Raw genomic sequence first — 56,646 nt, forward strand, 5'->3', positions numbered from 1 at the left:
CGGGCGACGGCTCACGCCCACAATATGACGTTGTGCTGCAGGACATCTTCGACTCCGCGGGCCGTGACCACCAGATCGTGCACGACCACATCACCGGCACGCACGGCGACGACGGCCAGGACTTCATGATGGATGTCAGCACGCATGAGTGGAACGATGACGGGAAGGCCGCCGGCGGGCTGTTCGAATGGACGAAGGACGCGAACAACCCGATCGCCGCCGAGACGGCCAACGTCTACGCCGAATTCCTGGGGCGCGAGAGCGACAACCTGCTGGCGATCGACGGCAACCGCCAGATCGGCGACATCAATCCCGAACTGGTCAAGGCGTTCTCCAACGGTTTGATGCCGTACCAGGAGGAGTTGGTCGAAGAGAATCCTTCGGTGGACACCGCCTTCGAGCCGCTTGACGATCTCGGGAGCTCGATGGACAAGACCAAGGGCCTGTTCGCAGTCATCGACTCGCAGCCTGATGCAGCGCGCGAATTCAACGAGGCGGCGTACAGGAAGGCCTTGGCCATGCAGGAGTCGTTCGCACAACTGGCTCGCGAGAATCCCGGCCTCACCGGATTCGACAAGCGACTCGACGACCTGCAGAGCTCAGCAAGGATGCTTTCGGTGATCGACGGTGGCATGCATCAGGAAACGTTGTCGAACATCGAGAACGGAAAAATGAACGCAGAGCAGGCGCTGGAGAATGCGAAGCAGTCACACGAGTTCAAGAAGGACATCTTGCGCAGCATCTTCTCCTACGGCCCAGGTGGGGATCTGGTGACCAACTCGATGGCCGACCTACTCGCTGGTCGTGAGCCGGATCCCGCGGATTTCAGATTCAACCCCGATGGGACAGTGAGCGATATCGGACTGTCCCAAACACAGCTGTCGGTACAGCATCAGATCACCAATGCTCAGTACACCGTCGCGAACCAGTTCATCGAACAGGGGAATCCGTTCATCGATCCGCAATTCTTCAACGCCGATGGTTCGCTGAAGTCGCCAGGACAAATCGATCCCGGCAGCTGGAGTCAGTATGACGCACAGCTGACCGCGGCAATGGCCCAGTACACGCAGATCAACAGCATGCTTGGCAAGTTTGCCGACACGTTCGGTCTCATTGGCGGTCCGCAGAAGTGACATCCGTAGCCCGAGTGCGGCCGCTGAGAATTCTGCTCATGATGATCACAGCGTCGGGTCTGGTCCTCGGGTGCACATCGCACCACGAGCCCGAGTTGCCGTCGAGCACGGACACCGCCGCCATCGCTGAGCGCGTCACGGGGTCTGACGGTCCCATCTTTCTGCGGGACATCGCCTCCACTGAATGGCAGGATGACGGCCGTCGCGCTGGAGATCTCTTCGCGTGGATTCCGCAGAATGCGCAGTCGAGCGATCGCCAGACTGCGACCCGTGCCGGAGAGTCGGCACACGCAATCGCGTCGTTCATCGCCGACGAGAAGGATGCGCTCGACGGTGCGCCCGCTAATTCCGCTCTCTGGCAGAGCTTTGCCCGCAGTCTGACGCCTTACCTCGGTGCGATGGTGGGAGACGAGCGAGGCATCGCCGGCTTTCCTCCGCTCGATGGTCTCGACTCGGCGATGCGCCGCACCGCCGCCGTCTTCGCGATGATGCACAGAGATCCCGAAGCCATCCGGCTCTTCACCGAAGCCGCTACCGAGCGTGCGCACACATTCGAAACTGGCTTCGCTGAAACAGCGGCGGCAGAACCGACGCTGACTCGCAGCGGCGATGCCCTAGAGGACCTGATGCGGGCAGCTCGGTTACGAGGCCTTCTCGCCGCCGGTGCCCATATCGCCGATCCGGAGTCGCCCGTAGCGACGCCGATGCACGCGCAGACCGAAGTGATGTATCAGGTGGCCTCGCGGTCCGCGCGCCCCGGCAACCCGCACATCAGTCCGGAATTCTTCCGCGACGGGCGGCTGCTCTCACCGGAGGAGATCCCTGAAAGCAACTGGAGTATCTACGACAGCCAACTGACCGTGTACCTGGCGCCTTTCAGACAGATCAGTGACGCGATCCGCCAGTTCGGCCAAAGATTCGTCGTCGTCGCCGACCAATGAACGTCATGCGACGTAGCGGAAAGTGGCTCGCGGTTCTGACCGCCATGGCGGTGCTGAACGGCTGTCAGCTGTTCGACTTTGGCAGGCCCAATCTTCCTCCGAGCGGAGATCCTGCCGCCGTCGTCGACCGCGTATCAGGCCCAGACGGTCAGCGCTTTCTACTCGAAATCACCTCCGCATCATGGGAAGACAACGGCCGCCGTGCGGGCGAGCTATTCGCCTGGATACCGCGCGGTGCCCAGTCGGACGACCCCGCTACCTCGGCCCGCGCCGCCGAGACGGCGCATGCCATCGCGTCGTTTCTAGCGGACGACCGCGACCAGATTGCCGACTCTCCAGACAATCCCGCGCTGTGGCGGTCCTTCACCGACAGTCTGATTCCGTACCTCGGGGCAATGGTCGGCGACGACCGAGGCATCGCGGGCTTCGCTCCGTTGGACGGTCTCGAGTCTCCGATGCGTCGCACGGCTTCACTGTTCGCAGCGATGACCAAAGACAGCGAGGCCAACCGCGCCTGGGTCGACGCCGCCGACGCCAAAGCGCTCGAGTACGAGCAGGCGTTCGCCAAAGCCGCAGTAGCCGAACCGTTGCTTGCCGACAGAGGCGTTGCCCAGCGAGACCTATTGCGGGCTGCCCGGCTCCGGAGCCTGGTCGCGACCGGTGATCACCTCACGAATCCGGAGTCCCCGACACCGATCTCGACCGCGGGAGAAATCGAGATCAAGTACCAAGTGGCAGCATTGACCGCTCGTGATGACGACCCGCACATCAATGAAGAATTCTTTCGAGACGGCCGCCTCCTGCCACTCAGCGACATACCGGACAGCTATCGGAGCATCTACGACAGCCAACTCACCGTGTACCTCACGCCGTGGCCGCGCATCCGCGAAGCGGTAGCCCAATTCGGACGTACCTACAACAGGATCGCAAACGGACAGTGATGCAGGATGGGTACCGGTACCTGTATGCGTGCACCCGGTTGGATAACTGCCGCCGTCGCTCTGGTTGGCCTGATCGCTGCCTGCACGTCGGACCGTGCGCCCGAACTCCCACCGAGCAGCGACACGGCGGTCATTGCCGCCCGCGTCATGGGCGCCGAGGGGCAGGCGTTTCTATCGGACCTCCTTGCCGCGTCGTGGGACGACGACGGCCGCCGTGCGGGTGAGCTATTCGCCTGGATCCCGCGCGACGCTCAATCTGACGACCCCGCTGCGGCGACCCGTGCCGGCGAGACAGCGCACGCGATCGCGTCGTTCCTGGCCGACGAACGCGACACCATCGCGGAGACCCCAGCCAATTCCGACCTGTGGCGATCCTTCGCTGACAGCCTGATCCCGTACCTGGGTGCGCTCGTCGGCGATGACCGACGCATATCCGGCTTCGCCTCCCTGGATGGGCTTAACTCTCAGATGCGCCGCGCAGCCTCACTGTTCGCAGCGATGACGAAAGACAGCGAGGCCAACCGCGCCTGGGTCGACGCCGCCGACGCCAAGGCGCTTGAGTACGAGCAGGCGTTCGCCAAAGCCGCGGTAGCCGATCCTTTGCAGGCGGACAGCGGGGATGCTCAACGAGACCTATTGCGGGCTGCCCGACTTCGGAGCCTGGTCGCGACCGGTGATCGACTGGCGAATCCCGATGCGCCCCGGCCCGTCCCGACGTACGCCGAGACCGCGGTCATGTATCAGGTGGCGTCGTTGACGGCCCGTGATGACGACCCCCAGATCAATGAAAAGTTCTTCCGCGACGGGCGTCTGTTACCGATAGACGAGATACCGGAAGAAGACCGATCCATCTATCGCGCCCAACTCAGGGTGTATCTCGTCCCTTGGCCACAGATCGGCGCCGCGATCGAGCGGTATGCGCGCACCTACAGCACGATCGCCGACGGACAGTGAGGTACTTGCTCGATCGCCTGCACCGAAATCATCTGCCGCAGGCGCATGCCACGCTGTCGGTATGACAGATGTGCGCGAACAAGGGCTTCAAGTTTTCCGTGAATTGCTTCCGGGCGTCCTACCCGACGGTGACGTCGAACTGCCCACCGGCAACTTCGCCGACGAGATGTTCGGGCTGGCCCTGGACAGCGTGTTCGGGCGCCTGTGGACCCGCGACGGGTTGAGCCGCCGCGACCGCAGTCTCGTCACCCTCGGTGTCCTCATCGCCCTGCGCGCCGACGAAGAACTGAAGCTGCACTTCAAGATTGCCCGCACCAACGGCCTCAGCGACGCCGAGATCGCCGAAGTCCTCTACCACTGCACCGGCTACACCGGCTTTCCGGCCGCCACCTCCGCAATGAAAATCGCCGAGGAAACGTTGCGCGAGACATGAGCATCGCACCGGTCACCCATCACCGCGTCGCCGTCGACGGCATCGACACCTTCTACCGGCAGGCGGGTCCGCCCGACGCGCCTGTTGTTCTGCTGCCCCACGGCTACCCGGCGTCGTCGTACGTGTACCGAAATCTGATGGCCGCACTCGGCAAGCGGTGGCGCCTCGTCGCACCCGACCTGCCCGGATTCGGTTACAGCGCAACCCCTTCAACCGATGACTTCGGCTACACCTTCGAGGCGTACGCGGCGTTCCTGCGGTCGTTCGTCGACACCCTTGGCCTCCAGCGCTACGCCATCTGGCTGCACGACTACGGCTCGCAGTTCGGTTTCCGGCTGGCGATGTCCGCACCTGACCGCGTCGCCGGACTCGTCATCCAGAACGGCGACATCTACGCCGACGCGTTCGGCCCGAAATACGACTTCCTCAAACCACTGTGGGAGAACCCCGGACCGGCCTCACGCCGCCGCATCGCCGCGCACGTCACCCTCGCCGGGTTCGAGAGCGAGTTCCGCGGCGAACTACCCGCCGACGTCGCCGACCGGATCAGCCCCGACCTGTGGACGCTGCACTGGTCGCTGATGAACACCCCCGACCGGCTGGCCAACCTCATCCGTCTGCTCGAGGATCAGCCCACCACGCTGGGCTGGTTCCCCGACGAACAGGCCTACCTGCGCGAACACCAGCCACCGACGCTGATCGTGTGGGGCCCGCACGACGGCTACATGCCCGAGGAGTCGGCACGCGCCTACCACCGCGACCTGCCTGACGCGCCGCTGCACCTGCTCGGCGGCGGCCACTGGCTGCTCGAGACGCATCTGGACGAGGTGGTGCCGCTGGTCGACGAATTCCTGCACCGGGCGTACGGCGCAAAAGACGAGAGCCACCTAGGAGAATCGAACTCCTGACCTGCTCATTACGAGTGAGCCGCTCTACCGACTGAGCTAAGGTGGCGTGCCCCTACGGGCGGGACGAGTCTACGGCAGTGCCCGCCGCGGACCCAACTCGCCGGATCAATCGCGCAGCGCCTGCCCCACCGTCGCGACCATCGCGTCGACCGCGAACTTGGGCTTGACGTTGACCGCCAGCGCCTCGCGGCACTCCAGCACCGCTTCGATGCAGCGCAACAACCGCTCCGGCGCTGCGTGCGCAGCCAGCCGGGCCACCTCGTCGCCCATGTCCGGGTGGTTCTGCTGCACGCCGGCGGCCCCCGAGGCCACCAGCAACGCGTCGCGGAAGTAGGTCGCCAGGTCGATCAGCGCACGGTCCAGGGAATCGCGCGAGGCTCGGGTGCGGCGCGACTTCTGCCGTCGCTCCAAGGCACTGAGCGCACCCGCGGACCCGCGCAGCGCCCCGGCCGCACCCTTACCGGTACCGCCGGCACCCAGCGCGGTGCGCAACTCCTCGGTCTCGGCCTCGTTGCGCTCGACGGTCAACGCGACCGCCTCGTCCTCGGCCGTCTTCACCAGCTCCTCGGCCGCCGCGTAGGCCCGCGACGGCGTCGCGGCGTCCCGCGCCAGGCTCAGCGCCCGCTTGCGGCGCTCCCTGGCCTGCTCGTCGGTGGCCAGCCGTCGCGCCCGGCCGACATGCCCGCCGCTGACCGACGCCGCCCACCGCGCGTCCGCCTCGTCGAGCCCGTCGCTGTCGATCAGCACGTCGGCGATCGCGTCCACGGCCGGGGTCACCAACGCCACATGCCGACACCGCGACCGCAGCGTGATCGCGATGTCCTCGGGGTCCACCGACGGCGCGCACAGCAGGAACACCGTCGACGGGGGCGGCTCCTCGACCACCTTGAGCAGCGCGTTGGCCGCGCCCTCGGTCAGCCGGTCGGCGTCCTCGATCACCACGATCTGCCAGCGCCCGGTGCCCGGCCGCCGCGAGGCGATCTGCACGATGGCGCGCATCTCATCGACACCGATCGACAGCCCCTCCGGAACGATGCGGCGCACATCGGCGTGCGTTCCTGCCATCGTCGTCGTGCACGCCCGGCACTCCCCGCAGCCCGGGGTGCCCTCCGACGTGCACTGCAGTGCCGCCGCGAAACACAGCGCCGCCACCGACCGGCCCGACCCCGGCGGCCCGGTGATCAGCCACGCGTGTGTCATGGTCCCGACGACGCCGCCGCTGTGAGCGGTATCACCGCGCGCGGCGCGGGCCGCGGCCACCAGCTCAGCCTCCACCGCATGCTGGCCCACGAGCCGCGCGAAAACACCAGACATCGCAGATAACAGTAATGCTGCGAACCGACACGTCCGTCTCACACCACCCTTCTGCGTCCCCGACGCCCGATACGGTTGACGCGTGGACATGGACGCGAAACCCATCGGGCGAATCGGTGCATTCGTCCGCTGGGCCGCGCGCACCCCGTGGCCGGTGTTCACGCTGGGCATGGTGCAGGCCGACATCATCGGCGCGCTGCTGGTCCTGAGCTTCCTGCGGTTCGGGCTGCCGCCGGAGGACCGCATCCAGCTGCAGGATCTGCCGGCGTTCAACCTCGCGGTCTTCCTGGGCTTCCTGTTCGTCTCGTTCACCATCGCCGCTTACTGGAGCCTGCGGCTGCTGATCCCGGTGATGCGCTGGCAGCGCCGCGACATGCTGCTGGGCGAACGCGACACCGAGGACACCGAGGTGGCCCGCACCCGGGCGCTGAAGATGCCGTTCTACCGCTCGGTGATCAACGTCGCGAACTGGTTCCTCGGTTCGGTGGTGTTCATCGTCGCCAGCTGGCCGGTGGCCAGTAAGTCGGCGCCGGTCGTCGCGGTCGCCACCGGCCTGGGTGCGACGGCCACCGCGATCATCGGCTACCTGCAGTCCGAGCGCGTGTTGCGTCCGGTGGCGGTCGCGGCGCTGCGCGGCGGTGTCCCGGAGAACTTCCGGGCGCCGGGGGTGATCGCGCGGCAGGTCATGACGTGGGTGCTGTCGACGGCGGTACCGATCATCGCGATCGTGCTGGCGCTGGTGGCCAGCAAGTTCGAAATCCTCACCGCCCCCGCCGACCGGCTGACCACCCCGATCCTGATCCTGGCGATCTCGGCGCTGGTGGTGGGACTTGCGGGCACCGTGCTGGTGGCCATGTCGATCGCCGACCCGCTGCGCCAGCTGCGCTGGGCGCTCGGTGAGGTGCAGCGCGGCAACTACAACGCGCACATGCAGATCTACGACGCCAGCGAGCTGGGCCTGCTGCAGGCCGGTTTCAACGACATGGTCCGCGACCTGGCCGAACGGCAACGGCTGCGCGATCTGTTCGGCCGCTACGTCGGCGAGGACGTGGCCCGCCGCGCGCTGGAGCGCGGCACCGAACTCGGCGGTCAGGAACGCGACGTCGCGGTGCTGTTCGTCGACCTGGTCGGCTCGACGCAGCTGGCGTCGACCATCCCCGCCGCCGACGTGGTCAACCTGCTCAACGACTTCTTCCGCGTGGTGGTCGACACGGTCAACCGGCACGGCGGCTTCGTCAACAAGTTTCAGGGCGACGCGGCGTTGGCCATCTTCGGCGCGCCGATCGAACACCCCGACGCGTGCGGTGCGGCGCTGGCGGCCTCGCGCGAACTGCACGACGACCTGATCCGGGTGCTGGGGCAGACCGAGTTCGGCATCGGGGTGTCGGCGGGACGCGCGATCGCCGGGCACATCGGCGCACAGGCCCGCTTCGAGTACACCGTGATCGGCGACCCGGTCAACGAGGCGGCGCGCCTGACCGAGCTGGCGAAGCTGGAGGAAGGCCACGTGCTGGCCTCGGCGATCGCGGTCAGCGGTGCGCTCGACGCCGAAGCGCTGTGCTGGGACGTCGGCGAGATCGTCGAACTCCGCGGCCGCATCGCACCGACGCAGCTGGCGCGCCCGGTGAACCTGGCCTCCGCCGAAAGCATCCGCAGCGAAGCCAACGGCGAACGCGAGGGCGCCGACGTCCGCGAGCAGCCGGCCTAGCTCTTCTTGGCGGCCTTCGACGCGGTCTTCTTGGCCGCCTTCTTCGCCGGCGACTTCTTCGCGGTCTTCTTGACCGCCTTCTTCTTGACCGGCCCCCGCGCGCGGCGGTCGGCCAGCAGTTCGGCGGCCCGCTCGTCGGTGATCGACAGCACGTCGTCGCCCTTGCGCAGACTGGCGTTGGTCTCACCGTCGGTGACGTACGGGCCGAACCGGCCGTCCTTGATCACCATCGGCTTACCGGAGGCCGGGTCGTTGCCCAACTCGCGAAGCGGCGGGGCCGCGGCCCGTTGTCCGCCACGGCGTTTGGGCTCGGAGTAAATCTTGAGCGCCTCGTCGAGCGTGATGTCGAACATCTGCTCTTCGGTGGCCAGCGACCGGGAGTCGTTGCCGCGCTTGAGGTACGGGCCGTAGCGACCGTTCTGCGCGGTGATCTCCTCACCGGTGTTCGGGTCGACGCCGACCACCCGCGGCAGCGACAGCAGGCGCAACGCGTCGTCCAGCGTCACCGTCTCCAGGTCCATCGACCGCAGCAGCGAACCGGTGCGCGGTTTGGGACCCGTGGGCTTCTTGCCCTTCTTCGCGGCCGTCCCGGCCTCGCCGTCGTCCGGCGGCTCGGGCAGGATCTCGGTGACGTACGGGCCGTAGCGGCCGTCCTTGGCGACGATCTCGTGCCCCGTCGCCGGATCGATACCCAGCGAGCGGCCCTCTTGCGGTGTGGAGAACAGCTTTTCGGCCAGCTCGAGGGTCAGCTCGTCGGGGGTCAGACCCTCCTTGAGGTTGGCCCGCTGCGGTTTGAGTTCACCGTCGGCGCTGTCGGGGTCGACGACCATCCGCTCGAGGTAGGGGCCGTTCTTGCCCACCCGCACGTAGATCGGACGACCCTCGTCGTCGTCGAACAGCTTGATGGAGTTGACTTCTCGCGCGTCGATCTCTTCGAGGTTGACGCCGACGAGCTTCTTGAGGCCACCTGCGCGGGCGATCGAGTCCTCGACCCCGTGATCGCCACCGAAGTAGAAGTTGTTGAGCCAGTTGGTCCTTTGCTCGCTACCCGAGGCGATCGCGTCGAGCTCGTCTTCCATCGCGGCGGTGAACCCGTAGTCGACGAGCCGGCTGAAATGCTGCTCGAGCAAACCGATGACGGCGAACGCCACCCACGACGGCACCAGCGCGCTGCCGCGTTTGACGACATAACCGCGGTCCTGGATGGTCTTGATGATCGACGAGTACGTCGACGGCCGGCCGATGCCGAGATCCTCGAGCGCCTTGATCAGCGACGCCTCGGTGTAGCGGGCCGGCGGCGAGGTGGTGTGCCCGTCGGCGGTCAGGTCCGCGGCGTCGACACGCTGCCCCTGCTGCAGCTGCGGCAGCCGGCTCTCGGCGTCGTCGGCCTGGCCGCCGGCCAGCTCGTCGATGCTCTCGACGTAGGCCTTCAGGAAGCCGGGGAACGTGATCGTGCGACCGGAGGCGTTGAACACCACCTGCTCACCGGAACTCGCGGCACCGGAGATGCGCAGCGACAGCGTCGTCCCCCGCGCGTCGGCCATCTGGGAGGCGACGGTGCGCTGCCAGATCAGCTCGTAGAGCCGGAACTCGTCGTTGTCCAGCGCACTGTGCAGCTGGCCGGGCGTGGAGAACACGTCGCCGGCGGGCCGGATCGCCTCGTGCGCCTCCTGGGCGTTCTTGACCTTGCGGGTGTACTGGCGCGGCGACGGGTGCAGGTACTCCTCGCCGTAAAGCTGGCGGGCCTGGTTACGCGCGGCGTCGATGGCCGACTGCGACAGCGTGGTCGAGTCGGTGCGCATATAAGTGATGTAGCCGTTCTCGTAGAGCCGCTGCGCGATGCTCATCGTGCGCTCCGAGGAGAACCGCAGCTTGCGGCCCGCCTCCTGCTGCAACGTCGAGGTCATGAACGGCGGGTACGGCTTGCGGGTGTAGGGCTTCTGCTCCACCGACGACACCGACAGCTGCGCGCCCCGCAGCCCGGACGCCAGCGCGGTCGCCGCGGCCTCGTCGAGCACCCGCACCTCGTCGGGCTTGCGCACCGCGCCCAGCGAGTCGAAGTCGCGGCCGGTGGCCACCCGCAGACCGTCGACGGTGTTGAGTTTGGCGGTGAACTTCGGCGGCGTGGCCTGCGGATCGGACACGCTGGCGTCCAGCTCGGCGGTGACGTCCCAGTACGCGGCGCTGCGGAACGCCATCCGCTCGCGTTCGCGCTGCACGATGATCCGGGTCGCCACCGACTGCACCCGGCCCGCCGACAGCTTCGGCGCGACCTTCTTCCACAGCACCGGGCTGACCTCGTAGCCGTAGAGCCGGTCCAGGATGCGGCGCGTCTCCTGCGCGTCGACCAGGTCGTTGTCCAGGTCGCGGGGGTCTTCGGCGGCGGCGCGGATCGCCGGCTCGGTGATCTCGTGGAACACCATCCGTTTGACCGGCACCCGCGGCTTGAGGGTCTCGAGCAGGTGCCACGCGATGGCCTCGCCTTCGCGGTCACCGTCTGTGGCCAGGTAGAGCTCGTCGACGTCCTTGAGCAGGTCCTTGAGCTCGGCGACCGTGCTCTTCTTCTCCGGGCTGATGATGTAGAGCGGCTCGAAGTTGTGGTCGACGTCCACCCCGAGGCGGGCCCACGGCTCGGATTTGTACTTCGCGGGCACGTCGGCGGCGTTGCGCGGCAGGTCGCGGATATGCCCGCGAGACGACTCGACGATGTAGTTGGAGCCCAGGTAGCCGGCTATTTTGCGCGCCTTGGTGGGCGACTCGACTATGACGAGCCGCCGCACGTTGCCGTTGCGGCCGCTACCGCGGTCCTCGTCTGCTGCCACCTTCGCGCACGCTCCACTTCTTTCACTGCCGTCAGGGTCGAGGATGCCCGTTCCCACGGACCTTCGATCCTGTCGGCAACTGACAATTTGGCACCCCGCGCGGGCCGACGCAAACTGACCCCCCTGTTTACGCCCGTCAGACGTGCGGCCACGCAGCGAACGCCGCCGCGCCCGCCGGAGGTTCCCCCACGTTCTCTACCAGGCGCGACAGCCGTCGTCGCCCGCTGATTCGCAGCGCGGGCCGCGACCCGCGAGTGCCGATCAATGTCGGGGCGATCCCGACCCGCATCATCGCCGACGCCAGCGCCGCGTGCGTGTCCGGTGCGTGCGGATCCAGGCCGAGCAGGTAGCGGTCCGCCTCCGGGGCGCCCGCCGCCAACGTCCAGGCGCGCAACTCGCGCGGGCCGGGCAACCACTGCGGCGGCACGGTCTTGACCGCGCCGCGGGTCCACGCCCCGGCGATGCGGACCAACCGGTCGTCGACCGCGGTGCGCACCAGCGGGGTGTTCTCGTCGGTGCGCGCAATCTCGGGATCCAGGCCGGCGTCGAAGATCATCTCGGCCAGCGCCTCGGCCCGCCACAGGTCCTCGACCACCACCGACAACCGGGCGCCCGAACCCACCAGCACCACTTGCCCGGGGGCGGCGAGCAGCCCTGTGAGGTCGGCGACCGCGGGCGGCACCGACTCTGCCGAGAAGAACGACAGCTGACTCACAGACCGACAGTAAGCCAGTGGCCGGGATCTTCGGCGGCGGCGGGCCGGGACAGGCCCGAATAGCGAAACACCCCGCGGCGACCGGGTCTGGACGCGCGCGGGGTGTTACCTCAGCTTGGGGGTCTAGCTAGACGGCCCGGACACCCGTGGCCTGAGGCCCCTTGGGGCTCTGGCCAACCTCGAACTCGACCTTCTGGTTCTCCTCCAGGGTGCGGAAGCCGCTTCCCTGGATCTCCGTGTAGTGGACAAATACGTCAGCGGAGCCGTCCTCCGGGGCGATGAAGCCGAAGCCCTTCTCCGCGTTGAACCACTTCACAGTTCCCTGTGGCATTTCCTGTTGTTTCCTTCTCTTATTCACCGGGTGCGGTCCACCGTGTTCGGTACACCGGGCCGGTTCCGACCGCTCTCCTTCGTGGAGTGTTCGGAACTGACCCGACCTACAACCCTCGCAGGAACCGCGATCGCAACATCGATCCTGCGAGTGCGAGTACACGAACACAGAAGCTGCGACCGCGCTAAGTCAATCACGTTCGGAGCTGCCGCGACAGTCTGGCGCAAACAAGTGGGGAACAATTCACCGCAGAAGTGCTTTCGGAAGGGATTATCGATGGCTGATTTCGGCCGCGAGCTGCTCGCGTGCGCGGTCGACGGCACCGGCGGCGGGGCCGATGGGCCGGATCCGTTGCGGCACGTCGCGGATCTGCCGCCGCGGCCGGGCCGGGTGCGTGACTGGCCGCGGTGGGCTGACCCAGATGTGGTGCGGGCGTTCCTTGATCGCGGTATCGAGGCACCGTGGTCGCATCAGGTCGCGGCCGCCGACCTCGCCCACGACGGCCGCCACGTCGTGGTCAGCACCGGCACCGCGTCGGGCAAATCGCTGGCCTATCAGCTGCCGATATTGACGACGCTGAAGGCCGATCGGCGGGCGCGGGTGCTCTACCTGTCGCCGACCAAGGCGCTCGGCCACGATCAACTCCGGAATGCGGTGGCGCTCACCGAAGCCGTGCCGCTGCCCGATGTCGCGCCGTGCTCCTACGACGGCGACAGCCCCACCGACGTCCGCCGTTTCGCGCGCGAACGGTCGCGCTGGATCTTCTCCAATCCCGACATGATCCATCTGTCGCTGCTGCGCAACCACGCCCGCTGGGCGATGTTCCTGCGCAACCTGCGTTACGTCGTGATCGACGAATGCCATTACTACCGCGGCATTTTCGGCTCCAACGTGGCGATGGTGCTGCGCCGCCTGCTGCGGCTGTGTGTGCGATACTCGCCGGATGCGTCGATGCCGACGGTGATCTTCGCCAGCGCCACCACCGCCGCGCCGGGCCAGACCGCCTCAGAGTTGATCGGGCAGACGGTCGTTGAGGTCTTCGAGGACGGTTCCCCGCAGGGCGCCCGCACGGTGGCACTGTGGGAACCGCCGCTGCTCGACGATCTGGTCGGCGAGAACGGCGCGCCGGTGCGGCGTTCGGCGGGCGCGGAGGCGGCCAGCGTGATGGCCGACCTCGTCGCCGAGGGAGCGCGGATGCTGACCTTCGTGCGGTCCCGGCGCGGTGCGGAACTGACCGCGCTGGGTGCGCGGGCCCGGCTGGAGGAGATCGCCCCAGACCTCGCCGACCGGGTGGCGTCCTACCGGGCGGGGTATCTCGCCGAAGACCGGCGCGTGCTCGAACGCGCGCTGACCGACGGGGAGCTGCGCGGGCTGGCGACGACGAACGCGCTGGAACTCGGTGTCGACATCGCGGGTCTCGACGCCGTCGTGCTCGCCGGATTCCCGGGCACCGTCACCTCGTTCTGGCAGCAGGCCGGCCGGTCGGGCCGCCGCGGTCAGAGCGCGCTGATCGTGCTGATCGCGCGCGACGATCCGCTGGACACCTACCTGGTGCACCACCCGGCCGCCCTGCTCGACCGGCCGATCGAACGCGTCGTCATCGACCCGACGAACCCGTACGTGCTCGGCCCGCAACTGCTGTGCGCGGCCGCCGAACTGCCGCTGACCGACGTCGAGGTCCGGATGTGGGACGCCGAATCGGTGGCCGACGCGCTCGTCGACGACGGCCTGCTGCGCCGGCGCGCGGGCGGCTACTTCCCCGCGCCGGGCATCGATCCCCATCCGGCGGTGGACATCCGCGGCTCGATGGGCGGACAGATCGCGATCCTGGAGGCCGGCACCGGGCGAATGCTCGGCAGCACCGGGGCGGGGCAGGCACCGGCCTCGGTGCATCCGGGCGCGGTGTACCTGCACCAGGGCGAGAGCTACCTGGTGGATTCGCTGGATTTCGAGGACGGCGTCGCGTTCGTGCACGCCGCCGACCCCGGGTACACGACCACCGCGCGCGAACTGACCGACATCGCGGTCACCGGCGAGGGGGAACGGAAGACGTTCGGCCCGGTGACCGTCGGACTGGTGCCGGTTTCGGTGACCAACACAGTGATCGGTTACCTGCGCAGGCAGTTGAGCGGCGAGGTGATCGACTTCGTCGAACTCGACATGCCCACCCGCACCCTGGACACCACCGCGGTGATGTGCACGATCACCCCGGAGACGTTGCAGCACAACGGACTCGATTTGCTTCACCTGCCCGGCGCGCTACATGCCGCAGAACACGCCGCGATCGGGCTGTTGCCGTTGGTCGCCAGCTGCGACCGCGGCGACATCGGCGGGGTGTCGACGGCCGTCGGTCCGGTGCAGGGGTTGCCGACGATCTTCGTCTACGACGGCTACCCGGGCGGCGCGGGTTTCGCCGATCGCGGCTACCGCAAATTGACGACCTGGTGGACAGCAACCGCGGATGCGATCGAGGCGTGCGAGTGCCCCGCGGGCTGCCCGTCGTGCGTGCAGTCGCCCAAATGCGGAAACGGCAACGATCCGTTGGACAAGGCGGGGGCGGTCCGGGTTTTGCGGTTGGTGCTCAACGAGATTGCTGGGCGGTCACTTTGAGGGCGACGGGCGCTGAAACGCGAGGGGCGACCGACCCCTCGAACGGTCGCCCCCCACGTGTTCCGCAGCTTGGGGCGCAAACTCGGCGCCGAGCGCAGACTCATAAAGCGGGAACGGTCCGGACGACTCGATCCGTTCCAGCCCGGCGAGAGCCGGGTGTAGAGGCAAAATACCTCGCAGACAAACCGCTTGCAACCTCCGCGTCCGTCATCTGACGGCGTTCAAAACGGCGGTCGCGACGACGTTCTACGCAATTCGTTGCCCACCGGAGCGCGCGGGCCGCGTCGATAGAATGCACCCATGGTCCACGACTGGCTGCTCGTGGAAACGCTGGGCGACGAGCCCGTGGTGGTCGCCCAGGGGCGGCACACCGTCAACCTGGTCCCGATCAGCGGGCTGTTGAGGCGCAGTCCGCACCTGATGGCGATTCAGACCGCGATCGGCGAGACGGTGCGCGCCCGGCAGGGACTGAGCAGCATCACCCCGAAGAACGACCGCGTGATCCGCACCGAGGTCGTCGCGATGACCGACGGCCCGATTCACGGGGTCCATCTGTGGATCGGCCCGCCGGACATGGAACCGACCGAGCGGCCGGCGCCGGGTGCGCTGCTGTGGGACCTCGACCATGGCGTCGCCACCGGTACGCCGGAGTCGTTGCTCAACAGCGGCTGGGCGCCGGACAGCGAGGTCGCGCCGTACCGGACCTTCGCCGACGACCTGCCGCGGCGGGATCTGAACCCCAGCGAAGCCACGGTGCTGGGCATGGCGATCACCCGCGAACCCGGTCGGGCGTTCAGCAGCACGTGGAACGTCGTGGACCACAACGGCGAACCGGTCACGGTCGGTTTCGTGATCCGCGTGGTGCGCGAGGCGCAGGACGACGGGTCGCATCGGCTGCTGTGCCGGGCGATGAACTGGCGCAGCGAGCCGGACCCGGCGACCGCGCCGCCGGATCACCTCGCGCAGCGGATTCTCGAGGGTCTCGCGCAGCCGGGTGTGCACCGCGCGCTGGTGGACCTGTCGAGTTGGACGCTGCTCAAATGGCTCGACGAGCCGCCGGCGTTCTTCGACTGGCGCACCAGCATGGCCGGCGACCGTGTCATTCACCCCGACGATCGCGGCGAACTCGTCCGCATGGCAACGGCTTTCGAGTCCGGCACCGCGTCCGTGGTGCTGCGCATGAGCGCGGCCGACGGCTGGGCTCCCGTGCACGTGACCGTCAACCGGGTGGAGATCGGCGACGGTGTGTTCGCCGGCCTGGCGACGCTGCGACGCGCGACCGGTGACGACCTCACCGATCCGCGCTGACCGGTCCCGCCCGTGCGGTTGCGCCGGCGGGCCCGACGCCGAAACGGCCGAGGGTGACGCTGACCTCAACGGCGACAACGACATCGAGTTCGGCCAGCCGGCAGCTGCGCAGGCGTGCGCCCATCGACTGCGTCACCGCCGACGCCTCGGCGCACGCGGCGGCGCGGCCGTCAGCCCGCGCCGCGGCCGCCAGCGCGCCCAGATCGGCGGCCGCCTGGGCCCGGTGCCGCGCGATCACCGCCGCCCCGAGGTAGCCGGCTGCGGCCGTGAGGCTCAGCAGCACCGCGATCATCACCGCGGCGAGCACGGTGGCCGCACCGTCGTCAGCCAGGTTCGACCGCGGCGACGGCGCGCGCCGCGATGGTGAGCCCCGGCAGCAGCGCGGAGCGTGCGGTGACGGTGGCGACGACGTAGCCGCCGTCGCGGGCAAGTTGCACCGCGGCGCCGTCGGGTGCCAGCGTGCGCGCCACCGCGGTGCCGTCGTCTCCGCGGGCCGCCAGCCGGGCCGCCTCCCGGGCGGCGTCGACGCAGCGGATCTGCGTCGACAGCGCGGTGAGCCCGGCCGCACACAGCACCAGCACCGCGACCAGAGCCGCGACCGCCAACGCCGCCTCGACGGTGGCCGCGCCACGGTCACCGGCTAGACGTTGGTGTTCAGCGCGCGGCTGATGATGTTGGTCAGCGCGCTGACGATCGAGTCGCCGGTGACGACCGTGTACAGGATCGCGCCGAACGCGGCGGCCGCGATCGTCCCGATGGCATATTCCACCGTGGACATGCCGTCGTCCTCGACCATCACCATGGTCAACCGCGCCTGAATCGCCCGAAAGCTGTTGGCAATACTCACTTCTCCCCCTCACTGGTTATACGATCCCGGAACTCAACACGTCACCCGCCAGACCGGCGACCACCGGTACGACGCCCAGGCACACGAAGGCGGGCAGGTAGCACAGCCCCAGCGGGCCGGCGATCAACACCGAGGCGCGTTCCCCGGCCGCGCGCGCCGCGTCGGCCGCCTCGTCGCGGTACCGCTCCGCTAGCTCGGTGATCCCCTGCGCCAGCGCGGTTCCCGAGGCCGCCGAGCGCCGCGCGAGGCGCAGCAACGCGTCGACGTGCCGGTCGGGCTCGGCGGGATTCGACCAGGCGGTCTGCGGATCGGCGCCCAGCGCGAGCAGGTCGGCCGCCCGCGCCAGCACCGCGGCCAGTGCGGGCGGCGCCGTCGGAACTGTCGCGGCCGCCGCGGTCGGCACCGCCATCCCGGAGTGCAGGCAGGCGGCCAGCACGTCGAGGCTCGACGCGAACGCCATCGGGTCATCCGGGTCCGCCGCTTTCCTCGGCGGCGGCGCCGCCGGCCGCCCCGTCGAGAGCCGCCGCCGCACCGGCGGAGCACCGACGAGCAGCGCACACGCCAACAGAAGCGCCGCGACGCTCATGCGGCGGCCTCGCCGATGATGCGGTCCGACCACACCAGGCCCACGCAGGACAGCGTCGCGCCCACCACGAGTAGCCACTGCCCCCCACCGTCGGCGAGCAGGAAGCGCAACGGATCGGCGCCCACGAGTTGCCCGAGGCCGATTCCGAGTAGCGGCAGGCCCGCCAGGACCGCCGCGGTGGTCCGCGCACCGGCCATGGCTGCCGACACCTGGCTCGAAAACCGTTCCCGGGCAACGATGTCGCGTTGCGCTGTGCGCATCAGGGTCGCGATCGCCAAACCGTGGGATGCGGCCAAGGACCAGCAGCCCGCGAGCCGTTCCCAGTGGGCCGGCATCGCCGAGCGGCGCGCGACGGCGTGCAGACCGGCGGCCACATCGGCACCCATCCGCGCCCGCGCCGACACCGTCCGCAGCGAAGCCGCGACCGCACCGTCGACCTCGCCTGCGGCGGAGGTGAACGCGACCACCGGGTGCGCGCCGATCCGCAACTCGCCGGTCAGCACGTCCAGCGCCGACTGCAGGGTCGCCGCCTCCTTCGCGGCGGCACGGTCCCGTCGGCGGCGCCGTCTTCGGGTGTCGACGGTCAACGCGACGACGGCGGCCGCGAGCGCCAGCCCGATCGGCCCGACGGCGGCGAGAAACAGCACACCGGCGATCAGCGGCGCCGTCACCGGGATTCGGACCGGCCCTCGGGCGCGGCCGGCGGCGAGGCGGTGACGCGGCGATCCCGGCGCGACCAGCAGTGCCAGCGCCAGAACGAGCGCCGCGGCCGTCATCGTCGGCTCCGGACGAGCTCGGCCAATCGTTTCGCGCCGTCGGCGAATCCGCCCTCGACGTGCCACGCCGTGACCGCCCGCACCATTCCGTCCGAAGACGCTGTCAGCACTGCGATCTCGCGCAGCCGCCGAGCGCCCGACGTGTCCCGCCCGACGTGCAGGACCACCTGGACCGCGGCGGCCAGTTGGCTGTGCAGCGCCGCGCGCGGCAGCCCGCCGAGCGCGGCGAGGGCTTCCAGGCGCGCCGGCACCTCGGCGGGGCTGTTGGCGTGCACGGTGCCGGCGCCGCCGTCGTGGCCGGTGTTCAGCGCGGTCAGCAGGTCGACCACCTCGGCGCCGCGGACCTCGCCGACGATCAATCGGTCCGGGCGCATCCGCAGGGCCTGCCGGACCAGGTCGCGCACGGTGACCGCGCCCGCACCCTCGACGTTGGCGCCGCGCGCGACGAGGTTGACCAGATGCGGGTGGGTGGGCGCCAGTTCCGGCGCGTCCTCGACGCAGACGATGCGCTCGTCGGGGCGCACGGCACCCAGGATCGCGGCCAGCATCGTCGTCTTGCCCGCGCCGGTACCGCCCGTGATCAGCAACGCCAGCCGGGCCGCGACGATGTCGCCGATCAGTTCGGCCGCCTCGGGTTCGATCGCGCCCGCGCGGATCAGCGAGTCCAGGTCCTGGGTGGCCGGGCGCAGCACCCGCAACGACAGACACGTTCCGGCCGCGGCGATCGGCGGCAGCACGGCGTGCAGTCGCACGCTGAAGGGGCCGAGCCCGGTGAGCTGTCCGTCCACCCAGGGCTGCGCCTCGTCGAGGCGGCGCCCCGCGGCCAGCGCCAGGCGCTGCGCGAGCCGGCGCACGGCGTCCTCGTCGGTGAACCGGATCTCGCTGCGGCGCAGACCGCCGCCGTCGTCGACCCACACGGAGTCGGGCGCGGTGACGAGCACGTCGGTGGTGCCCTCGGCGCACAGCAGCGGTTCGAGCACACCCGCGCCGGTCAGTTCGGTCTCCAGGCGCCGCAGACCGGTCAGCACGTCGCTGTCACCGAGCAGTCCGCCGGATTCGGCGCGGATCGCGGCGGCCACCACGGTGGGCCGTAGCGGCGCGGACTCGGCGGCGAGCCGTTCGCGGACGCGGTCGATCAGCGAGGCGCTCATGCGGCCTCCTCCGCGGGGTGCCGCCGCAGCACGGAGAGCACCTTGCCCGCGGCGTCCGCCAGTGGCGACCACCGCCGGATCCGCAGTCCGCCCTGTTCCAGATGCTTCGCGACACCCGGCTGCGGGCGCATGGCCGCGAGCAGGGGCAGTCCCACGATGTCGGCGATCTCGGACGACCCCAGCCCGCCCGGCGCGGGGCCGCGGACCACCACCCCGCAGTTGGGGTTGATCGCCGTGATCCAGGCCGCGACCGACGCCGACGCCGCGGCCGAGCGCACGTCGGCGGTGGTCATCAGGACCGTGAGATCGGCTGCAGCCACGGCTGTTTCGACGGTCGCCACCGGCCGCCGCGGTACATCGCACACCACGGTCGCGCCGCCTCGGCTGCCGGCGTCGATGACGGCGGCGAGCGGATCGGCGGCCACCTCACCCCCGCGCCCGGCACCGCCGCGGCCTGCCGACAGCACGCCGACCCCCTGCGCGTGCGGGAGCGCATCGCGCAGTGCGGCGTAGTCGACCCGCCCGCGGCCCAGTTGCAGTTCCGGCCAGCGCAGCCCGGACTCGGACTCGGCGCCGAGCACCAGATCGATGCCACCGCTCCACGGGTCGGCGTCGATCAGCAGCGCGTCGGGGTTCTGTCGACCGGCCACCCGGGCCAGCGCGGCGGCGAAGATCGTCGCACCGGCGCCTCCGCGGCCGGCCATCACCGACACCACCGCGCCACGGTCGGCGACGTCGCGCAGTGCCTCGGCGGCGTCGGCGAGCTCGGCCATCAGCACGCCGTCCTGGGCCGGCAGCGTGACGACCCGTTGGGCGCCGACCGCGATCGCGGCCTGCCAGTGCGCGGCGTCGGGTTCGCGGTCCGCGACCAGGACCACGTGGGGCCGGCGGGGCAGCGCGCGGGTCGCGCAGTGCTGCGCGGCGGCCACGTCGCACACCACCGCGACCGCGGAACTCCACACGCGGCGGTTGGACGGTTCACCGGTGTGCACCGCGGTGATCCCCGCGGCCGCGCCCACCCGGTCGACCTCTTCACACAGCGTCGGGTCACCGATCAGGCAGAGAAGTCCGGGAAACGAAGTCACGATTCCAGCGTGCGAACAGCGGCCGGGAAACACCAGGGCGCATCGCGGATCTGTGCATGAACACGGGCTTGGGGATGAATCCGGGGGCCGCGGGAGGCTGAGAACAGCGTTCCGCAACTATTGCGACGAATTCGGACTTATCCGGTTTGCGAAAGGTCCGGAAAAGGGACGACCCCCGCCAGGGGGGGAGGAGGCGGAGGTCGTCGTGTATCAGCCCCGGGGGGTCGGGCTGATGCACCCCCGGCATAAGCCGGGTAACGCTCACTATACACACGGCGGTCGGCCCCGGCGCAAGTGCTCGTTGCTTACGAAATGACCACGGTGGCCCAAACGTTGCGGTTTGCGACACGTGTCATAACCTGCCATTTTGTACACACTCCCGCGAATTGTCACGCGCCTACTCCTATGCTGACGCTGTGACCGGATCCGAGCCGACGGCCGACCGTCAGGAAACGCCGCAAACGATTCCCGCGGCCGACAACCCGACCCGCACCGCGGCGTTCTTCGATCTAGATAAAACAGTGATCGCCAAATCCAGCACATTGGCTTTCAGCAAACCCTTCTTCGATCAAGGGCTAATGAATCGGCGGTCGGTCCTCAAGTCCACCTACGCGCAATTCCTGTTCCTGATGTCGGGCGCCGATCACGATCAAATGGACCGGATGCGCTCCTACGTCACCACCATGTGCACCGGGTGGGACGTCGAACAGGTGAAGTCGATCGTCGGCGAGACCCTGCACGAGATCGTCAACCCGTTGGTCTTCGCCGAAGCCGCCGAACTGATCGCCGATCACAAACTCTGCGGGCGTGACGTGGTCGTGGTGTCCGCATCCGGTGAGGAGATCGTCGCGCCGATCGCCCGGGCGCTGGGCGCCACCCACGCGATGGCCACCCGGATGGTCGTCGAGGACGGCAGGTACACCGGCGAGATCGCGTTCTACTGCTACGGCGAGAACAAGGCGGCAGCGGTCCGGGAGCTGGCTTCCCGTGAGGGTTACGCGCTCGAACACTGTTACGCCTACTCCGACTCGATCACCGACATCCCGATGCTCGAGACGGTCGGTCACCCCGCGGTGGTAAACCCCGACCGAGCCTTGCGCAAAGAGGCCGCGCTCCGCGGTTGGCCGGTGCTGAACTTCTCCCGACCGGTGTCTCTGCGGGACCGGATCCCGGCGCCGTCGGGGGCGGCCGTGGCAACCACCGCGGCGGTCGGCGTGAGCGCCCTGGCGGCCGGCGCACTGACCTATTCGCTGTTGCGGCGCTTCGCTTTCTAGCCCACCTTTCGCGATTCACCGTAACAATCCGGAACCGGCACGGTTTGGGCCTTGATGTGACCGTCGTCACGGGGTACAAAGGAGGCACGGAAGCTAGGAGAGGCCAAGGCCGAGTCGGAAGAGAAGGCTCGGACTCCCGATCCCAGCTCCCTAGCACGGATCCCGGCACCCACGCGGAGCACATGCCGCGAAATAGGCAAAAGTGTTGCGGGCCTGCGTATTTACGAAAAGCGGACGGCGGGAGTCAGTTCGTCGAGAACACATCCCACGCGGCCCCTTGGGTGGGGTTGCAGTCGAAGCGCATCGTCAAGACGCCGAGGCCACCCACGCAACCCACCGGAGCACGCTTGGTAACCGGGTCTCCGTGCTAGCGGGCGACGAGCCGAATGCGAATTCGGAGCGTCGCCCGCTTCGCGTTACGAGGCATCCTGCGCAATCGCCAGCGCCTCGCGCGCACCGGCGTGCAGTGCCCGGCAACTCAGCAGGATCCACGCCGTCAGCCCGTCCGGGGTGCCCGACGCGAACCCGCGGGCCGCGCTGCGGTAGTCACCGGACTGCCGCATCCAGTAGACCTCCGGCACGCCGAGCCCGTGCGGGTCCAGACCGCTGCTCATGGTGACCAGCCGCGCGGCCGCGCGGGCCACGATCCCGTCGGCGGTGCCGAACGGGGCGAGCGTGAGCAGTTCGCCGTGCACGACGGCGGCCAGCACCGGCGCGGGCACCGAGGTCCTGCCGGTGACGATGTCGCCCAGCAGTGTCAGCCGGGCGCTCATCTCCGGGTCGAGACGTGGGCGGCCGAGTTGGTCGTCGTCGGCGAGGTCGGCGGCCGCCAACGCGTGCAACCGCGCCAGCGCCTGCAGCGGCGCCCGCCGCCACACACCGACCAGGGCCGTCTCGCCACCCTCGACCGCCTCGGACACCCGCAGCGCCCCGGCCAGGACCGGGTCCGGGGTGCCGTCCTCGGACAGCTGCAGCGCGCCGCCGTCGAGCACCGACGACGCCCTGGCCGCCCGCAGCGCCGACTCGGCCGCGTTCGCCGGCCAGCCCCGAAGGTTGGCCCGGTGCCGGTGGGCGCGGCCCAGGGCTTCGCGGGCCTCCTCGGCGGCGTCGGCCACGCCGGGTAGCTGCGCCAGCGGCGCGAGCGGGTCGTTGGCGAAGGCACCGGTCACGGCAGCACACGCTAGCCGACCGTTGGACCCGCCAGCCATGACGTTCGGCGCGGCAATCTGACCGCACACGGAGTCCGGTGTGACTTGCCAGTGTGGTTGCCGCGCTCGGTGACTACCCTCACATATATGGCAGAGACATCGGCGAAGCACACCCACGGTCCGTCCGTCTATCCACCTTCCGAGGAGTTCGCCAAGCAGGCGAACGCCACCGAGGATCTGTACAAACAGGCCGAGAAGGACCGTTTGGCATTCTGGGCCGAACAGGCCAACCGGCTGGCGTGGGAGACCCCGTTCGACGAGGTGCTCGACTGGTCGGAGGCGCCGTTCGCCAAGTGGTTTGTCGGCGGCAAACTCAACGTCGCCTACAACTGCGTGGACCGCCATGTGGAGGCCGGAAACGGTGACCGGGTGGCGATCCGCTGGGAGGGCGAGCCCGGCGACAGCCGCGAACTCACCTACAGCGACCTGCTCGCCGAGGTGTCCAAGGCCGCCAACGCGCTGACCGACCTGGGCCTGAGCGCGGGTGACCGGGCGGCGATCTACATGCCGATGATCCCCGAGGCGATCGTGGCGATGCTGGCGTGCGCGCGCCTGGGCGTGCTGCATTCGGTGGTGTTCGCCGGCTTCTCCGCGTCGGCGCTCAAGGCCCGCATCGAGGACGCCAACGCCAAGCTGGTGATCACCAGCGACGGGCAGTACCGCCGCGGCCAGGCGGTCTCGCTCAAGGAGTCGGTCGACGAGGCCTGCGAGGGCCAGGACTCCGTCGAACACGTTCTGGTGGTGCGCCGCACGGGAATCGACACCGCGTGGACCGAGGGCCGCGACCTGTGGTGGCACGAGACCGTCGACAACGCCTCGGCCGAGCACACGCCGGAGGCGTTCGACTCCGAGCACCCGCTGTTCCTGCTGTACACCTCCGGCACCACCGGTAAGCCCAAGGGCATCGTGCACACCTCGGGCGGGTTCCTGACCCAGGCCTCGTACACGCACTACTACGTGTTCGACATCAAACCCGAGACCGACGTGTACTGGTGCACCGCCGACATCGGCTGGGTGACCGGCCACACCTACATCGTGTACGGCCCGCTCTCGAACGGCTGCACGCAGGTGGTGTACGAGGGCACCCCGAACTCGCCGAACGAGCACCGGCACTTCGAGGTCATCGAAAAGTACGGTGTGACCGTCTATTACACCGCCCCCACGCTGATCCGGATGTTCATGAAGTGGGGCCGCGAAATTCCCGACGCCCACGACCTGTCCAGCCTGCGTCTGCTCGGGTCGGTCGGTGAGCCGATCAACCCGGAGGCGTGGCGCTGGTACCGGGATGCGTTCGGCGGCAACCGGACTCCGGTGGTCGACACCTGGTGGCAGACCGAGACCGGGGCGATCATGATCTCGCCGCTGCCCGGTGTCACCGAGGCCAAACCGGGGTCGGCGATGCAGACGCTGCCCGGCATCTCGGCCAAGATCGTCGACGAGGAGGGCGCCGAACTGGTGCCCGGCGCCGACGAGGCCGAACACGTCACCGGCTATCTGGTGCTCGATCAGCCGTGGCCGGCGATGCTGCGCGGCATCTGGGGCGATCCGGAACGGTTCAAGGAGACCTACTGGTCGCGGTATGAGAAGCAGGGCTGGTACTTCGCCGGTGACGGCGCCCGCGTCGACTCCGACGGTTCGATCTGGCTGCTCGGGCGCATCGACGACGTGATGAACGTGTCAGGGCACCGCATCTCGACCACCGAGGTGGAGTCGGCGCTGGTCGGCCATTCCGGTGTCGCCGAAGCCGCGGTCGTCGGCGCCGCCGACGACACCACCGGCCAGGGCATCTGCGCATTCGTGATCCTGGAGTCGCACGCCAAGGACAGCGGCGAGGACATGGTGGCCGAGCTTCGCGAGCAGGTGGCCAAGGAGATCGGAAAGATCGCCCGCCCCAGGGAGATTCACGTAGTGCCCGAGTTGCCGAAGACCCGCAGCGGCAAGATCATGCGGCGGCTGCTGCGTGACGTCGCCGAGGGCCGCGAACTCGGTGACACGTCGACGCTGGTGGACCCGAGCGTGTTCGAGGCGATCAGCGCCGCCAAGTAGCGCGCTCAGGCGGCGGAGCCGACCGGGACGAAACCCGTTCCCGGTCGGTTCTTGGCCGTGATGTCGGCGAGCTGGGTGTTGAACGACATCGTCACCGCGGGCGTGTGCAGCGGGATGAACTTGACGACGCACGTCGGCAGAACTTCGGAGAACGCCCCGTGGATCATGCCGACCAGGCGGTTGTTCACCGTGACCGGCGCCCCCGAGTCGCCGGGCTGCCCGCACACCTGGTTGACGATCGTGCCGGGCTCCTGACCGGGTCCCCACGTCACGCCGCACGAGTAGCCGGTGGTGCGGCCGAGCTTGCAGGCCACATCGCCGACGACGGGGTCGGGGCCGAGCCCGTCGATCTGAAAACCGTTGACGTTGTTGGTGGGGCGCACCTTCTGCGGGTCGAACTGGATGACCGCATAGTCCAGCGCGTCGTTGCCGGCCACCATCGTGCCCACCACCCCGGCGGCCGGTGCGTCTTCGGCGGCCACCGAAGCGCCGGGGCCGCCGCAGTGCGCCGAGGTGAAGCCGACGAGTTCGCCGCGGTTGTCGTTGCCGATCGCGGTCAGCGTGCACATCGTCTCGCCGTTGACGATCAACCCGGACCCGCCGCCGAGGGTGACCGGGTCCTGGGCGTGGGCGACGGGCGACCCGACGGTGAGCGCGGCGAAGACAGCGGTGCCGATCGTGGCGGCCAGCAGGCCGAGCCGGTGGCCGGTGGACCTCACGTGAACAATCCCCTATCGACGCGCCCCGACCTGCCCTGCGATGAACCCGATCAGTCTATCGTCGGCCGGCATCGTTTCAGTGCCCGCCACATGGCAACATGAACCGCGACCGAGACAGACAATCCGGCCTACGCGGGAGGAACCGTCCGTGAGCGATCGCAGGAATGGCGTGCCGAGCACCGTGACATCGATACCGCTGGTCGATCCGCACGCCCCGAAGGCCGACCCGTCGATCGGTGACCTGGTCAAGGACGCGACCGCGCAGGTGTCCACGCTGGTGCGTGCCGAGGTGGAACTGGCCAAGGCCGAGATCACCCGCGACGTCAAGAAGGGTCTCACCGGCAGCGTCTTCTTCATCCTGGCGCTGGTCGTGCTGTTCTACTCGACGTTCTTTTTCTTCTTCTTCCTCGGCGAACTGCTCGACCTGTGGCTGGTCAAATGGGCCGCCTACCTGATCGTGTTCGGGCTGATGGTGGTGGTCACGCTGGTGTTCGCGTTCCTGGGCTATCTCAAGGTGCGCCGCATCCGCGGACCGCAGAAGACGATCGAGTCGGTGCGGGAACTGCCCGAGGCGTTGACGCCCGGCCACGACAGGGACAAGCAGGCCGCCACGGACAACAAGCCCGCGTCGACGGCCGATCCGTCGGGCTGGTAGATGCCCCCACCGGCTCCGTCGGTCGTCCGCATCGACGGACCTTGGCGGCATCGGGAGGTGCACGCCAACGGAATTCGCTTCCACGTCGTCGAAGCGGAGTCAGACGGCGCGCGGCCCTCCCCCGAGCGGCCGCTGGTCATTCTGCTGCACGGGTTCGGTTCGTTCTGGTGGTCGTGGCGCCACCAGTTGCGCGGGCTGACCGGCGCCCGGGTCGTCGCTGTCGACCTGCGCGGCTACGGGGGCAGCGACAAACCGCCGCGCGGCTATGACGGCTGGACCCTGGCCGGCGACACCGCGGGCCTGGTCCGCGCGCTCGGGCACAAGAGCGCAACGCTGGTCGGGCACGCCGACGGCGGGTTGGTGTGCTGGGCGACCGCGGTGCTGCATCCGCGCGCGGTGGAGGCGATCGCGGTGGTCAGCTCACCGCATCCGGTGGCGCTGCGGGCCTCGGCGCTGCGGCGGCGCGATCAGGGGCGCGCGCTGCTGCCGTCGATGCTGCGCTACCAGGTGCCGCGGTGGCCCGAGCGGGTGCTGACCCGACGCAACGCCGAGGAACTCGAACGCCTGGTGCGCAGCCGGGCGGGCGCGGAATGGGTTGGTACCGAGGACTTCTCACGAACCGTCGAGCATCTGCGCACGGCGATCCAGATTCCCGGCGCCGCGCATTCGGCGTTGGAGTATCAGCGCTGGGCGGTGCGCAGTCAGCTGCGCGGTGAGGGGCGACGCTTCATGCGGTTGATGAAGCGGCCGATCGGCGTGCCGGTGCTGCACATGCGCGGCGAGCATGACCCGTATGTGCTCGCCGACCCGGTGTACCGCACTCAGCACTACGCCCCGCGCGGCCGGTACGTATCCATCTCCGGCGCCGGTCATTTCGCTCACGAAGAGGCGCCGGAGGCGGTCACCGAGCAGCTGAACCGTTTCGTCGGGCAGGTCTACGGCTAGGTGATGCAGGCGCCGGTCGGCACCGGCTGGGTGTCACCGAGCTTGGTGAGTTGCTGCGACACCTCGTTGGTGGTCAGCACGAAACCGGTGTCGGCGTCGTCGACGGCCGCGCCGAACACCACGCCGAGTACCCGGCCTTCCCGGTCGATCATCGGACCACCCGAGTTACCTTGGCGCACACTGCCTCTGATCGTGTACACCTCCCGCTCGACCGTGGTGGTGCGGTAGATGTCGGGCCCGCTGAGCTCGATGATCTCGCGGACGCGGGCCGGTGTGGCGACGAAGTTGCCGCCGCCGGGGTAGCCCATCACGACGGCGTCGGTGCCGGTGGTCGCCGGGGTTTCGGCGAACTGCAGCGGCGCCGACGGCAAATTGGGGACGTCGAGGATCGAGATGTCGGCCTGCGGGTCGTAGGACACGACGACCGCGTCGTAGCTCTGGCCGTCGACCTCGACGGTGACGCTCTCCGAGCCGGCGACCACGTGCGCGTTGGACATGACGCGGTTGGGTGCCGCGACGAACCCGGTGCCCTCGAGCACCTTCTGGCAGCCGGGCGCCACCCCGCGGATCTTGACGACGCTGGGTCGGGTGGCGGCGACGACGGGGTCGGCGGCCAGCGCGGCGTCCGGGGCGTCGACAGCGACGATCGGGGTGCGCCCGAACGGCTGCAGCACGTCGGGCAGACCCGAGGTGTCCAGCAGCGCCGACAGCCGGGTCGGCACGGACCGCAACCAGTCCGGTGCGACGCCGTCGACCTCCTTGAGCACTTTCGAACCGCGCACGGCCGCAGCGAGGTTGGGCTGGTCGGACGTCTGCAGCGGGTAGGTCAGCATCCACGCGGCGACCAGCACCGCGACGATCTGGATGGCGACGCCGATCAGTGAGTCGACCGAGCGCAGCGTGCGGTTGCGGATCGCGCTGCGCACCGCGCGGCCCAGCACCACACCGGCGATCTCACCGACCACCACCAGCGCCAGAATCAGAAACAGCGTGACGAACAGCTTGGTGCGGGGGCCGTCGATGTTGGCGACAAGATGCGGCGCCAGCAGCACACCGGCGACCGCGCCCAGCACCACCCCGAGGAACGACAGCATCGAACCCAGCGCGCCCGAGCGCCACCCCGAGATGCCGGCGACGAACGCGATGCCGAGGACGATCAGGTCGACCCACTGAGACGATGTCATGGTTGTGCAACACCGTAACCGTCTTGGCCGCCGACGAGCGCCATTGCGTCGTCCAGTTCGCGCACGTCGTCGGTGTTCCACGGTTGCGCCCACCCGGCCACGTCGAGCATCGCCGAGATCACCTGGCCGGTGAATCCCCACACCAGCATCTCGTTGAGCAGGAACGCCGGGCCGGCGAACCGGCGGGTGTTGGCGCTGCGATACACCATGATCCGGTTCTCCGGGTTGATGAACGCGCGCAACGGCACCCGGGCCACGATCGCGGTCTCGGCCTCGTCGACGACCGCGACCGGACCGGGATCCGGGGAGTACGCCAGCACCGGCACCACGTGGAACCCGGACGGCGGGATGAACAGTCGCTCCAGCGTGGCCAGCGGGCTCAGCCGCATGGTGTCGACACCGGTCTCCTCGTTGGCTTCACGCAGCGCGGTCTGCACCGGGCTGTCATCACCCGGGTCCACGGCGCCGCCGGGGAACGCGGCCTGACCGGCGTGGTGGCGCAGCGTCGAGGCGCGGACGGTGACCAGCAGGTCGGCGTCCTCGGGAGGCCCGCCGGTCGGCGAGTCCGGCGGCCCGGAGAACAGCACCAGCACCGCGGCCTCACGTCCGGCCGGCGGGGCGCCGAGCTTGTCGCGTTCGGCGGTGACCATGGCGAACACCTCGGGCGGCACCCGCCGCCGATACGCCTGCTTGACGTCGGAGGCGTTGTCCAGCAGCGGTTTGAGCCAGGACGGCGCGGCGCCGGGATCCAGGCCGCTGCCCTCGCTGACCCAACTCACCCGGGGGCTCCTATCTGTGGGTTCACCACGGCGGCGATCTCGTCGGCGCTGGTGAACGCGCGCGGCAGGACGTCGGCCACGCTACCGTCCGCGCGCAACACGACGGTGGCAGGCATGACGTTGGGTACCCGCAGCGCCGCGGCGATCCGGCGCCTGCCGTCCTGCAGCGTCGGCAACTTCACCCCGAGCTCGGCCAACCGCAGCAGCGCCGCGGTCTCATTCTCGTCCTGGTGGACCGTCAGCACCGTCACCGCGGACCCCATGCGCCGCTGATATTCGGCCAGCGCGGGCAGTTCCTCGGCGCACGGCGCGCACCAGTAGGCCCACAGGTTGAGCACCACCGCGCGCCCGGCGACGGCCCTGGCGACGTCGACCGGCGCGCCGTCGGACACGCATTCCAGCGTGATGCCGCGCAGCGCTTCGGGTCCGGCGCCGGCGCCGGACGCCGGGCACGGCGGCAGGTCGGCGGCGGCCCGCGGACCCGCCAGCGCTTCGGGGGTGTCGGCGTCGCGCCGGTCGCGCGACTCGCCCGGCTGGGCCGAACCGGGCCGTCCCGCCGGGGTGTCGGCGCCGCGCTGATCCAACTGGTCCCACAGCGCCCACCCGAGCGCCACCACGACGACGAGCACCACCACGGTCCAGCGGGTCGAAGTGCGCACGAGGGTGGGTTAGAGGCCGGCCAGCGCCAGCAGGTGCTCGGTCTCCGGCCCCTTCACCAGCGGCGCGGCCTGCAGCGGATCGGTGGGGCCGAGGCCGAACGACGGGCAGTCGGCGGCCAGCACACACACCCCGCACGCCGGCTTGCGGGCGTGACAGACGCGGCGGCCGTGGAAGATCACCCGATGGCTGAGGTCGGTCCACTCGCTTCGTTCGATCAGCTCGGCGACCGCGAACTCGACCTTGACGGGGTCCTCCTCCTTGGTCCAGCCCCAGCGGCGCACCAACCGGCCGAAGTGGGTGTCGACCGTGATGCCCGGGATGTCGAAGGCGTTGCCGAGGATGACGTTGGCGGTCTTGCGGCCGACGCCGGGCAGCGTGACCAGCTCGTCCATCGTCGCGGGCACCTGGCCGTCGAACCGTTCGACGAGCTCCTGACCCAGCCGGATCAGCGAGTTGGCCTTGTTGCGGTAGAACCCGGTGGGCCGGATCAGCTCCTCGAGTTCGGTGCGGTCGGCCTGCGCGTAGTCCAGCGCGGTGCGGTACTTCTTGAACAACGCCGGGGTGGTGAGGTTGACCCGCTTGTCGGTGCTCTGGGCCGACAGGATGGTGGCGACGGTCAACTCCAACGGGTTGGTGAAGTCCAGTTCGCAGTACACATGCGGAAACGCCTGCGCGAGCGTGCGATTCATCCGGCGCGCGCGGCGGACCAGGCCGATACGGGTCTCCCCGTCCCGGTTCTTGGCACGTTTCACCGTGCGCGGCTTTTTTGCCGACGTCTCGCCCGCGGTCACACAGGCCAGCGTACTGAGACACCCCGACATCGCTACGCGGACCGGTGACAATTCGTGATCCCGCTGAGACCTTCGCCGTGTTTACTTCAGCCTTGTGTCGTGGTTGCTGGTCGGGTTGATCCCGGGGTTGCTGATGGTGGCGACTTTCGGGCTGCAGCGACTCGAGGCGGGCCTGCAGCGCGACACGGTCTCGGCGACCGACGTCGCGAAGTTCCTCGAGCAGGTCGGCGCCCAGACGAGCCCGCAGAAGGCGCCGGTCAGGGCGTCGACGCTGCCGGTGCGCAACTATCCGCCCGCTGCGGTGAATACGGAGTTTCAGCGGACCCGACATGCCGATCGTGTGTAGCGTGAGCAGGTCACGAATCCGGGTACCTCTAGACTGATCTCGCTAACCGATAGAGGTCGGCTTCACCCAACAGCTTAAGAGGGGCAACGTGGACGAGATCCTGGCGAGGGCCGGAATCTTCCAGGGGGTCGAACCCAGCGCAGTTTCCGCGCTGACCAAGCAATTGCAGCCTGTCGACTTCCCCCGGGGACACACCGTGTTCGCCGAGGGCGAGCCCGGGGATCGGCTGTACATCATCATCTCCGGCAAGGTCAAGATCGGCCGCCGGTCGCCGGACGGCCGGGAGAACCTGCTGACGATCATGGGCCCGTCGGACATGTTCGGCGAGCTGTCGATCTTCGACCCGGGTCCCCGCACGTCGAGCGCCACCACGATCACCGAGGTGCGCGCCGTGTCGATGGACCGCGACGCGCTGCGCGCCTGGATCGCCGACCGGCCCGAGATCGCCGAGCAGTTGCTGCGGGTGCTGGCCCGCCGGTTGCGGCGCACCAACAACAACCTGGCCGACCTGATCTTCACCGACGTGCCCGGCCGGGTGGCCAAGCAGCTTCTGCAGCTGGCGCAGCGGTTCGGCACTCAGGAGGGCGGGGCGCTGCGCGTGACGCACGACCTGACCCAGGAGGAGATCGCCCAGTTGGTCGGCGCGTCGCGCGAAACCGTCAACAAGGCGCTCGCCGACTTCGCGCACCGCGGGTGGATCCGCCTGGAGGGCAAGAGCGTGTTGATCAGCGACAGCGAGCGGCTGGCCCGCCGAGCCCGATAGCGATTTGGGTGTAGTTGGTGGCGCTCAGCGCATCCGACTACACCGAAATCACCCGCGCAGGTAGTCGAGCTGCGCCTGCACGCTCCATTCCGCGACATCCCACAGCTTCTCGTCGACGTCGGTGTAGACGTGTTCGACGACCTGGCGGGTGGTGGCGTCGTCACCGAGTTCCCGCAGCGCCGCCCGGACCTGTTCGAGCCGCTCGTCGCGGTGCTGCAGATACATCGCGCTGACCGCTTCGAGGTCCTCGAGGTCGGGGCCGTGCCCGGGCAGCACCGTGCGACGGCCCAGCCCGCGTAGCCGGCGCAGCGAGTCCAGGTAGGCGGCCAGGCTGCCGTCCTCTTTGTCGATCACGGTGGTGCCGCGGCCGAGCACGGTGTCGGCGGTCAGCACCGCGTCGTCGAGCACGAACGACACCGAGTCCGCGGTGTGCCCGGGGGTGGCCATCACCGTGATCCGCAGGCCCGCGGCGTCGATCGTCTCACCGTCGGTGAGCGGTCCGCCGAGCCCGCGCAGGAAACCGCTGCCGACCGACCGGACCACCGCGCCGGTGCGGTCCACGATCTTGTCGATCGCGCCGGTGTGGTCCTCGTGTTTGTGGCTGATCAACACCAACGGGATCGGGCCCAGTTCGGCGATGCGCGCGATGTGTTCGTCGTCGTCGGGGCCCGGGTCGACGACGACCATCTCGTCGCTGCCCGGCCCGCGCAGCACCCAGGTGTTGGTGCCCTCGAGCGTCATCAGGCCGGGGTTGTCGCACAGCAGCACCGACGCGGTGTCGGTGACCGGTCGCAGCAGTCCGTACGCGGGATGTTCCAGGGCTACCGGACCTCGACAATCAGCTCGACCTCGACCGGCGCGTCGCGCGGCAACTCCGAAACCCCGACCGCCGACCGGGCGTGCGCGCCGGCTTCGCCGAACACCTCACCCAGCAGTTCCGAGGCACCGTTGACCACACCCGGTTGTCCGTTGAAGCCGGGCGCAGACGCGACGAAGCCGACCACCTTGACCACCCGGGTCACCGCGTCGATGCCGACCAGCGAGTGCACCGCCGCCAGCGCGTTGAGCGCGCACACGCGGGCCAGACCGTGGGCCTCTTCCGCGGTGACGGCCGCGCCGACCTTGCCGGTGGCCGGCAGCTCACCGCCCTGGATCGGCAACTGGCCCGCGGTGTAGACGAGATTCCCGGTCCGCACCGCGGGCACGTACGCCGCCAGCGGCGCGACCACCTCGGGCAGTTCGATGCCGAGTTCGGTCAGCCGCGAGGAGACACTCACTTCGGCCGTTTCAGGTAGGCGACGTGCTGCTCGCCGGTCGGGCCCGGCAGCACCGAGACCAGCTCCCAACCGTCTTCACCCCACTGGTCCAGGATCTGCTTGGTGGCGTGGGTCAACAGCGGGACGGTGGCGTACTCCCACCGGGTCGGTTCGGTCATGGGCCCGAGCTTATCGGTCACCGGAAGTCCCCCGCGGACCTGCGGAGGTCGAAATCGCTTTAGCTAGCATGCACGGGTGGCTTCCACTACCAATGACGGTAGATCCGTCGGCTGGCCGTCCCGGTTGAGCAAAGCTCGCCTGCATTTCGTGACCGGCAAGGGCGGCACCGGCAAGTCGACGATCGCCGCCGCGCTGGCGTTGGCCCTGGCCGCGGGTGGCCGCAAGGTACTTCTCGTGGAAGTCGAAGGGCGCCAAGGCATTGCGCAGCTGTTCGACGTGCCGCCACTGCCCTACCAGGAGGTCAAGATCGCGACCGCCGAGGGCGGCGGTCAGGTCAACGCGCTGGCCATCGACACCGAGGCCGCGTTCCTCGAGTACCTCGAGATGTTCTACAACCTCGGGCTGGCCGGGCGCGCGATGCGTCGCATCGGGGCCGTCGAGTTCGCGACCACGATCGCGCCCGGCCTGCGCGACGTGCTGCTGACCGGCAAGATCCGCGAGATCGTCACCCGCGCCGAGAAGGGCAAGCAACCGGTGTACGACGCGATCGTCGTCGACTCGCCGCCCACCGGTCGCATCGCCCGGTTCCTCGACGTCACCAAGGCCGTCTCGGACCTGGCCAAGGGCGGCCCGGTGCACGGGCAGGCCGAGAGCGTGGTCAAGGTGCTGCACTCGGACCTGACCGCGATCCATCTGGTCACCCTGCTGGAGGCGCTGCCGATCCAGGAGACGCTCGAGGCCATCGACGAACTGCGCGACCTCGGCCTGCCCATCGGCAGCGTCATCGTCAACCGCAACATCCCGGCGTACCTGCCGGCCGGTGCGCTCACCAAGGCCGCCGAAGGCGACGTCGACGCCGACGCTGTCCGCGCCGGACTCGACGAAGTCGGAATATCGCTGTCCGACAACGATTTCGCCGGACTGCTCACCGAGACCATCCAGCACGCCACCCGGATCCAGGCACGCGCCGAGAGCGCCGAGCAACTCGATGCGCTCGACGTGCCGCGACTGCAACTGCCGCAGATCGCCGACGGCGTCGACCTCGGGAGCCTCTACGAACTCGCAGAAGAACTCGAACGCCAGGGGGTCCGCTAGTGAGCGCCACACCGCCGGCCCTGGACATGGGCTCGATTCTCAAGGACACCTCCAACCGGGTGGTGGTGTGCTGCGGCGCGGGCGGCGTCGGCAAGACGACCACCGCCGCGTCGATGGCGTTGCGCGCCGCCGAGTACGGCCGCACGGTCGTCGTGCTGACCATCGACCCGGCCAAGCGCCTCGCCCAGGCGCTCGGCATCAAGGACCTCGGCAACACCCCGCAGCGGGTGCCGCTGGCGCCCGAGGTCTCCGGCGAACTGCACGCGATGATGCTCGACATGCGCCGCACGTTCGACGAGATGGTCATCCAGTACTCGGGACCCGAACGGGCACAAGAGATTCTGGACAACCAGTTCTATCAGACCGTGGCCACCTCGCTGGCGGGCACGCAGGAGTACATGGCGATGGAGAAGCTCGGCCAGCTTCTCGGCGAGGACCGGTGGGACCTCGTCGTCGTCGACACCCCGCCGTCGCGCAACGCGCTGGACTTCCTCGACGCCCCGAAGCGGCTGGGCGGCTTCATGGACAGCCGGCTGTGGAAGCTGCTGCTCGGCCCGGGTCGCGGCTTCGGCCGGCTGGTCACCGGCGCCATGGGCCTGGCGATGAAGGCGCTGTCAACCGTGCTGGGATCTCAGATGCTCGGTGACGCAGCGGCTTTCGTGCAATCGCTGGATTCGACGTTCGGCGGCTTCCGAGAGAAGGCGGACCGCACCTACGACCTGCTCAAGCGGCGCGGCACGCAGTTCGTCGTCGTCTCGGCCGCCGAACCGGACGCGCTGCGCGAGGCCTCGTTCTTCGTCGACCGGCTCTCCGAGGAGCACATGCCGCTGGCCGGGCTCATCCTCAACCGCACCCACCCGATGCTGTCGGAGCTGCACGCCGAGAAGGCGGAGGAAGCCGCCGAGGAACTCGAGAAGAAGGATCCGGAGTCGCTGCCTGCCGCGGTCCTGCGGATCCACGCCGACCGGGCGCAGATTGCCAAGCGTGAGATCCGGCTGCTGTCGCGGTTCACCGGCGCCAATCCGCACGTGGCGATCGTGGGGGTTCCGTCGTTGCCGTTCGACGTCTCGGATCTGGATGCGTTGCGGGCGATCGCCGACCAGATCACCGGCGAAACGAGCCCGGCGGCCTAGACCACCGGGCGGGCGTCACACCGCGCTGCGGTGCTTGCGCTGGGCGGCGAAGAAGTCGGCCCAGGAGACGACCTCGGGGTGCTGCTTGAGGAGGGCGCGGCGCTGACGTTCGGTCATTCCGCCCCAGACGCCGAACTCGACACGGTTGTCGAGGGCGTCGGCCCCGCACTCCAGGATGACCGGGCAGTGCCGGCAAATCACCGCGGCCTTGCGCTGGGCGGCGCCTCGGACGAACAGCTCATCGGGATCGGTCTGGCGGCAGCGAGCCTGCGACACCCAGGCGATGCGGGCCTCGGCCTCAGCACCATGTACGACGCTGCTCGCCGATGACGTCATCGCGGTCCTGCGTGGGGCTGTCCTAGTAGCTGACACCAGCGTTCCCTTCGATCCAGCCGCCCCCCGGTGCGACCCGGCACGGCGTGTCCTCCGGTGTAGAACGCAGATGCGATCTACGCCACAGTGCAAGGGGTCAGTGTGACCTGCATCGCACTGTCCGACCAAATTAGATGGTCAAAGGCGTTCTGCGCAATACGTTGAACCCCCCTATTTTGGGACGACCGTGCCGACGGGCGGAAAAATTGACGTCCATGCCGTTCGGCACGGTATCCGGATGTGCTGATCGACCATGAGAAGCTGCGATTTTGCGCCGTCGTTAGTCTGTAAGTCATGCCCGAGCGCCAACCGTCTGCGCCGCCTCGCGCGGTGACGGTCATCAAGCTCGCGTGGTGCGTCGTGCTCGCCAGCGTGATCGCCGCCGCGCTGATGTTTCCCGTCGTCGGCGGTATCGGGCTGATGTCCAACCGCGCCTCCGATGTCGTAGCGAACGGTTCGGCGCAGTTGGTCGAGGGCGAGGTCCCGCAGGTCTCGACGATGGTCGACGCCAAGGGCAACGTGATCGCCTGGCTGTACAACCAGCGCCGGTTCGAGGTGCCCAGCGACCAGATCGCCAACACGATGAAACTGGCGATCGTCTCGATCGAGGACAAGCGCTTCGCCGAGCACAACGGCGTCGACTGGCAGGGCACGCTGACCGGCCTGTCGGGGTATCTGTCCGGCAACCTGGACACCCGCGGCGGGTCCACCATCGAGCAGCAGTACGTCAAGAACTACCAGCTGCTGGTGGTGGCGCAGACCGACGCCGAGAAGCGCGCCGCGATCGAGACCACACCGGCGCGCAAACTGCGCGAGATCCGGATGGCGCTGACGCTGGACAAGACGTTCACCAAGTCCGAGATCCTGACCCGCTACCTGAACCTGGTGTCGTTCGGCAACGGCGCGTTCGGCGTGCAGGACGCCGCGCAGACGTATTTCGGGATCAACGCCTCGGAGCTGAACTGGCAGCAGGCGGCCCTGCTGGCCGGCATGGTGCAGTCGACCAGCACGCTGAACCCGTACACCAACCCGGACGGCGCGCTGGCGCGACGAAACCTGGTGCTGGACACCATGATCGAGAACATCCCGAGCGAGGCCGAGGCGCTTCGGGCCGCCAAGGAGCAACCGCTGGGGGTGCTGCCGCAGCCCAAGGAGCTGCCGCGCGGCTGCATCGCCGCCGGGGACCGGGCGTTCTTCTGCGACTACGTGCTGGAGTACCTGGCCCGCGCGGGCATCAGCAAGGAGCAGGTGGCCCGCGGCGGCTACCTGATCAAGACCACGCTGGATCCCGATGTGCAGGGCCCGGTCAAGTCCGCGGTCAACCAGTTCGCCCCCGCCGACGCGAACGGGGTGGCCAGCGTGATGAGCGTGATCCGGCCCGGCAAGGAGTCGCACCCGGTGCTGGCGATGGCCAGCAGCCGCAACTACGGCCTCAACGGCGACGCCGGTGAAACCATGCAGCCGCAGCCGTTCTCGCTCGTCGGCGACGGCGCCGGGTCGACGTTCAAGATCTTCACGGTGGCCGCGGCGATGGAGATGGGGATGGGCATCAACGCCCAGCTCGACGTACCCGCGCAGTTCCAGGCCAAGGGTCTGGGCAGCAGCGACACCCCGGGGTGTCCGGCGGCGACCTGGTGTGTGAAGAACGCCGGCGGCTACCGCGGCACGATGAACATCACCGACGCGCTCGCCACGTCGCCCAACACCGCGTTCGCCAAGCTGATCTCGCAGGTCGGGGTGCAGCGCAGCGTGGACATGGCGGTGCGGCTGGGGTTGCGGTCCTACGCGCTGCCCGGCACCGCGCGCGACTACGACCCCGAGAGCAACGAGAGCCTGGCCGACTTCATCAAGCGCCAGAACCTCGGCTCGTTCGTGCTGGGCCCGATCGAGGTCAACGCGCTCGAGTTCTCCAACGTCGGCGCGACGCTGGCATCCGGCGGGGTGTGGTGCCCGCCGACGCCGATCACCCAGGTCCTCGACCGCGACGGCGAAGAGGTCGCCGTCACCACCGAGACATGCGAGCAGGCGGTGCCCGAGGGGCTGGCCAACACGCTGGCGACCGCGCTGAGCAAGGACGACAAGGGGTCCGGCACCGCGGCGGCCGCGGCCGGTTCGGTCGGCTGGGATCTGCCGATGTCCGGCAAGACCGGCACCACCGAGGCGCACCGGTCGTCGGCGTTCCTCGGGTTCACCAACCAGCTCGCCGCGGGCAACTACATCTACGACGACTCCACCTCGCCGGGCGAGCTGTGCTCGTTCCCGCTGCGCAAGTGCGGTTACGGCGACCTGTTCGGCGGCAACGAGCCGGCCCGGACGTGGTTCGCGGCGATGAAACCGATCGCGACGAATTTCGGCGAGGTGAACCTGCCGCCGACCGACCCGCGCTACGTCGAGGGCGGACCGGGCTCGCGGGTGCCCAGCGTGTCGGGGCTGACGCAGGACACCGCCCGGCAGCGGCTGCGGGACGCCGGCTTCCAGGTCGCCGACCAGGCCAGCTCGGTGAACAGTTCGGCGCCGACCGGTTCGGTGGTCGGCACATCGCCGGCCGGTCAGACCGTGCCCGGCTCGATCATCACGCTGCAAGTGTCCAACGGCATCCCGCCACCACCGCCGCCACCGCCGGCGGGGATCCCGGGCATCCCGGGGCTGCCCGCGCCGGTCGGGCAGACGGTCGTGCAGATCCCGGGGCTGCCGCCGATCACGGTGCCGGTGCTCGGGCCGCCGCCGCCCGCGCCACCACCACCGCCGTGATGTGCAATTGCGCACGCCGGGTGGGTGGAACGCGCTGACTGACGGCCGCTGGCAGTAGGCTCGGCACATGTCTGCCCGTTCGACGATCCTGAAGAACTCCGCCGCGGCCGCCACCGGCGCGCTGGTGGCCGGCATCGGTTACGCCTCGCTGATCGAGCGCAACGCGTTCGCGCTGCGCGAGCTCACCATGCCGGTGCTGTCGCCGGGGTCATCGCCGCTGAAGGTGCTGCACATCAGCGACATCCACATGCGGCCCGGACAGCGGCGCAAGCAGGCCTGGTTGCGCGACCTGGCCGGCCTGGAGCCGGACCTGGTGATCAACACCGGCGACAACCTCGCGCACCCCAAGGCGGTGCCCGCGGTCGTGCAGTCGCTCTCCGAGCTGCTGTCGGTGCCCGGCCTGTTCGTGTTCGGCAGCAACGACTATTTCGGTCCGACGCCGAAGAACCCGCTGAACTACATCACCCGGCCCACCCACCGGATCCACGGTGAGCCGCTGCCCTGGCAGGACATGCGCGCGGCGTTCACCGAGCGCGGCTGGCTCGACGTGACCCACACGCGCCGCGAACTCGAGGTGCGCGGGGTGCACATCGCGGCGGCCGGCGTCGACGATCCGCACCTGACCCGGGACCGCTACGACACGATCGCGGGACCCGCCAGCGCGGCCGCGGATCTCAAGCTGGGGCTCACCCATTCGCCCGAGCCGCGGGTACTCGACCGGTTCGCCGCCGACGGCTATCAGCTGGTGATGGCCGGCCACACCCACGGCGGTCAGCTCTGTCTGCCGTTCTACGGTGCCATCGTCACCAACTGCGAACTGGACCGGTCGCGGGTCAAGGGGCCCTCGCGGTGGGGTGCGCACATGCAGCTGCACGTTTCCGCGGGCATCGGCACTTCGCCGTACGCGCCGTTGCGGTTCTGCTGCCGGCCCGAGGCGACGCTGCTGACGCTGGTCGCCGCGCCGACCGGCGGCCGCGACGCCGACACCCGGGCGGGCAAGTCGCATCCCAGCGTCGCGCTGCGGTGAGCCGGCCGGCGTCGACCAGCGCCAGCCGCAGCCAGCCACGCACATGGGTGGACAACGCGGTCCGGCTGATCGAGGCCGACGCCCGCCGCAGCGCCGACACCCATCTGCTGCGGTATCCGCTGCCGTCGGCGTGGGGTGAGGGCTGCGGTCTGCAGCTGTATCTGAAGGACGAGACGACCCACATCACCGGCAGCCTCAAGCACCGGCTGGCACGGTCGCTGTTCCTGTACGCGCTGTGCAACGGCTGGATCGGCGAGCACACCACGGTCATCGAGGCGTCGTCGGGTTCCACGGCGGTCTCCGAGGCGTATTTCGCGGCGCTGCTGGGTCTGCCGTTCATCGCGGTGATGCCGTCGTCGACCAGCGCCAGCAAGATCGCGCTGATCGAATCACAGGGTGGGCGTTGCCATTTCGTCGCCGAATCGAATCAGGTCTACGCGGAGGCCGAACGGCTGGCCGAGGAGACCGGCGGCCACTATCTCGACCAGTTCACCAACGCCGAGCGAGCCACCGACTGGCGCGGCAACAACAACATCGCCGAGTCGATCTTCGAGCAGATGCGCGACGAGGCCCATCCGGTGCCGGAGTGGATCGTCGTGGGCGCGGGCACGGGCGGGACGTGCGCGACGATCGGCCGCTACATCCGCTACCGCAGGCACGCCACCCGGTTGTGTGTCGTCGACCCGGAGAACTCGGCGTTCTTTCCCTCCTACGCCCAGAACGATCCCGAGATGGTGACCGGCCGGTCGTCGCGGATCGAGGGGATCGGCAGGCCGCGGGTGGAACCGTCGTTTCTGCCGGGGGTGGTGGACCGGATGGTGGTGGTGCCCGATGCCGCGTCGGTGGCCGCCGCGTGGCATGCGAGCAAGGTGCTCGGGCGGCGGGTGGGACCGTCGACGGGGACGAATCTGTGGGGGGCGTTCGGGCTACTGGCGGAGATGAAGGCGGCTGGCCTCAGCGGTTCGGTGGTCACGCTGTTGGCTGACAGCGGAGACCGCTACGCGGACACCTACTTCTGCGACGACTGGCTGAGCAGCCAGGGGCTGGAACCGTCGGCGTTCGCGTCGGTGTTGGCCGAGTTCGAACGCTCGGGCCGCTGGCCCTGATCGTCGGCGCCGCCGGTCAGCGGACCGTCGGAGGTGAGGAAGAGCCACAGCGCGGCGAGCGCGAAGAAGCCCAGGTAAATCGATGCGCCCAGACCAGTCATGATGTCCTCGCTTCCTCGGTTGTCACTCATGATCACCAACGCCACCGACAGGTCGATGCTTCCCTGCGCCGCGCGTGACGTCCGCCGCACGACACGCGGTTCAGCGATCTTCGTCTCACCAGTTCTGCGGGAGGGTCGTTGATGGCGTACCGGTCGCAGCCGTAGCGCGGATCTCGACGATCGGACCGCGAAATCTGCAGGAGGGTCGCGATCGAACGCCGACCCACAGCCCTGGCGCAGATCTCGACGCTCCTGGCGGCCGGCGACGCCGTTAGCCGTTTGGCTTCGCACCCTGCCGGTGCGATACGCTGTCGTGGCTTCACGCGGGGTGTGGCGCAGCTTGGTAGCGCGCTTCGTTCGGGACGAAGAGGTCGTGGGTTCGAATCCCGCCACCCCGACTCGCGTGATCGCAGGTAGAAGGCCCTGACTGGTTCTCCAGTTCGGGGCCTTCTTTCGTTCCAGTCCGCAGTTGGTCCGCAGCAGCTTTCAGGGACTTGGTTCGCGCATCGTCCAAAGCCGCGGAAACCATCTCCAGATCGTCCGGGAACAGGTCGGCGTAAGTGTCCAGGGTCAGCACCGCCGAGGCGTGCCCCAGCATGGTCTGCACGGCTTTGACATTGGCGCCGGCACTGATGGCCAGGGATGCGGCGGTGTGACGGAGATCGTGCGGAGTTACGACTGGGAAGGTCGCATCCTTCTCGAGGAGCCGCTTGACCGCTTTGTTGAAGACTCGGCGGCGCCAGTTCGACACTCTCAGAACTCCGCCTTCGGGCGCGGCGAAGATGAGGTCATCGGGCTTCTTCCCAATCATCAGGACGGCCAGTTCGTCAGCAAGAAACGCGGGGAAAGGCACCATCCGCTGCTCGTAGGACTTGGGTGACGACCACTCCAGTTGCCCTTCGACCTCCGTCACGGATTCCCGCACGTGGACGCGACGTCGAAGCATCTTCGCGTCACCGACGCGCAGCGCCGCCATTTCTCCCCAGCGCAGACCGGTGTAGGCCAAGAAGCGCACGACCGTCGCATCCGTCCCGACTTCAACAGCGAGCTGCTCCACCTGGCGGTGCGTCAGGTAGCCGCGTGGTCGCCGCTTGCGGCGGGGAAGCTTGATCCCCGTGCACGGATTGCGCGCGATCCGTCGGTCCTCGACTGCCATCTCCAGAATCTGACGCAAGATGCCGACGGCATTCTCAACTGTGGCGGCACCAGCACCCGAGGACGTCATTGACTGGACCCAGGCACGCACGTCCGTCGTCTGCACGTCGGCGACAGCCACCGCAGACCAACGAGGCTCGACGTACACCGGCCAGGTGTACCTCCGAGTCGACGCGGTGGTCTTCTTGAGGTGGCTCTGCGTTCCGACCCATTTCGCATACAGTTCGCCGACGCTCACACGGCCCGCCTTCGGAGCGACGTAGGCGCCGGTCACCTGCATGGCAGTGATCTCATCGAGCCAGGCTTGGGCATCCACTTTGCGATCGAAGGACCTGGTGTTTTCTTGCCCCTGGTCGTCGACGTAGCGGGCCAGCCAACGACGCCCCGTGTTGGCCCGCGCCGTTGGGCTGCCATCTGCCCGCCGCCAACGATCTTCGACACCAGCGCGACGATTACGTCTCTGCATAGTCCCCTCCTCCGTAACAGCGAGTGTGCCATTGAGAACCGACAACTACTGAAAAGAAACGAATTTCACCAATTTCCGATCGAAGTTGCCCATGGTGGTGGACTCATCAAGTCGTGGAGTGTCACTGTTGGTTCGATTGAACCGACCGCAATTCAGGAGGAATGTGATGGAACTGCTTGGAGCTAAACAGGTATCGGAGCTGATCGGCGTTCCGGTCGGCACGCTGCGCTACTGGCGGCACTCCAATATCGGGCCGGCGAGCTTTACGCTGGGACGCAGGGTCGTATATCGGCGGGACGAAGTTCTGCGCTGGATCTCGCAGCGGGAGAGTGCAACCCGCCGCGGCGGCGGCGACGCCGCATGACGTCCACCCACGAAAAAGACCTCGGGGACTAGCCGAGGTCTTTCGTTCGAACCACCCGATTACTCAGCACGGAGATTCCACATGAGGATAGCGCGGTATGCCCGTACACAACAGCACCATGGGCAGGAAAACCCATGAGCGGCAGAGGTGAATCAGACAAGAAGTCAGTAGCGGCACGCTTAGTCGACATGGCCCGGGAACGCTACCTTCTCGGCGTGTCCGAGGATGGCGAGCCATTTGGCGCCGAACGCAATCGACCGCACCTCGCGATGCTCCTGCGTGGCGGCCGCGCTGGCCTACGGGCCGATCTCGCGGCACGCTACTTCACCGAAACCGGCGCGGTCGCCGGCGGCCAAGCACTTACCGACGCCACGCTGATCTTGGAAGGCCTGGCAGCCACGCAGGCACCTGAGAAGTTGTACCTACGCGTCGCCGACCACAACGGAACGAGCTACATCGACACCGGAGATCCAGACGGCCATGTGATCAAAATCCGCGATGGAAGGTGGTCGATAGCTTCCGCTGCGCCGGTGAGGTTTCTCCGCAACAAGAAGCTGACGGGGGCGATGACGGCACCGCACTCAGACGGGGACGTGACGAGGCTTTGGGAGTTCGTCAATGTCGCCGTTGAGGATCGCCCGGTTCTTCTCGCATTTCTGGTAGCTGCTTTGGTTCAGTGCGACGTTCCGCATCCGGTACTGGCCCTCTTCGCCGAGCAAGGTAGCGCGAAAACCACAACGACGCGGAACCTGGTCGAACTCATCGACCCCTCACCCGCCCCGTTTCGCCAAGCGCCACGCGACGCGGATTCGTGGGCGACTGCCGCGTCTGGATCGTGGGTTGTTGCTCTGGACAACTTATCGGGCATCCCGCCGTGGCTGTCGGACTCGTTATGTCGCGCTGCGACAGGCGACGCCACGGTGAAACGGTCTCTATATACAGATGCCGATCTCGCGGTGATCAAGTTCCGCCGATGCGTGATCATAAACGGAATCGACGTTGGTGCGATCAGACCTGATCTGGCAGAGCGACTAGCGATTGTGGAGCTGCGACGCATCGATCGCAGCATGCGACAGTCAGAGGCCGAGATGCGACAGCGGTGGGAAGCCGCTCTACCAGGTATCTTCGGCGGACTACTCAATTTGGCTGCCACCGTTCACTATCTGTTGGAGACCATCTCAGTTGAAGACCCGCCCAGGATGGCGGACTTTTGTCGCACGCTGGCGGCTGTGGACGAGATCTTGTCGACTGATGGCGTACGACGCTACACGTCGCGCGCCAATCATTTGTCAGCGGACAGCTTGTCATCTGACCCGTTCATGGAACAGCTTCGCTCGCGCACTCGAGAACCTCTCGTTGGTCAATCCGGCGGCGATTTGCTGACGCTACTCACGCCGGTCGACGACAACTGGCGACGGCCAAGGGATTGGCCGAAGAACGGTCGCGACGTTTCAGGGTTACTGCGGAGGCATGCCCCGGCGCTTCGCACCCTCGGATGGGTGGTCGAAGACGATGGTGCACGCAACCACAGGAACGTTCTGCAGTGGACCATCTATCCGCCGTACAAAGATCTTGTGGCTCATCGAACCTCGCAATCCTCGCGTGCCGCGCTGACGCAGATCGGCGGAAATGCGAATGCCACCGGCAATTTCCAGAAAGCGCCGGAAGCCGGCACTACAGCAGGCGATGGTGTCACGGCGGAAGCGTCGTGACCTACGGCGCTCACAGGGGGTCAGGTGCCAAGATGCTTCGTCGCGTCCCGCCTCATCTGATCTGACAATGCTTCGACACCGGCGGAGAGCCGACGCGTGGCAGCTCGCCGAGATCGGTCGGTTGGGTCCTGAGCTTCGTCCTGAATCGGCAGCAGGAGAGCGATCGCATGACCGTCAGCCGCGCGGATCTCGAATGGTTCTCCTCTCTCAACGCTCGACAGCACCTCGTCGAAGTCGCGCAGGAGATCAGGCACCGCAATGATCTTCATCATCTTGCTCCAAGACTTCGAGGTCATATCCGGTTCAGTCGCGAAAGGGCTGCTGGGCGATTACCAGCTTGTCGTGTTTGGGATTCGGCCTTCAGCCACGCACATTCTGACACCATGCGCGATATCCGATGTGGCAGTCCAGCACTGCGAGGCCCGACGGACTGCCCGCAAGTTGCATTCGCGCGGGTGCCCCGTAGCTGCCGGTGAGTCGGTCAAGGCATGACAGGGCACCAAACTTTCTGGGCTGCTCTGCAATCCGCGACTGAGTTCGGATCTACCACCTCGATGTCACGAAGCACGGATTTACAATCCTCCACTGAGCACCCGAAGTCGGTCAGTGCTTTCATCCAACTCACCAGAACTGCCGTCGAACGGGATCTATCCTCGGATGATCCGGTTGCCCACGCACGACCGAACGTGGCCGCCACGCTGTCACGAAACGCTCTGTACACCAACCAATATGCTTTGTCGAACTCTGATCGAGAGAACCAACTGTATGCAACCAGCTGCGGTACACCGAATTCGCGCTCGATGATGCTTGGATTCGCAAGGCGAAGGGCAACGCTCCACTGTTCGCGAGCGGTAACTATGTGGCCGTGCGGCGAAGTGGGCTGAAGCAGCAGCACGTATCGGCCACCTTCCGAGTAGTCGGCCCATCGCCGATTTGGGCCACACGAAGGTAACGATGGAGCTGAGGGCGAATACAGGGTCGTGCGATCCCAGGTCGATGACGGAGACTGTAGCGAAGCGTTTGCACAGATGATCTTTAGCTTCGAGCTGATCCGCTCCAGCCTGTTCGCGTAGTTAATCAATGGATAGCTGACCGGCAAGGAGTCGTTTCCCCACAAATCATCCCCAGTCCGAACGTGAAACTCGCGGGCCCATGCAGACGCCTGATCGACGACGTTCACCAGATGCGCATGCAGCCGCTCCAGCTCGGCCCGCCAAGCTTCACCATCTACACCATGAGAAACGGAATCCATTCTCCGAAATCACGCTCCTGCGGCGTCGAAAAGATCAGTGATCCAACCGGTTCCGCGACCGTCAAGGTAAGCATGTGCTGCGGCGTAGATCATGTCTTCCATCGGCAGATCCGCCGGCACTGCCCCGCTGTTGCCGTCAGCAATCCACCCCAGGACCACCTCAAGCGCCCGGCAAATGAGCCATTGCGCCCGGTACTCTGTGCAGGCGCTCTCAGTGGGTTCGTCGTCCCAACCCGGCTGCACCATTCCAATGCTGAACCATTGCTGCTGAACCGCTTCGGCAAACTGGGCACGGTCCGCGGCATCTATCCTGCCGTCAGCCGCCACCGGCCATACCGAATCGAAGTTCGACGGAATCCGAGGGGCATCAGCGGTGACGATCGCGAGGCGCGCGTCGGAAACGATCGCTTCGGTGATCAGTCTGGCTGCCCGATGGGTGAGCCCTCTAGCACGAAGTTGGGCTACACGCTCGAAAAGTTCGGGGAACTCTCGCTCCAGTCGGTGCGGAGCATCCTCGTCAGAGATGGCGGCCAGCTTTTCGATCGAGGCGGGCATGGACATGCCGGAGCAGGTGGCCCATTCAGTGCCCCAGCGCTGCGCGGCAGTCATCAGCGCCGCTACCTCCGACCAGGTGGTCGCTGCAGCGGCCAAGCGCCAGCCAGCCGGCTCCGCGGCCTTGAGTTCCGCGTAGGCCGCCAGCGTTGCTGCCGGATCGAGATTCCCGGTCCACCGGCTACGAAAGCCCTCACCAATAGCTTGGTCGGACCAAAGCATCCGCACGCCTCGACGGATCTCGACCCCCGCTGGTACGTAGCCTGCACCGTGGTGGGTCAGCGCAACAATAAGCCGATCCCCGGTTGCTGAATACATCAAGCCAACCGCCCAGAGCGCGAAAGAACGACAAGTCTCGGTGGCGTACAGCAGTTCCCATGCCAACCGCTTGACCATTTGTAGATCGCTCGACTCGTTGCGCTGCCGTTCCAAGTCGCGGGCTGCGGCGGCCGCTACCCGCGACGGCAGCGTCGCGGCCGGAGTTGTCAGTGCTGCTGCTGCGATGGATGCGGTGGCAGGGGTCATTGACGCATGAGCACCGCCAACCGACGGACCAGCACCCGTCGCCGGCGCAATGGCGGCCGAAGCCGACGGCGGCGGACCCAGCGGGCCTGGGGGCAGCAAGGACGCTGCAACCGGGGAATGGGGACCACCGCTAGACACGGCCTGCGGCCCAGCAATAGACACTGGTACCGCACCCGTGGTCGCCGCAATAGGCGGCTGCGATGTACCACTCGGCGATGGCGCCTGCATTGCCGCCGACGCAGCGGCTGGGAAAGGAGCAGGGGTTGTTGTCTGGGTGCCGGCCACCGAGGACAGCGGCGCCGGAGCACTCGCGTGCATGACCCCCTGCAGCGCGACGGCAGATGGCGACGATGCGGACGCTGATGGTCGTACGGAGCCTGCGTGCGACATTCCTCCAGCGCCCGATCCCGATAACGACGATGCCGAACCGCCGAGCGCGGCCATCGAGCCTGCGGATGACCATGGTCCTGTACCGGTGAGGCAGGCCCCACTGCTTCCGATATCTGCCACAGCGGCGCCGTACGCGGGACCGGTGCCCTGCGCCGAGAGTTGCGATGACACCGAGGAAGAACCAGGGGTAGGCCCGGTGCTGACTCTCGGCGCATTGTTGCCAGACGACAGGTTGGCATCAGGCGGGTCTGGCGCCGAATGACGAGTCTGCGTACCGCCGGTCTCTACTACTGCGTCGGGCGGACGCTCGGGCGATTCGTCGGATCGCTTATCGGTCGACCGATCGTCATCGCCAGCACCGACCGGATCGCCACTCGGCGGCCCCTCCGGCAATGGCGCAAATCTCTGCCCGAATTGCACGGTAAGAGCGCGAATCTCATCGGCCGCACCGACAGCGGTCGCTCGTGTCCGCGCAGCAGCACCGGTGATGATGCCGATCGCGATGGGACTTCTGCTCGGCACATGGACAAGTTGCTGATGTGCCTCAGCATCGATCGTGTCGATCATCAGCTCAGCACTCATCTGGATCGCGGCAACACTCTGCATCAGATCAGCCGCGGCACCGTCCGCCTCAGCCTTGTCGTCGGCCCGGACTTGAATACGTCTGTAGGCAGCGTGCATTGCTTCGAAACCACTTGACTGCGCCACACCGGCAGCCTGCAATCCGTGCAAGGCGACCCGGTGAGCATCTACTGCGGCCGCGGTCGCAGTCGCCAGATGACGTTGAGCCGCAGCCCTGCCTTCAGATTCTTCGCGCGTGGTCGGCCATACGTCAGGCGCCACGATAAAGCGTGAATAGGTGCGAGCAGGTAGCGAAGCGGCCATCAGCCGGCTCCCGCTGCTTCGCAGACAGTTTCAGCGGCCTGGAGTGCACTCGAATACCGATCGATCATGTCGTTCGAAATCGAAGCGGGTTCGCGCCGCAAGTCAGCATCGACGACAGCGACAATCGACTGCCGAACGTCAACGAGCGCATCAATTATCTCTCGTGGTACCTCTGGACCCAGCCGAGTTTCCAGATAGTTCAACTCTGCACCCACCGCGCTGAAGTAATAGCCCTGTAAACCGAGGCTTTGCGATGACTCCCAGTCATTGGCCCGGTCGACTCGATCGATAAACGCGCCACGCGCAATCCCAACACCGCTCTTGAAATTCCCGAGGCCGGCACACGCCTCAAGTGCTGCACCCTGCTTCTCCGCTGACTCAACAACAGACGTAGCTGAGGTCGCCGGCGTCGGCGAGTGTTCAGCCTGCCCACGCATGGAGGTAGTGAGACTGACGGCGAGCGACACGATTGCAGCGGCAGCGCCAACAACCGCGAACGGAAATGCCGCCCTGCTCACAAATCACTCCACCACGGCGCGAAGTTGTGCGGCGTTGGATTTATCAATGACGACAAGGGAATTAACCGCTGCGGCCGCTGTGGCGCTCAATGCTTCAACCCGCAGGAGCAGCCCCGCCGCATGACCCCGCTGGGCAGCGACAGAAGTGAAGTCTGCGAGGCCAGCTGCGGCGTCGATGATGGACAGCCTGCCTGTGGCGACCGGACCGGCAGGTTCGACAACCGAGGCGTCTGCACCCGCCACGCCAGCGGCTGCGATTTCACCCCAGGCGGTGGCCGGCTGCAGATCGAGACGTTCCATGGGGCATAACGTACCGCTTTCCAATAACATTTCGCCACAGCTGAGCACATATCCGTACGCGACATATTTGCAGTTCATAGCGCTGATCTGCAGCTTTGAGCAAACAATACATTGGTCGCGGCGTCATGTCCGGAATGCTTGTTTCCGGCCGCGCTCTTCTAGATGTGCGGATCCAGTCACGACGGGATCGATGCCGCCTTTTCGCGTCGGGCTCCTCGTGGGCGGCCACTATGAATCGAATGCACGCGGACACCGAGTGCGTGCCACCTGACGGACAGCAAAAGTCAGGGCACATTAATTTCGATTCGGATAGACCGCTCTGGCGAGTTCGCGAGCGACCTCGAAGGTGCTGCGGTCCAATTCTTTACGCCGCGCCCGTTCAGCGACACTCGACAACAAGATCTTCATGGCGTCGGCGTTGTGGAGAGCCAGTTCGACCGCTTCGCAGACGGAACGAATCTCCGAAGCAGTGGCGCCATCGTGCTGTGTCCGCAGTTCACTGCCGCCAGCAGCACGAGGAACCTCGACGACGCGAATAGGTTCTCCATGGCGCTGGGCGGCTGTGCGTGCTGCTGAGGCGTCTCTGCGGCACGTGTCAGAGCAATAACGGCGCGGACGCCCCCTCCGAGACGTGACTTCAGGATCCAGCATGACGGCATCGCAACGGACGCACCGAGTTGGATCGAACGTCGAGTCGCTATCTGCTCCCATCGACCGATGATCAACATCAACTGCGCTGTGGCTTCGCAATGTTGCGCCGTTCGCGCCCAGGCCGCCGGCATTACGGGACTTGGTTACACGCTGCGCACCGCCGTCACCGGCACGCGCTCTGCGGAGCACATTCTGAAGGTCGCGAGCACCGACTTCAGCGAGATCGGCGATCGATGCAATAGTTTGACCGCGGTCCCTCATCCGCCCGATAACGGTTTGCAGGTTGACGAAGTGGCTCATGCGCTTGCATGCCGCATCCCTGCGGACGTTCTCAGTCACTTGATCGAGTCGCACACTCTCCCAAGCATCAACGGCTCCCACTCGCTGCAGCAGCACACGAATCGAGGCGGCATCGTCTACGTTTGCGCGTGCATCGCTTGCGCGCTTCTCGTTCGCCCTGCGCTGCGCTTCTCGCGCACGCTGGCGCGCCCGCAACTTGTCGCTTCCGCTCATGGACGCAAACGTAGAACAGGCCGCGAGTTATCGTCCACCACCGCAGCCACATTCGCGCGTATCGCGGATGCCTTTCTCGATATCCAGCTTCACGAACGCCGCAACGCCGTGTAGACCCTCAGAGTCACCATCAGCAACGAGCCGTTGGACTCTCAGTCGTCGACGCTTGGCGCGCCTTCTCTGCGGCCGGTGTAGTTGTCGCGCGCCGCGTGCCTTTCTGCGTCGGCGACGTCAGCGTTGAACGTGGCGGCGAAATCGGCGTACTTGGCATCAAGCAGATGCTCGTCAGGCGCCGCGGGGTGCACGGCGACCGGTCGGGACTCGTTGGATGGACGTGACGCCATGTCTCCAACGATAGGCAGCCGCTGCTCCGCCAACGAACGGGGTGCGCCAAGTTGATGGGGCATCGGGCCCACAGAGCACCCCGCAGGCCTCTTCGCGATTGCGAAACTGTTCTCGCGCAGTCCCCAGTAAGCGTCACAAATCCTGGCATCTCTTTAGCCCGACGGCTGCTTTCCCCGCCTGACTCCGATAGCTACTCCTCCTGCCATCCGCACCGCGACCTTCGGCCGCCCCCGGTCCGAACTCGCTGTTCAAAGGCACGACCCACACACCTCTTGCATTCTGGGCGGTGATCCGCTGATTTTCGACGGACGAAATTCGTTCTCCGGCGCACGCGGCCGAGGTGGCCGGCGTGAATGCATGTACCGCTCGAACCCGCTGTAGCTAGACGCCGTGGTTCGGCACCGAGATTCGCACACCGTGGCCCACTATGGGCATCGAGAGTCGTCGGGCAGTCGGAATCCCTCTGCGGGCACGTCAATGGCGCAACCTGCCACACGAAGTCGGCGCACCGGCGCTGGTGAACCCGGCGCCCTATTTCTCGGTCAAGACGGCTTGCGGCGGGGACGTCCCGGGCTGTCTACGGGCGGATCCTCCGCCGATATGGTTGACGTCCCGGCAACTATTCAGGGATCAAACCGTTCCGTTGTCGAACGTACTTCTTGCCTGCGATCGGAGTTGGGTTAAACAGCTCCGCCGTGTGCATTCAGGGTCGCTGCGGTTGCCGACAGAGCCGCCCCGTGCCGGTATCAGGTGACTATCTGTCTAGACGGACGGCGCGCCCCGTCCGACCGCCGCGTGCTCCTGGGCTTCACCCGGTCGCCGCCGTCTTCCACGATTTTGCGGTGGGCGGCGAGGAAATCGTCGACGATGTTCGCGCAGTCCTTGTGGGTTACGGTGCGAATCCCGGTCATGCGTGCGAAGGCCAGCGGGCCGACGAGTTGGCACAGCGCCAATTCAAGGTCGAAGTCGTCGAGTTCGGCTCGAGCTTTATCGCCGTTGAGTAGCGCGTCGAACGGTTGTCGGTACTGGTCGACGACTCGGGCCCGCAGAGCCCCGGATGCGTGGCGATCGTCGGTCTCGTCTTTGGCGCCGGTCGGCCCGAGTGAGAGCCATGCCAGGGTGGTGACGTGCAGCGGGGCGTCGTTGAACAGGGCGGCTTGGCGGCTGAGCAGCTCAATCAGTTGATCACGCAGGGAACCGCTGGTGGGTGCCGGTGTGGTCACCTGCGGCAGTAGCCGCTCGAACGTGGCGGCAAGCAGATGCGACGAGCTCTGAAAATGCCGATAGAGGGTGGTGCGGGCAACCTTGGATGCTTTGGTGACGGCATCGATGGTGACGGCCTCGACGCCTCCGGTGCTCAGAAGTGTTGCGGCAGCGTCCAATAACCGGTTGCGTGACCGTATCCGCCGCGGGTCGATGTCGTCGTCATCGTGCAGGGATGGCTGACTGCTGTCGCTCACGGGGTCACCTCGGCGGTCGATTTCAGGCGATGTCGCGCACGACAGTCTAGCAGTTGTGGTACCAAGAGTATCGCAGCGAAACTAGATGTACCGGGAGTGTCCTCGTGCCAGAAACTGCAGTACCGTCCGAACGGCTACCTTCGCACACCCCGACGTGCATGGGGTGCGGCCCGGCCAACCCGCACGGCCTGCATTTGGAGGTCCACCGCAGTGCGGATTCGGTGTATGCCGATGTTACGTTCGACGAGCGTCACATTGGAGCCCCAGGCTTGGCGCATGGTGGGGCGGTGGCCGCCGCCTGCGATGACGTGCTGGGCTTCACGTTGTGGATCGCCGGTACGCCGGCGGTGACGCGCACGCTGACGGTGGAGTATTTGCAGCCAGTGCCGTTGCACCAGCCCCACCGGATCACCGCGCACATCAGCGCCCGTGAGGGGCGGGCGCTGCATATTGCGGCGACCGGGACCTGTGAGGGGGTCACCCGGTTCACTGCGAGCGCAGTGTTCGTTGTGGTCGACACCGCGCATTTCGCCGCTCACGGCGACGTCAGCGGTTTCGGTGAGATCTTCGAGCAGCTCTCGCGCCGCAGCGGCGTCAACGGCCAAACGCCATGAGTGTCGCCAGCACTCGCGTGAGCAGCAATCCCGCACAGAATCAGGGCAGTTCAGCTGCCGACCAGGTCCACGCAGCTGAGGTGCCGCGTTCGCGTGCCTCAGCGCGTCGCCGCGAAGCGATCATGGATGCCGCGCTGGCTGTTGCTGCCACGGGCGGTTACGACGCGGTCCACATGCGGACAGTCGCCGAGCGAGTCGGTATCGCCGTGGGCACTCTATACCGCTATTACCCCGCCAAAACCCACCTGCTGGTGGCAGCGCTGACCCGAGAATTTCAGCGCCTCGACGTCTCCGGCGACTGGTCAAGCGGTGCCGGCACACCGCAACAGCGATTGGATCGACTGACCGCCCACCTACACGACCGGTGGCAGCGCGACCCGCTGCTGACCGACGCCATGACCCGGGCCTTCGCCGTTGCCGACACCCGCGCCGCTGCGGAGCTCGACCGCGCCGCCGCAACGATCGAAATCCTGCTGGCCCGCACCCTCGGAGGTGGCGAGCCGACACCGGCAGATCTGTGTGTCGCCGGCGTTATCTCCGACATCTGGCTGGCCAACCTCGTTGCCTTCATCAGTGGGCGCGTGTCGGCAGCCGATACCCGCGACCGTATCGACCGGGCCACCCGCAGAGTCATCGACAGGGCGGCCCCGAGCACAACCGCACCGTAACGCTACTTCTGGTATCGCAGCGATACCTGTCGTACTCTTCAGGTACGGCTCAACGATGCGTCGAAGGAGAAGGCCATGTACACCCAATGGATTGAAGACTGTGTCGTGCAACGTGTCTCTGTGCGCGACGGCTTGGTGTTGGACCTTGACGACTACAACGAGGTCGTGATCTCGCGCCCCTTGCTGCTCACCCTGCCTGCGGCCGGCCGCTTTCCCACCGAGGCGGTACTCATCAACCCCTTGCGGATCTCGGTGCATGAGCGCCCGCTGCTCAATCTGGCCGGCGCTGTGTGCACCCAGGCCTGGTCTGGTGACGACGGAGGTCTGCATCTGGCCTTCTCCCGTGGGCACCGCATTGACGTCCATCCCGACGAGCAGGTCACCGCATGGGAGCTGTACGGAAAGCGACATGGATACATGGCTTGCCTACCTCAGGGGCGAGTCCGTGTGGTCCGGCACGACATCCCCGACGACGACGACGCCAACATCGTGAACCGACGATAGGCCCGCTCCAGCTGGCGCCGACCAACTGCGAACCACTTCGCTACATGCTGTAGCGTAGCGATACTGATAGTATCGTCGACCAGGGGAGGTTCGGTGACCGACCGCACGACAGGCTCCTCGACAGCACCTGCCGCCCCAACTCGCCGGCGTGACAGCCCTTCCGCCGATCCCCCACACAGCCGCGAGTACAGCGCCCGGCTGGCGGCGCTGGGCCGATTCACAGTGCGGCACAAAGCACTAACCATCGGGGTGTGGATCGGCGCCGCCATCATCCTGGCGCTGCTGTTCCCCCAGTTGGAGACGGTGGTTCGGCAGCAGTCGGTGGATCTGATACCGCGCGACGCCCCGTCCCTGCAGACGGTGGAGCGGATGAGCACGGCCTTCGGCGAGCAAGGGTCGAAAACCGTGCTGATTGTGGCCATGGAAGATCCTGCCGGGCTGACCCCTGCGGCCCAGCAGCGCTACGACCGCCTTCTGGAGCGGCTGCGCGCCGACAGTGAGCACGTGTTGCTCGTGCAGGATCTGCTGGCCGATCCGGTCACGAAAACCCAAGCCGTCAGCGCCGACGGCAAATCGTGGTATCTGCCGGTCGGAGTGACCGGCACGCTGGGTGACCCCACGGCCGCCGAGTCAGTCAAGGCGGTGCGTGACATCACCGCCGAGGTGTTCAGCGACTCCACCACCACCGCGCACGTCACCGGACCGCCGGCGACGTTCAGTGACATGATCGCCTCCGCCGAGCACGATCTGCTGTTGATCTCGATCGCCACCGCCGGCATGATCGCCCTGATCCTGCTGATCGTCTACCGGTCGGTGTTCACCGCACTACTGCCGCTGCTGGTCATCGGACTGAGCCTGGCCGTCGGGCGCGGCGTACTGTCCGCGCTCGGCGAGATGGGTATGCCGGTGTCCCAATTCACCGTCGCGTTCATGACCGCGATCCTGCTCGGCGCCGGCACCGACTACACCGTGTTCCTGATCAGCCGCTACCACGAGCAGCGCCGCGCACAGGTGCCGGCGGATCAGGCCATCATCCACGCCACCGCCAGCATCGGCCGCGTAATCCTGGCCTCAGCAGCCACTGTCGCACTCGCCTTCCTGGCGATGGTGTTCGCCCGCTTGAGTGTGTTCGCCGCCCTGGGCCCGGCGTGCGCCATCGCAGTTCTCTTCGGTTTCCTGGCCACAGTCACCCTGCTGCCACCAGTGCTGGCGCTGGCAGCTAAACGTGGCATCGGTGAACCCAAATCCGATCGCACCCGTCGCTACTGGAACAGTGTCGCCGTGGCGGTGGTGCGCCGCCCGGTGCCGCTGCTGATCGTCAGCCTCGTCACCCTGCTCGCACTGTCCGCGGTAGCCGTGACCATCAAAATCAGCTACGACGACCGCAAAGGCCAACCTGCCACCACCGCCAGCAACCAGGGCTATCAGCTGCTGGACCGCCACTTCCGAAAAGACGTCGTCATCACCGAATTCCTCGTCGTCGAGAGCCCCACCGACATGCGCACCGGCAAGGGACTGGCCGACCTCGACGAAATGGCGTCCCGCGTCTCCCAGGTTCCCGGTGTCACCAAAGTCTCGGGTGTCACCCGCCCCACCGGGGAACGCCTCGATCAAGCGCAACTGGCCTGGCAAAACGGTCAAATTGGAGACAAGATGGCCGGCGCAGTCGCCGACGGCAACGCCCGCCGAGACGACCTCACGAAACTCACCGACGGCGCCGATCAACTCGCCGGCGGACTGGCCCAACTCGACACCACCGTGCGCACCGCCCTAGCCCCCCTGGCGGGAATCCTCACTCAAGCCCAATCCGCTGGCACTCAGGTCAACCAGTTCCGACCACTGCTGCAACAACTGTCAGCGACCGCCCCTGCGGTCGATCAGGCCATCCAATCCGGCCCAGGACTACGCCCCCTGGCCGACCAGGCACAACACGCGATCACCACTTTGGAGCCGCTCGTGGGTGCCCTCAACACCTCGCCGTGGTGTGCCACCACACCCCAATGCGCCCAGATCCGCGACCAAGTACAGATCCTGATCACACTGCGCAACAGCGGATTCTTCAACCAGATCGCCGACCTCGGCGACCGCTATGACCCCGCCAGCAATGCCACCGTCGCCGGAACACTCACCAACGTCCAGAACGCCGTCACCTCGCTCGACAAGGCCTTCGGGGCCCTCGGAAACCCCGCTGACCTGGCTGGCAACCTGCGCCGCCTACAAGACGGGATCGGCCAACTCGCCTCCGGCGCCCAAGCGTTGGCCACCGGTGTGCGCACCCTGGCCGACAGCAACATCGACATGCTCTCCGGGATGAGCCAGATCGCCACCCAGCTACAAAACTCCGCACGCGCGGCCCAGGACTCCGACTCATCAAGCGGTTTCTACCTGCCCGCCAACGCCTTCGAGAACCGCCAATTCACCGACGTCGCCAAGCAATTCCTCTCACCCGACGGCAAAACAGCACGGTTCATGATCGAAACCAGCCACGACCCCTACAGCGTCGAAGCCATGGACCTCGCCAACCGCATCACCAACACCGCCAACACCGCACGGCCCAACACCTCGCTTTCTGACGCCACCGTCTCTGTCGCCGGCTTCCCAGCCGTCAATTCCGACATCCAACGGCTCCTGTGGGCAGACTTCGCCCAACTGGCCCTCGCCACCACCGTCATTGTCGGCATCATCCTGGTGCTGCTGCTGCGCGCACTACTGGCACCGATCTATCTTCTCGGCACCGTCCTGCTCAACTACCTCGCCTCGATCGGATTCGGCGTCCTGGTATTCCAATGGATCTTTGGGCAGGAAATCGCCTGGCCCG

The 56,646-nt window shown here is 67.5% G+C and carries 56 protein-coding genes, 2 tRNA genes and 2 pseudogenes (2 of these 60 running past the window's edge); 30 read left to right on the forward strand and 30 right to left on the reverse strand.

Going from position 1 to position 56,646, the window contains the following annotated elements; genetic code table 11:
* The 6 genes from BHQ18_RS19500 to BHQ18_RS19525 all read left to right on the forward strand — a co-directional run.
* Positions 1–1,133: the 3' portion of a TPR repeat domain-containing protein gene (locus BHQ18_RS19500; protein WP_069415303.1), read on the forward strand. 1,069 nt of this gene lie to the left of the window's left edge; the window shows 1,133 of its 2,202 coding nt (coding positions 1,070–2,202); its start codon lies beyond the left edge, outside the window; the stop codon is at positions 1,131–1,133.
* Between the two features lie 38 nt (positions 1,134–1,171).
* A complete protein-coding gene (locus BHQ18_RS19505) occupies positions 1,172–2,074 on the forward strand; it encodes a hypothetical protein (RefSeq protein ID WP_131815713.1) in 903 nt (300 codons plus the stop codon).
* A complete protein-coding gene (locus BHQ18_RS19510; RefSeq protein WP_069415305.1) occupies positions 2,071–3,015 on the forward strand; it encodes a hypothetical protein in 945 nt (314 codons plus the stop codon). Before BHQ18_RS19505 ends, BHQ18_RS19510 begins: the two co-directional genes overlap by 4 nt.
* 6 nt (positions 3,016–3,021) lie before the next feature.
* Positions 3,022–3,969 (forward strand): hypothetical protein, encoded by a 948-nt coding sequence (locus BHQ18_RS19515; protein WP_131815715.1) that lies wholly within the window; start codon positions 3,022–3,024, stop codon positions 3,967–3,969.
* A gap of 61 nt (positions 3,970–4,030) precedes the next feature.
* Entirely contained in the window at positions 4,031–4,402 is a 372-nt protein-coding gene (locus tag BHQ18_RS19520) for a carboxymuconolactone decarboxylase family protein (RefSeq protein WP_069415307.1), read from the forward strand.
* Positions 4,399–5,310: an alpha/beta fold hydrolase gene (locus BHQ18_RS19525; RefSeq protein WP_234794242.1), complete on the forward strand. Its 912-nt coding sequence runs from the start codon at positions 4,399–4,401 to the stop codon at positions 5,308–5,310. The genes BHQ18_RS19520 and BHQ18_RS19525 overlap by 4 nt, the downstream gene beginning before the upstream one ends.
* On the opposite strand, the gene BHQ18_RS19530 is transcribed toward BHQ18_RS19525, so the two are convergent.
* Both BHQ18_RS19530 and BHQ18_RS19535 read right to left on the reverse strand, forming a co-directional pair.
* A tRNA-Thr gene (locus BHQ18_RS19530) sits at positions 5,284–5,356 on the reverse strand. The genes BHQ18_RS19525 and BHQ18_RS19530 overlap by 27 nt on opposite strands.
* 59 nt (positions 5,357–5,415) lie before the next feature.
* A complete protein-coding gene (locus BHQ18_RS19535) occupies positions 5,416–6,624 on the reverse strand; it encodes a DNA polymerase III subunit delta' (RefSeq protein WP_069415308.1) in 1,209 nt (402 codons plus the stop codon).
* Between the two features lie 88 nt (positions 6,625–6,712).
* Between BHQ18_RS19535 and BHQ18_RS19540 the strand changes: the two genes are divergently transcribed.
* Positions 6,713–8,332 carry an adenylate/guanylate cyclase domain-containing protein gene (locus BHQ18_RS19540; RefSeq protein ID WP_069415384.1) on the forward strand — a complete coding sequence of 540 codons (1,620 nt, stop codon included), beginning with the start codon at positions 6,713–6,715 and terminating at the stop codon, positions 8,330–8,332.
* On the opposite strand, the gene topA is transcribed toward BHQ18_RS19540, so the two are convergent.
* The 3 genes from topA to BHQ18_RS19555 all read right to left on the reverse strand — a co-directional run bounded on the left by topA (position 8,329) and on the right by BHQ18_RS19555 (position 12,200).
* Positions 8,329–11,154 carry a type I DNA topoisomerase gene (topA, locus tag BHQ18_RS19545; protein WP_069415309.1) on the reverse strand — a complete coding sequence of 942 codons (2,826 nt, stop codon included), beginning with the start codon at positions 11,152–11,154 and terminating at the stop codon, positions 8,329–8,331. The two genes, BHQ18_RS19540 and topA, sit on opposite strands and share 4 nt — an antisense overlap.
* Positions 11,155–11,290: 136 nt before the next feature.
* On the reverse strand, positions 11,291–11,869 hold the full coding sequence (locus BHQ18_RS19550; protein WP_069415310.1) for a hypothetical protein: 579 nt from the start codon (positions 11,867–11,869) through the stop codon (positions 11,291–11,293).
* A gap of 127 nt (positions 11,870–11,996) precedes the next feature.
* A complete protein-coding gene (locus BHQ18_RS19555; RefSeq protein WP_006243848.1) occupies positions 11,997–12,200 on the reverse strand; it encodes a cold-shock protein in 204 nt (67 codons plus the stop codon).
* 276 nt (positions 12,201–12,476) lie between these two features.
* Between BHQ18_RS19555 and BHQ18_RS19560 the strand changes: the two genes are divergently transcribed.
* Positions 12,477–14,810 carry a DNA 3'-5' helicase SftH gene (locus tag BHQ18_RS19560; protein ID WP_069415311.1) on the forward strand — a complete coding sequence of 778 codons (2,334 nt, stop codon included), beginning with the start codon at positions 12,477–12,479 and terminating at the stop codon, positions 14,808–14,810.
* 300 nt (positions 14,811–15,110) lie between these two features.
* Positions 15,111–16,118, forward strand: coding sequence for a PAS domain-containing protein (locus BHQ18_RS19565; RefSeq protein ID WP_069415312.1), 1,008 nt, complete (start codon positions 15,111–15,113; stop codon positions 16,116–16,118).
* Here the strand turns inward: BHQ18_RS19565 and BHQ18_RS19570 are convergent.
* The 7 genes from BHQ18_RS19570 to ssd form a co-directional block, all read right to left on the reverse strand.
* Positions 16,102–16,425 carry an Rv3654c family TadE-like protein gene (locus tag BHQ18_RS19570; protein ID WP_069415313.1) on the reverse strand — a complete coding sequence of 108 codons (324 nt, stop codon included), beginning with the start codon at positions 16,423–16,425 and terminating at the stop codon, positions 16,102–16,104. The genes BHQ18_RS19565 and BHQ18_RS19570 overlap by 17 nt on opposite strands.
* Before the next feature lie 16 nt (positions 16,426–16,441).
* The gene (locus tag BHQ18_RS19575; protein WP_069415314.1) at positions 16,442–16,723 is read right to left on the reverse strand and encodes a TadE family type IV pilus minor pilin; all 282 of its coding nucleotides are present in this window, start codon (positions 16,721–16,723) and stop codon (positions 16,442–16,444) included.
* A 35-nt stretch (positions 16,724–16,758) separates the two neighbouring features.
* Complete coding sequence (locus BHQ18_RS19580; RefSeq protein ID WP_109789345.1) at positions 16,759–16,920, reverse strand: DUF4244 domain-containing protein; 162 nt, start codon at positions 16,918–16,920, stop codon at positions 16,759–16,761.
* 61 nt (positions 16,921–16,981) lie between these two features.
* Entirely contained in the window at positions 16,982–17,551 is a 570-nt protein-coding gene (locus BHQ18_RS19585) for a type II secretion system F family protein (RefSeq protein ID WP_069415316.1), read from the reverse strand.
* Positions 17,548–18,327 (reverse strand): type II secretion system F family protein, encoded by a 780-nt coding sequence (locus BHQ18_RS19590; RefSeq protein WP_069415317.1) that lies wholly within the window; start codon positions 18,325–18,327, stop codon positions 17,548–17,550. Before BHQ18_RS19590 ends, BHQ18_RS19585 begins: the two co-directional genes overlap by 4 nt.
* Positions 18,324–19,478, reverse strand: coding sequence for a TadA family conjugal transfer-associated ATPase (locus BHQ18_RS19595; protein ID WP_069415318.1), 1,155 nt, complete (start codon positions 19,476–19,478; stop codon positions 18,324–18,326). Before BHQ18_RS19595 ends, BHQ18_RS19590 begins: the two co-directional genes overlap by 4 nt.
* Positions 19,475–20,566 carry a septum site-determining protein Ssd gene (gene ssd, locus BHQ18_RS19600; protein ID WP_372516630.1) on the reverse strand — a complete coding sequence of 364 codons (1,092 nt, stop codon included), beginning with the start codon at positions 20,564–20,566 and terminating at the stop codon, positions 19,475–19,477. The genes BHQ18_RS19595 and ssd overlap by 4 nt, the downstream gene beginning before the upstream one ends.
* A 461-nt stretch (positions 20,567–21,027) precedes the next feature.
* Here ssd and BHQ18_RS19605 point away from each other — a divergent pair, with 461 nt between their 5' ends.
* Positions 21,028–21,837, forward strand: coding sequence for an HAD-IB family hydrolase (locus BHQ18_RS19605; protein WP_069415385.1), 810 nt, complete (start codon positions 21,028–21,030; stop codon positions 21,835–21,837).
* Between the two features lie 416 nt (positions 21,838–22,253).
* Here the strand turns inward: BHQ18_RS19605 and BHQ18_RS19610 are convergent, their stop codons facing one another.
* Positions 22,254–23,045, reverse strand: a complete 792-nt coding sequence (locus tag BHQ18_RS19610) for a Fic family protein (RefSeq protein WP_069415320.1) — start codon at positions 23,043–23,045, stop codon at positions 22,254–22,256.
* 87 nt (positions 23,046–23,132) lie between these two features.
* On the opposite strand from BHQ18_RS19610, the gene acs reads away from it, so the two are divergent.
* Entirely contained in the window at positions 23,133–25,091 is a 1,959-nt protein-coding gene (gene acs / locus BHQ18_RS19615; RefSeq protein ID WP_069415321.1) for an acetate--CoA ligase, read from the forward strand.
* A 5-nt stretch (positions 25,092–25,096) separates the two neighbouring features.
* Here acs and BHQ18_RS19620 read toward each other — a convergent pair whose 3' ends face one another.
* Positions 25,097–25,810 carry a S1 family peptidase gene (locus tag BHQ18_RS19620; protein WP_069415322.1) on the reverse strand — a complete coding sequence of 238 codons (714 nt, stop codon included), beginning with the start codon at positions 25,808–25,810 and terminating at the stop codon, positions 25,097–25,099.
* Between the two features lie 148 nt (positions 25,811–25,958).
* Here BHQ18_RS19620 and BHQ18_RS19625 point away from each other — a divergent pair, with 148 nt between their 5' ends.
* A complete protein-coding gene (locus BHQ18_RS19625; RefSeq protein ID WP_069415323.1) occupies positions 25,959–26,465 on the forward strand; it encodes a phage holin family protein in 507 nt (168 codons plus the stop codon).
* A complete protein-coding gene (locus BHQ18_RS19630) occupies positions 26,466–27,410 on the forward strand; it encodes an alpha/beta fold hydrolase (protein ID WP_069415324.1) in 945 nt (314 codons plus the stop codon).
* Here the strand turns inward: BHQ18_RS19630 and marP are convergent.
* Genes marP through nth form a run of 4 tightly spaced genes read right to left on the reverse strand, consistent with a single transcriptional unit; the run spans position 27,407 to position 30,824 of the window.
* On the reverse strand, positions 27,407–28,594 hold the full coding sequence (gene marP / locus BHQ18_RS19635; RefSeq protein WP_069415325.1) for an acid resistance serine protease MarP: 1,188 nt from the start codon (positions 28,592–28,594) through the stop codon (positions 27,407–27,409). The two genes, BHQ18_RS19630 and marP, sit on opposite strands and share 4 nt — an antisense overlap.
* Complete coding sequence (locus tag BHQ18_RS19640; protein ID WP_069415326.1) at positions 28,591–29,373, reverse strand: NUDIX hydrolase; 783 nt, start codon at positions 29,371–29,373, stop codon at positions 28,591–28,593. The genes marP and BHQ18_RS19640 overlap by 4 nt, the downstream gene beginning before the upstream one ends.
* Complete coding sequence (locus BHQ18_RS19645) at positions 29,370–30,032, reverse strand: TlpA family protein disulfide reductase (RefSeq protein ID WP_069415327.1); 663 nt, start codon at positions 30,030–30,032, stop codon at positions 29,370–29,372. Before BHQ18_RS19645 ends, BHQ18_RS19640 begins: the two co-directional genes overlap by 4 nt.
* Before the next feature lie 9 nt (positions 30,033–30,041).
* Complete coding sequence (gene nth, locus BHQ18_RS19650) at positions 30,042–30,824, reverse strand: endonuclease III (protein ID WP_069415328.1); 783 nt, start codon at positions 30,822–30,824, stop codon at positions 30,042–30,044.
* Positions 30,825–30,957: 133 nt separating this feature from the next.
* Here nth and BHQ18_RS30570 point away from each other — a divergent pair.
* Both BHQ18_RS30570 and crp read left to right on the forward strand, forming a co-directional pair.
* Positions 30,958–31,056: pseudogene (locus BHQ18_RS30570) on the forward strand (hypothetical protein); the annotation flags it as partial.
* Between the two features lie 202 nt (positions 31,057–31,258).
* The gene (gene crp / locus BHQ18_RS19660; protein ID WP_005138643.1) at positions 31,259–31,933 is read left to right on the forward strand and encodes a cAMP-activated global transcriptional regulator CRP; all 675 of its coding nucleotides are present in this window, start codon (positions 31,259–31,261) and stop codon (positions 31,931–31,933) included.
* 48 nt (positions 31,934–31,981) lie between these two features.
* On the opposite strand, the gene BHQ18_RS19665 is transcribed toward crp, so the two are convergent.
* Genes BHQ18_RS19665 through BHQ18_RS19675 form a run of 3 tightly spaced genes read right to left on the reverse strand, consistent with a single transcriptional unit; the run spans position 31,982 to position 33,368 of the window.
* Positions 31,982–32,752 carry an MBL fold metallo-hydrolase gene (locus BHQ18_RS19665; protein ID WP_069415330.1) on the reverse strand — a complete coding sequence of 257 codons (771 nt, stop codon included), beginning with the start codon at positions 32,750–32,752 and terminating at the stop codon, positions 31,982–31,984.
* A gap of 2 nt (positions 32,753–32,754) precedes the next feature.
* Complete coding sequence (locus BHQ18_RS19670; protein WP_069415331.1) at positions 32,755–33,210, reverse strand: RidA family protein; 456 nt, start codon at positions 33,208–33,210, stop codon at positions 32,755–32,757.
* Positions 33,207–33,368: a Sp36 family protein gene (locus BHQ18_RS19675; protein ID WP_003925220.1), complete on the reverse strand. Its 162-nt coding sequence runs from the start codon at positions 33,366–33,368 to the stop codon at positions 33,207–33,209. Before BHQ18_RS19675 ends, BHQ18_RS19670 begins: the two co-directional genes overlap by 4 nt.
* 76 nt (positions 33,369–33,444) lie before the next feature.
* Here BHQ18_RS19675 and BHQ18_RS19680 point away from each other — a divergent pair, with 76 nt between their 5' ends.
* The gene (locus BHQ18_RS19680; protein ID WP_069415333.1) at positions 33,445–34,464 is read left to right on the forward strand and encodes an ATPase BagA; all 1,020 of its coding nucleotides are present in this window, start codon (positions 33,445–33,447) and stop codon (positions 34,462–34,464) included.
* Positions 34,464–35,597 (forward strand): ATPase BagB, encoded by a 1,134-nt coding sequence (locus BHQ18_RS19685; protein WP_069415334.1) that lies wholly within the window; start codon positions 34,464–34,466, stop codon positions 35,595–35,597. The genes BHQ18_RS19680 and BHQ18_RS19685 overlap by 1 nt, the downstream gene beginning before the upstream one ends.
* A 15-nt stretch (positions 35,598–35,612) precedes the next feature.
* On the opposite strand, the gene BHQ18_RS19690 is transcribed toward BHQ18_RS19685, so the two are convergent.
* The gene (locus BHQ18_RS19690) at positions 35,613–35,933 is read right to left on the reverse strand and encodes a WhiB family transcriptional regulator (protein WP_276045782.1); all 321 of its coding nucleotides are present in this window, start codon (positions 35,931–35,933) and stop codon (positions 35,613–35,615) included.
* 330 nt (positions 35,934–36,263) lie between these two features.
* On the opposite strand from BHQ18_RS19690, the gene ponA2 reads away from it, so the two are divergent.
* From ponA2 to cds1, 3 genes are all read left to right on the forward strand, one after another.
* A complete protein-coding gene (gene ponA2, locus BHQ18_RS19695) occupies positions 36,264–38,720 on the forward strand; it encodes a transglycosylase/D,D-transpeptidase PonA2 (protein WP_069415336.1) in 2,457 nt (818 codons plus the stop codon).
* Between the two features lie 67 nt (positions 38,721–38,787).
* Complete coding sequence (locus BHQ18_RS19700) at positions 38,788–39,747, forward strand: metallophosphoesterase (protein ID WP_069415337.1); 960 nt, start codon at positions 38,788–38,790, stop codon at positions 39,745–39,747.
* Complete coding sequence (gene cds1 / locus BHQ18_RS19705; protein WP_205866143.1) at positions 39,744–40,853, forward strand: L-cysteine desulfhydrase Cds1; 1,110 nt, start codon at positions 39,744–39,746, stop codon at positions 40,851–40,853. The genes BHQ18_RS19700 and cds1 overlap by 4 nt, the downstream gene beginning before the upstream one ends.
* Here the strand turns inward: cds1 and BHQ18_RS19710 are convergent.
* Positions 40,757–41,044: a hypothetical protein gene (locus BHQ18_RS19710; protein ID WP_084294158.1), complete on the reverse strand. Its 288-nt coding sequence runs from the start codon at positions 41,042–41,044 to the stop codon at positions 40,757–40,759. The genes cds1 and BHQ18_RS19710 overlap by 97 nt on opposite strands.
* Before the next feature lie 234 nt (positions 41,045–41,278).
* Between BHQ18_RS19710 and BHQ18_RS19715 the strand changes: the two genes are divergently transcribed.
* Positions 41,279–41,352, forward strand: a tRNA-Pro gene (locus tag BHQ18_RS19715).
* A gap of 209 nt (positions 41,353–41,561) precedes the next feature.
* On the opposite strand, the pseudogene BHQ18_RS30575 reads toward BHQ18_RS19715, so the two are convergent.
* Positions 41,562–41,969, reverse strand: a pseudogene (locus BHQ18_RS30575) (tyrosine-type recombinase/integrase); the annotation flags it as partial.
* Between BHQ18_RS30575 and BHQ18_RS30580 the strand changes: the two are divergent.
* The 3 genes from BHQ18_RS30580 (at position 41,880) to BHQ18_RS19725 (ending at position 44,651) form a co-directional block, all read left to right on the forward strand.
* Positions 41,880–42,182: a hypothetical protein gene (locus BHQ18_RS30580; protein WP_225503728.1), complete on the forward strand. Its 303-nt coding sequence runs from the start codon at positions 41,880–41,882 to the stop codon at positions 42,180–42,182. The pseudogene BHQ18_RS30575 and the gene BHQ18_RS30580 overlap by 90 nt on opposite strands.
* Before the next feature lie 559 nt (positions 42,183–42,741).
* Complete coding sequence (locus BHQ18_RS29215) at positions 42,742–42,939, forward strand: helix-turn-helix transcriptional regulator (protein ID WP_011562206.1); 198 nt, start codon at positions 42,742–42,744, stop codon at positions 42,937–42,939.
* Positions 42,940–43,127: 188 nt separating this feature from the next.
* Positions 43,128–44,651 (forward strand): AICE element replication initiation protein, encoded by a 1,524-nt coding sequence (locus tag BHQ18_RS19725; protein WP_225503729.1) that lies wholly within the window; start codon positions 43,128–43,130, stop codon positions 44,649–44,651.
* 20 nt (positions 44,652–44,671) lie between these two features.
* Here BHQ18_RS19725 and BHQ18_RS19730 read toward each other — a convergent pair whose 3' ends face one another.
* Together BHQ18_RS19730 and BHQ18_RS30585 are read right to left on the reverse strand one after the other, a co-directional pair.
* Entirely contained in the window at positions 44,672–44,920 is a 249-nt protein-coding gene (locus BHQ18_RS19730; protein ID WP_131810944.1) for a hypothetical protein, read from the reverse strand.
* A gap of 992 nt (positions 44,921–45,912) precedes the next feature.
* On the reverse strand, positions 45,913–46,980 hold the full coding sequence (locus tag BHQ18_RS30585) for an EspK C-terminal domain-containing protein (protein WP_225503730.1): 1,068 nt from the start codon (positions 46,978–46,980) through the stop codon (positions 45,913–45,915).
* 648 nt (positions 46,981–47,628) lie between these two features.
* Here BHQ18_RS30585 and BHQ18_RS30590 point away from each other — a divergent pair.
* Complete coding sequence (locus BHQ18_RS30590) at positions 47,629–48,069, forward strand: hypothetical protein (protein ID WP_225891813.1); 441 nt, start codon at positions 47,629–47,631, stop codon at positions 48,067–48,069.
* A gap of 185 nt (positions 48,070–48,254) precedes the next feature.
* On the opposite strand, the gene BHQ18_RS29225 is transcribed toward BHQ18_RS30590, so the two are convergent.
* Together BHQ18_RS29225 and BHQ18_RS29230 are read right to left on the reverse strand one after the other, a co-directional pair.
* Positions 48,255–48,773, reverse strand: a complete 519-nt coding sequence (locus BHQ18_RS29225; RefSeq protein WP_225503732.1) for a hypothetical protein — start codon at positions 48,771–48,773, stop codon at positions 48,255–48,257.
* Positions 48,774–48,776: 3 nt separating this feature from the next.
* Entirely contained in the window at positions 48,777–49,073 is a 297-nt protein-coding gene (locus BHQ18_RS29230; RefSeq protein WP_011562211.1) for a hypothetical protein, read from the reverse strand.
* A gap of 717 nt (positions 49,074–49,790) precedes the next feature.
* Between BHQ18_RS29230 and BHQ18_RS30310 the strand changes: the two genes are divergently transcribed.
* Positions 49,791–50,351 carry a hypothetical protein gene (locus BHQ18_RS30310; protein ID WP_041309918.1) on the forward strand — a complete coding sequence of 187 codons (561 nt, stop codon included), beginning with the start codon at positions 49,791–49,793 and terminating at the stop codon, positions 50,349–50,351.
* Positions 50,352–50,389: 38 nt separating this feature from the next.
* Here the strand turns inward: BHQ18_RS30310 and BHQ18_RS19745 are convergent, their stop codons facing one another.
* Together BHQ18_RS19745 and BHQ18_RS19750 are read right to left on the reverse strand one after the other, a co-directional pair.
* Positions 50,390–50,581: a hypothetical protein gene (locus BHQ18_RS19745; RefSeq protein WP_225503733.1), complete on the reverse strand. Its 192-nt coding sequence runs from the start codon at positions 50,579–50,581 to the stop codon at positions 50,390–50,392.
* A 747-nt stretch (positions 50,582–51,328) separates the two neighbouring features.
* Entirely contained in the window at positions 51,329–52,042 is a 714-nt protein-coding gene (locus BHQ18_RS19750) for a TetR/AcrR family transcriptional regulator (protein ID WP_011562214.1), read from the reverse strand.
* A gap of 158 nt (positions 52,043–52,200) precedes the next feature.
* Here BHQ18_RS19750 and BHQ18_RS19755 point away from each other — a divergent pair, with 158 nt between their 5' ends.
* From BHQ18_RS19755 to BHQ18_RS19770, 4 genes are all read left to right on the forward strand, one after another.
* Positions 52,201–52,656 carry a PaaI family thioesterase gene (locus BHQ18_RS19755; RefSeq protein ID WP_221221718.1) on the forward strand — a complete coding sequence of 152 codons (456 nt, stop codon included), beginning with the start codon at positions 52,201–52,203 and terminating at the stop codon, positions 52,654–52,656.
* A complete protein-coding gene (locus tag BHQ18_RS19760) occupies positions 52,653–53,324 on the forward strand; it encodes a TetR/AcrR family transcriptional regulator (protein ID WP_011562216.1) in 672 nt (223 codons plus the stop codon). The genes BHQ18_RS19755 and BHQ18_RS19760 overlap by 4 nt, the downstream gene beginning before the upstream one ends.
* Positions 53,325–53,399: 75 nt before the next feature.
* Entirely contained in the window at positions 53,400–53,828 is a 429-nt protein-coding gene (locus BHQ18_RS19765; RefSeq protein WP_069415339.1) for a DUF6188 family protein, read from the forward strand.
* A 93-nt stretch (positions 53,829–53,921) separates the two neighbouring features.
* On the forward strand, positions 53,922–56,646 hold the 5' portion of the coding sequence (locus BHQ18_RS19770) for an MMPL/RND family transporter (RefSeq protein ID WP_011562218.1). The gene runs 344 nt beyond the window's last position; only the first 2,725 of its 3,069 coding nucleotides appear in the window; the start codon lies at positions 53,922–53,924; its stop codon lies off the right edge, out of view.

It is taken from the genome of Mycolicibacterium flavescens (assembly GCF_001722335.1).
Taxonomy (GTDB): Bacteria; Actinomycetota; Actinomycetes; order Mycobacteriales; family Mycobacteriaceae; genus Mycobacterium; species Mycobacterium flavescens.

Coding starts and splice junctions, on each gene's coding strand:
- BHQ18_RS19505 (WP_131815713.1), top strand. CDS start 1,172: ATGATGATCACAGCGTCGGGTCTGGTCCTCGGGTGCACATCGCACCAC.
- BHQ18_RS19510 (WP_069415305.1), top strand. CDS start 2,071: ATGAACGTCATGCGACGTAGCGGAAAGTGGCTCGCGGTTCTGACCGCC.
- BHQ18_RS19515 (WP_131815715.1), top strand. CDS start 3,022: ATGGGTACCGGTACCTGTATGCGTGCACCCGGTTGGATAACTGCCGCC.
- BHQ18_RS19520 (WP_069415307.1), top strand. CDS start 4,031: ATGACAGATGTGCGCGAACAAGGGCTTCAAGTTTTCCGTGAATTGCTT.
- BHQ18_RS19525 (WP_234794242.1), top strand. CDS start 4,399: ATGAGCATCGCACCGGTCACCCATCACCGCGTCGCCGTCGACGGCATC.
- BHQ18_RS19535 (WP_069415308.1), bottom strand. CDS start 6,624: ATGTCTGGTGTTTTCGCGCGGCTCGTGGGCCAGCATGCGGTGGAGGCT.
- BHQ18_RS19540 (WP_069415384.1), top strand. CDS start 6,713: ATGGACGCGAAACCCATCGGGCGAATCGGTGCATTCGTCCGCTGGGCC.
- BHQ18_RS19555 (WP_006243848.1), bottom strand. CDS start 12,200: ATGCCACAGGGAACTGTGAAGTGGTTCAACGCGGAGAAGGGCTTCGGC.
- BHQ18_RS19560 (WP_069415311.1), top strand. CDS start 12,477: ATGGCTGATTTCGGCCGCGAGCTGCTCGCGTGCGCGGTCGACGGCACC.
- BHQ18_RS19565 (WP_069415312.1), top strand. CDS start 15,111: ATGGTCCACGACTGGCTGCTCGTGGAAACGCTGGGCGACGAGCCCGTG.
- BHQ18_RS19580 (WP_109789345.1), bottom strand. CDS start 16,920: ATGGTGATGGTCGAGGACGACGGCATGTCCACGGTGGAATATGCCATC.
- BHQ18_RS19585 (WP_069415316.1), bottom strand. CDS start 17,551: ATGAGCGTCGCGGCGCTTCTGTTGGCGTGTGCGCTGCTCGTCGGTGCT.
- BHQ18_RS19590 (WP_069415317.1), bottom strand. CDS start 18,327: ATGACGGCCGCGGCGCTCGTTCTGGCGCTGGCACTGCTGGTCGCGCCG.
- BHQ18_RS19595 (WP_069415318.1), bottom strand. CDS start 19,478: ATGAGCGCCTCGCTGATCGACCGCGTCCGCGAACGGCTCGCCGCCGAG.
- BHQ18_RS19610 (WP_069415320.1), bottom strand. CDS start 23,045: ATGGCTGGCGGGTCCAACGGTCGGCTAGCGTGTGCTGCCGTGACCGGT.
- acs (WP_069415321.1), top strand. CDS start 23,133: ATGGCAGAGACATCGGCGAAGCACACCCACGGTCCGTCCGTCTATCCA.
- BHQ18_RS19630 (WP_069415324.1), top strand. CDS start 26,466: ATGCCCCCACCGGCTCCGTCGGTCGTCCGCATCGACGGACCTTGGCGG.
- marP (WP_069415325.1), bottom strand. CDS start 28,594: ATGACATCGTCTCAGTGGGTCGACCTGATCGTCCTCGGCATCGCGTTC.
- BHQ18_RS19675 (WP_003925220.1), bottom strand. CDS start 33,368: ATGACCGAACCGACCCGGTGGGAGTACGCCACCGTCCCGCTGTTGACC.
- BHQ18_RS19690 (WP_276045782.1), bottom strand. CDS start 35,933: ATGACGTCATCGGCGAGCAGCGTCGTACATGGTGCTGAGGCCGAGGCC.
- ponA2 (WP_069415336.1), top strand. CDS start 36,264: ATGCCCGAGCGCCAACCGTCTGCGCCGCCTCGCGCGGTGACGGTCATC.
- BHQ18_RS19700 (WP_069415337.1), top strand. CDS start 38,788: ATGTCTGCCCGTTCGACGATCCTGAAGAACTCCGCCGCGGCCGCCACC.
- BHQ18_RS29215 (WP_011562206.1), top strand. CDS start 42,742: ATGGAACTGCTTGGAGCTAAACAGGTATCGGAGCTGATCGGCGTTCCG.
- BHQ18_RS19725 (WP_225503729.1), top strand. CDS start 43,128: ATGGCCCGGGAACGCTACCTTCTCGGCGTGTCCGAGGATGGCGAGCCA.
- BHQ18_RS19730 (WP_131810944.1), bottom strand. CDS start 44,920: ATGAAGATCATTGCGGTGCCTGATCTCCTGCGCGACTTCGACGAGGTG.
- BHQ18_RS30585 (WP_225503730.1), bottom strand. CDS start 46,980: ATGACCCCTGCCACCGCATCCATCGCAGCAGCAGCACTGACAACTCCG.
- BHQ18_RS30590 (WP_225891813.1), top strand. CDS start 47,629: ATGACGAGTCTGCGTACCGCCGGTCTCTACTACTGCGTCGGGCGGACG.
- BHQ18_RS29230 (WP_011562211.1), bottom strand. CDS start 49,073: ATGGAACGTCTCGATCTGCAGCCGGCCACCGCCTGGGGTGAAATCGCA.
- BHQ18_RS30310 (WP_041309918.1), top strand. CDS start 49,791: ATGATCAACATCAACTGCGCTGTGGCTTCGCAATGTTGCGCCGTTCGC.
- BHQ18_RS19745 (WP_225503733.1), bottom strand. CDS start 50,581: ATGGCGTCACGTCCATCCAACGAGTCCCGACCGGTCGCCGTGCACCCC.
- BHQ18_RS19755 (WP_221221718.1), top strand. CDS start 52,201: ATGGGGTGCGGCCCGGCCAACCCGCACGGCCTGCATTTGGAGGTCCAC.
- BHQ18_RS19760 (WP_011562216.1), top strand. CDS start 52,653: ATGAGTGTCGCCAGCACTCGCGTGAGCAGCAATCCCGCACAGAATCAG.
- BHQ18_RS19765 (WP_069415339.1), top strand. CDS start 53,400: ATGTACACCCAATGGATTGAAGACTGTGTCGTGCAACGTGTCTCTGTG.